Genomic DNA, 57,671 nt, shown 5'->3' with positions numbered 1-57,671 from the left:
CACGTCCTGCGGCAGGCCTGCCAGCAGCAGCGACATGCGGGCGACGTTGCGGTTGTCCTCGCCGGCCTGGTTGGCGCAGCCGTAGATCACATCATCGACGGCGGTCCAGTCCACGTCCTTGTTGCGCTCCATCAGCGCGCGCAGCGGCACGGCGCCGAGGTCATCGGCGCGCACGTCCTTGAGCGCGCCGGCATAGCGTCCGATGGGAGTGCGGATCGCGTCACAGATAAAGGCTTGAGTCATGGGTGTCTCCGTCATGGATGAATGTTCAATAAGGCAGGTGCTTCAGCGGCACGCCGGTGATGCGCTGCAACTCTTCAAAGCTGATATCCGCGATCATCTCGCGCACCGCCAGTCCCTCCGGCGTGACATCGATGACCGCAAGGTCAGTATAGATGCGGTTGACGCATCCGATCCCGGTAAGCGGATAGCCGCACTGTGCAACGATCTTGCTCTCGCCGGTCTTGGTCTGGTGGTCCATCATCACGAATACCTGCTTGGCGCCCACCGCCAGGTCCATCGCGCCGCCGACCGCGGGAATCGCGTCAGGAGCGCCGGTATGCCAGTTGGCAAGGTCGCCGGTAGCCGACACCTGGAAGGCCCCGAGCACGCAGATATCGAGATGGCCGCCGCGCATCATCGCAAACGAATCGGCGTGATGAAAATAGGCGCCGCCGGTCAGCAGCGTCACCGGCTGCTTGCCCGCATTGATCAGGTCTTCATCTTCTTCGCCGGCGGCCGGCGCCGGGCCCATGCCGAGCAGGCCGTTTTCGCTGTGCAGGAAAATCTCGCGTTCCTTCGGCAGGTGGTTGGCCACCATGGTGGGCAGGCCGATGCCGAGATTCACATACGCCCCTTCCGGGATGTCCCTGGCCACGCGCGCGGCCATCTGGTCTCGCGTCATTCGCTTCATGCCTGTTTCCCTTCGAGTACTACGCGTTGAACAAAAATGCCGGGTGTCACGATCGCTTCCGGATCGAGTTCGCCGAGTTCGACCACTTCCACCACCTGTGCAATCGTGCACTTGGCGGCCATGGCCATTACCGGGCCGAAGTTGCGGGCGGTCTTGCGGTACACCAGGTTACCCCAGCGGTCGCCGCGCAATGCCTTGATCAGCGCGAAGTCGGCATGGATCGGCGTTTCGAACACATAGTTGCGGCCATTGATGACGCGGGTTTCCTTGCCTTCGGCCAGCAGCGTGCCGAAGCCGGTCGGGGAAAAGAATCCGCCGATGCCGGCGCCGGCGGCGCGGATGCGTTCGGCGAGATTGCCTTGCGGCGTGAGTTCCAGTTCGATTTCACCGGCGCGGTAGAGCGCATCGAAATGATGGGAATCGACCTGGCGCGGGAAGGAACAGATGATCTTCCGCACCCGTTTTGCCTTGAGCAGTGCCGCCAGGCCGGTATCGCCGTTGCCGGCATTGTTGTTGACGATGGTGAGGCCGCGCGCGCCCTGTTCCAGCAGCGCGTCGATCAGCGCCGACGGCATGCCGGCATTGCCGAAGCCGCCGATCATGACAGTCGCCCCGTCGTGGATGTCGCTGACGGCGGCCTGCAGGGATTCGGAGATTTTATTGATCACGTTGGAGTCCTGAAAAGCGGTTGCCTTCGCGAATTGCCGGCAACATTGCCCGATTGACTTCGTTCGATAAACGAACTAATGTCTGTTTATAGAACACATTGGCAGTTTATCCAGCCCGTTTCCGGAGCGTCAAGGCACTGGCTGCGAATGTGTTCGGTGGCCGAACACAACCCGTGACGCGATGCGGCACGACAAGATCAGGGAACGCTGATGGAAACCGAAACCAAGACATCCAAGGCCGCCCAAGCCGCCCTGGCTGAAGACAAGAAAGCCCTGACCATTGCGGAAGAAATCGATGCGCTGACCGATCCCAGCTTCATGACTTCGCTCGCGCGCGGCCTGGCGGTGATCCGCGCATTCAGCGATCAGCGGCGCAGCCTGACGATTGCGCAGATCAGCCACCGCACCGGCATTCCGCGCGCGGCGGTGCGGCGCTGCCTGTTTACCCTGAAGCAATTGGGCTACGTCGACTCCGAAGCCAACAACTTTTCCCTCAAGCCAAAGATTCTGACCCTGGGCTATTCCTATCTGTCCTCGACGCCGCTGACGGTATCGGCGCAGCCCACGCTCAACGCCATCAGCCGCACCCTCAACGAATCCTGTTCGCTCGCGGTGCTCGATGAGCAGGAGGTGCTCTATGTATCCCGCTCGGCGACCTCGCGCATCATGTCGGTGGCACTCAATACCGGCAGCCGCCTGCCCGCGTACTGCACCTCGCTGGGCAGGGTCCTGCTCGCCCATTTGAGCGAAGAGGAGCTGGCCTCCTACTTCGCCCGGGTCGAACTGAAAGCCTTTACCGACAAGACCATCGTTTCCGAGGCCCGCCTGCGCGAGATCCTGTCCAGGGTGCAAGGCACCGGATTTGCACTGGTGGAGGAAGAACTGGAAATCGGCCTGCGCTCGATCGCCGTTCCGGTGCGCGGCGCTTCGGGCAACGTCATTGCGGCATTGAACATCGGCGCGCAGGCCACGCGCGTGAGCGCAAGGAAGATGAACGAGGAATTCCTTCCCGTGCTGCTGAAGGGCGCGCAGGAATTGTCGGTGCTGCTGCCCTGAATTCATGTAGCCTTGCGGTATTGAACCGCTGCAACCGTGAGCCAAGGAAATTTGTCGGACAATAACGGAATCAAACTATCTCAAGATTGTCGATGATCATGTCCACCACCCTGCCTTCACACCGTCCCGCCGACACTAGATGACCAAGCAGTCTCTTCCCAATTTCGATTTTCTCGCAGGCAAAGGCATGATGCGCTCGCTCATGCGCGAACACGACTGGAGCAGTTCGCCGCTCGGCCCTCCGCAAGACTGGTCGTCGGCATTGCGCACGGTAACGGGGCTGATGCTGGATTCGCAGTTTCCGATGTTCGTGGCGTGGGGTCCCGAACTTGGCTTTCTCTACAACGATGCCTACAGCGAGGTTCTCGGCGCCAAGCATCCGCAAGCGCTCGGCAGGCGCTTCCATGACGTCTGGCAGGAGATCTGGCCTGTCATCGGCCCGCTGATCGAGCGTGCGCTGGCCGGCGAAGCCAGTTTCCATGAAAACCTGCCGCTGCTCGTCCATCGCAAGGGACACGATGAACAAACCTGGTTCACCTTTTCCTATTCGCCGGCACGCGACGAAAACGGACGGGTGGCCGGCATGTTCTGCGCCTGCACCGAAACCACCGGCCGGATCCTGGCGGAGCGCCGCCAGGCCTTCGAATTGCATCTTGCCGACCAGTTGCGCGGCATGGACAATCCGCTGCAGATCATTGAAACCGCGGCGGCGGCGCTGGGCAGCCATCTCGGCGTGGCACGCGTTGGTTACGGCGAAATCGACGCCGCCGGACAAACCGTGTCGGTGGCGCGGGACTGGACCGACGGCAGCGTGTCGAGCCTGGCGGGCGTGACCCGTCCGCTCGACAGCTTTGGCCCGGACATCATCGCCGAACTGAAAGCCGGACGCATATTGCGCCTGGACGACATGGCAAGCGATCCGCGTTCGGCGCCGTATTCGCAAGGCTATGCCAGCATCGGCGTGGTGTCGCTGCTGGTGATCCCGCTGATCAAGGCAGGCCGCATGAAGGCCATTCTTTATCTGCATGAGCCGGCGGTGCGCCGCTGGACCAGGGAAGACGAGACGCTCGCGGAGCAGGTGGCGGAGCGCACCTGGGCCACCATCGAACGCGCCCGCGCGGAAGAGCGGCGGCGCCGTGCCGAGGAAGCGCTCAGCGCGCAGCTGGCTGCCGAAAGCGACCGCCTGCGCGCCCTGTTCGAACAGGCGCCCGGCTTCATGGCCGTGCTGCGCGGCCCCCGGCATGTCTTCGAACTGGCCAACGCCGCCTTCCTGCGCTTCGTCGGCCGCGAGCAGCTCATCGGCAAGCCGGTGCGCGAAGCCTTGCCCGACCTCGAAACCCAACCCTTCTTCGACCAGCTGGACCGCGTCTATGCCACCGGCGAACCCTTCTTCGCGCAGCAGGCGCCGGTCACGCTCGCACTCGCACCGGGCGCCGCCGCTGTCGAGCGCTACGTCGATTTCATCTATCAGCCGGTCAGGGATGCCGGGGGCGCCGTGTCCGGCATCTTCGTCGAAGGCTACGACGTCACCGAGCGCAAGCTGGCCGATGAAGCGTTGCGCGCCGCCGACCGGCGCAAGGATGAGTTCCTTGCCATGCTGGCGCATGAACTGCGCAATCCGCTGGCGCCGATCAGCAATGCGGCGCAGATACTGAAAATCATCAGCACCGACCAACCCAAGGTCAGGCAGGCCAGCGACATCATTGCGCGCCAGGTGGATCATATGACGGAACTGGTGGACGATCTGCTGGACGTGTCGCGGGTCACGCGCGGCCTGGTGAAGCTCGACAATGCCATGGCGGATCTGCATGACATCGTCGCCAGCGCGGTCGAGCAGGTGCGCGGCTTGATCGACGCCCGCCGCCACAGGCTCAGGCTGGAGCTTCCGGACCATCCGCTGCCCGTCGTTGGCGACCATACGCGCCTGGTGCAGGTGCTTGCCAACCTGCTCAACAACGCTGCGAAATACACCCCCGAAGGCGGCGTCATCGCATTGCGCGCCGAGGCGGATGCCGCTTACGCAATCTCGGTGCGCGACAATGGCGTGGGCATCGAGCCGAAACTGATTCCCCACATCTTCGACCTGTTCACTCAGGCGGAGCGCTCGCCCGACCGTTCCCAGGGCGGTCTGGGGCTGGGCCTGGCCCTGGTACGCAGTCTCGTCGACCTGCACGGCGGCAGCGTTTCCGCACGCAGTGACGGTTCTGGCAAAGGCAGCGAGTTCATCATTCGCTTGCCGCGCCCCGAGCGCGAGGCGGCAAAGGCGCCGGCTTCTCATCAAGACCGGCAGGAACCGGCGCGGCTTTCCGCTGCACGGCAGGAGGGCTTGCGCGTGATGGTGGTGGACGATAACGTCGATGCGGCGGAAAGCCTGTCATTGCTGCTGGAAGCCGCAGGCTATCAGGTAACGGTAGGCCATGCGGCCGGCGATGTGCTCACTGCAACGCAGCAAAACATGCCGCAGGTCTTCCTGCTCGATATCGGCCTGCCGGACATGGACGGCTACGAACTTGCGCGCCGGCTGCGCGCGCAGCCGGCATCGGCAGGGGCATTGCTGGTGGCTCTCACCGGCTATGGCCAGGCGAAAGACCACGAGAAATCACGGGAAGCCGGCTTCGACCATCATCTGGTCAAGCCTGCGGACATCAGCAAGGTCATGGCGCTGCTCGCCGCTTTCGCTGGACGGCAACGGCGGCGGGAAGCCGCTGGACAGCCGCAGGAAGGAGCGTGAAGCTGGAGCGGATGATGATCGGGAGCCGGAAGCCGGGAAGCAGGCTCGCAGGCGCGTGGCGGGTGTCAAAACCTCGCTGGCCCAAGGCAGGCCGAGACGGCGGCACACCCATCTGATCCGCTCCGGTAGCGGAAAAAAGAAAGGCGGCGAAGAAGCGCTGCCTCTTCGCCGCCGAATCCGGTGCTGCATCAGCCGTTGACGGCGTCCTTGAATGCTTTGCCTGCGGAGAATTTGACTGTCTTCGCGGAAGCGATCTTGATTTCCTCGCCGGTACGCGGATTGCGTCCGGTGCGCTCGGCGCGGGTGCCGCTGCCGAAGCTGCCGAAGCCGACCAGTTGCACGGTCTTGCCTTCAGCCACAGCTTTCACGATATTGTTGATGACCGAGTCCAGAGCGCGCTGAGCGGCTGTTTTCGACAGGTCGCACTCCGCTGCAATAGCGTCTACCAGTTCAGTTTTGTTCATCATGTCCCTTTCAGAAAAGGCCCTGATTCTAACAAAAGAAATGGCGTCTGGCTGCGGGTTTGCGCCGAAATTTACGCTTGGAAGCAAATTAATCGGGGGCCGCGTGGGCTTTCTCGCGGCATTGCGCCGCGCCGCCGTTTTTTACAAGCATGATTTCCTTACCGCAGAATGACGCCGGCGTGACAGGCACATGACAGGATACTGATTTATCCGCCCGTGCCGATGCCCACATTGAGCGATGCCACCAGCCCCGCAGCCACGCTGCCGGTCACCGCGGCCGTCTGATAGCGCCCGTCCTCGCTGAACAAGCCATCTTCCGCAATATTGCGCACCGTCGTATTCTGCCCGCGGGGATAGGCCGCCGTCGCATAGACGCTGCGCACGACCTCTTCGGGAAAGGCCAGCTGGCTGGTCACCGCCGCACGGCCGCCTTTGACGTCGCGCAGATAAACCTGGAAGTGAACATGCGTGATGCGGCCGGGGTACCAGCCGGGGAAGATGGTGGAAAAACTGACCCGCCCCTGCTCGTCGCTGATCTGCATCCCGCGCAGGAAGGTGGCGCCGCGATGGTCGCCGTTCTGGCCGGCGTTATATCCGGAATAGCCGCCATCCCTGTCGCAATGCCAGACGTAGACGACGGCATTGCGGACCGGCGCGCAACCGGCATCCATGTTCTGGAGCTGGATGTTCAAGGTCAGCGGCACGCCGGGCCGGGATTCGCGAATATCCCTGCGCAAGGCTGCTCCGGTCGAGAGAAAGGCGAGCAGCGGAAACGGACCGGCGGTCGCGGTGGGGATGAGGCGACATGCCGGCGCGCCGGGCGACTGCGCGGCAGCCTTGCCCGGACCGAAACCCGTACCCAGCACGGCCCCGATGCCGAGCGCGTTCAGGCGGACGATGGCACGCCGGCGCCCGGCATGCACGTAGCTTTTTCCGTTGGACATCTTTGAACTCCTTCCATCAACAAGGCATGTCGCGCCCTTCGGACCAGCGCCTTCACCAGTCACATGAACAGACGTGATGACAGACGTGATGACGGGCGTGAGCCTGCGTCATGCAGCATGGCCGGCATGCCGGAAGCGGATTTGACGCACCGCATCCATAGCGCGAATTCCTTCGAATCACGCACATCGGCAATGAACGCAATGATTAAACTTCGATCACAGAGTGCACGGATATTTCATTTCGCCCGCTGATGGCCGACGACGGCGCACCAACAACAAACACTCCATGATGCTGCGTATCTCTCTGGTTTCAAATGAACTGCCGCCCTATCGTATCCCATTCTTCGAAGCGCTCGACAGAATGCCGGGGGTGAGCCTTCAGGCACTCTTCTGCACCCGGCGCGAACCGAACCGCCACTGGGAAACGCCAACGCTCCATTTTGGCCATGAATTCCTCAAGGAACGCATCATCACCATCAAGGGCCGCTACATTCATAACAATCCGGGCGTGATCGCGGCGTTGCACAAGTTCGCGCCCAGCGTGATCATCACCGGCGGCTTCAATCCGACGCATTTGTATGCGTTTGCCTTTGCGGTGGCGCGCGGCATTCCGCATATCGCGATGACCGACGGTACCGACCGTTCCGAAAAAGGACTGGGACGCTGGCACAAGGCGGTGCGCCGCATGGTCTATGCGCGCTCCTCCGCATTCATTGCGGCCAGCAAGGGCGGCACGCGGCTGCATCACGGTTACGGCGTCGCTGATGATGCCTGCTTCCGTTCCTGCCTGTGCGTGAACAATGAACTGTTCGCCCCGTCGGCACAGACAAGGCGCGACGTGGATTTCCTGTTCTGCGGGCGCATCGAGGCCGTCAAGAATCCGCTCTTCGCGTTTGACGTGGCGCTTGCCACGGCGCGCAAGCTCGGCCGCAGGACGAGCATCATGTTCGTGGGCGCGGGGCCGCAGGAAGGCGAACTCCGGGAGCTGGCGGCGCATCACGCCGCCATGGTGGACGCCAGCTTCCATGGCTTCATGTCCCATGACGAGCTGCCGCGCATCTACCAGGCCGCGAGGATTTTTCTCTTTCCGACGACCTGGGACCCGTGGGGCGTGGTTGCCAATGAAGCCTGTGCCGCAGGCCTGCCGGTACTGGTGACGCCGGAGGCGGGCGTGGCCGGCGAACTCGTGCTTAACGGTCACAATGGCCATGTCGAGGCGCTCGATGTTGAATCCTGGAGCGCCAATGCGGCACGCCTGCTGACGCAGACCGACGACTGGGAGAGGCTGTCCCGCAACAGCATGGCGATGGCAAGCGAATACACTTATGCCAATGCAGCAAAGGGCGTGGTGGATGCCAGCCTTCATGCGATCGCGCAGCGCCATCCCGGGACGGCGCGCGTGCATGGCGGTTACCGCGGCAAATAAGCCGCGGTAGACAAGCTGTGGCAGATGAGCCGGGGCAAAGACCGGCAAGCGGGCGTACATCGCAGTCCATCACCACATGGCGGCGGCCCGCATGCCGCCGTGACGGTTACCAGGAGTAACCGCAACTGCCAAAGTTACTGTCGGTAAGCGCGATCGTTTTCGATGCGCACCCGGCCGCCGACATACAGGTCGGCGACATTGTCCTGCACGATGGTGCGGTAAGCGCCGTTATCCAGGCGCACGCCGACCTGATAGGCATTGCGCGCCTGATTGTTGCGCTGTTCCATCTGATTTCCCACCACGGCACCGCCGATCACGCCGGCCACCGTCGCCGCTTTCCTGCCGCTGCCGCCGCCGACCTGGTTGCCTAGCAGACCGCCGACCACGCCGCCGACCACAGTGCCGACGCCAATGCCGCCATTGGCTGCGGCCGCAGCGCCCTGCACCATCTGGATCGAGTCGACAGTGCCGTACTGATAGCCGTAGCCCGGCTGGGTCGTCGTCTGCGCGGGGTAGGGATAGGGCGACGGCGAAGGCGCCGGCGACGCCGGATAAGGATAGGAGGAAGATGACGCCGAGAGCGGATAGTTGGGGCTTGCACAACCGGCGAGCACGGTGCCGGCGAGCAGTGTGGCGAGGATTCTGGATGTGTTGGTTTTCATTGCTGGCTCACTGTCGGAATGATGATGTATGCGCTCATTAAACGACAGCCGGATTACCGAAGCCAGTGTCGGCGCGTAACGATTGCAACAACTTGTATCGAGGCGAACACGGGCCGGGAGCCTGCACCTTATTTCGTGTCGAAGCTCGTAACGCCATCCCAGTCCGGCCCCGGGGAATGCGCCTGGTAATGCGCAACCCGCTCGATGTACAGCCGGTAGAGCATGTCGTCCGGATGCCGGGCATGCAAGGCTCGAAGCCCGGCATCCGCCTCCTCCCATCGCTGCCCTCGCACGAGTGCCAGCGCGGCATGCCACTGCTCCAGTTCGTTCCTGGCCGCATCATCCAGCTCTTCCTGCAGACATACCGGCTCGAAAATCGGAACCGGTTCGCTCTTGCCCTTGACCCGCACCCGATCCAGTTCCCGATACGCAAATTCCGGCGCGGCCGCACGCGTGGCCGCGCCGACCGCCACGCCGGCGCCATACACCTTGGTAATGCCTTCCAGTCGCGACGACAGGTTCACCGCATCGCCCATGACGGTATAGGCACGGCGGATCTTCGATCCCATGTCGCCCACGCGCATGTCGCCGGTATTGAGGCCGATGCCGATCTTCAGCGGCGGCCAGCCGCGCGCCATGAAATCCGCATTCAGCCGCTGCGCGGTACGCTGCATCTGCAATGCGGTGGCCACCGCGCGCGATGCATGATCCGGCAGATGCACCGGCGCGCCCCAGAATGCCATCACCGCGTCGCCGATGTACTTGTCCAGCGTGCCGCGGTTGCCGCGGATGTCTTCCGACATGGCGGTGAGGTAGAGATTGATGTATTCGCGCAGGGAGTTGGGATCCAGTCCTTCGGAGATCGTGGTGAAGCCGCGCACGTCGCAGAACAGCACCGTCAGTTCCCGGCTCTCGCCTTCCATGCTGTAGCTTTGCGGATTGGCCGCCATTTCCGCCACCAGTTCGGGCGCGACGTATTCGCCGAACAGGTTCACCATGGCCCTGCCCTTGCGGTATTCGAACAGATAGCCCCAGGCGAGGTTGAAGACGAACAGCGCGCCGATCAGCAGCATGGCCGCCGCCAGCGGCACGACCCAGTTGAAGACATGGTACATCGCATAATTCCAGCCGATCACCAGGGCGGCGCCGGCAAGCGAGATCAGGATCGCCCATGCCGGCGTGAGCACCGGCAGCAGCAGTCCGAGCATCAGGCCGATGGCCGCGATCTGAATCAGTTCGATGGCGACGCTGAAATCCGGCTGCTGCTTGAAGTCGCCATCGAGTATCGAGGCGATGATATTGGCATGCAGTTCCACACCCGGATAATCGATGTTGACCGGCGTCGCGCGCAGGTCCTTGAGGCCCGCCGAGGTGGTGCCGACCAGGGTGATGGCATCGGCCAGGTGTTCCATCGGCACGGTCCCGTTGAGAACGTCGACGGCGGACACGTAGCGGAAGTGCCCTCCCTGCGGGCCGCCCGGTCCGCGGAAGTTGACCAGCGCGGTCAGGTTGCGCTCCAGCGGCACCACGGTGGACTGCGGCTTGCTGTTCATGCGGATGGCCTTGAGCGCGCCGTAGCTGCGGCTGAGCTCTGCCGAGAACAGGGTTTCGTCGCTGGAGAAAAACACCGGCCGCACCACGCCGGCGCCGAGGCCGACACGGGCGGTGGCCAGGGCCAGCGACTCGTAGTAATTGTCGCCCACCCGGGCAAGCAGCGGCAGGCGGCGGATCGCGCCGTCGGAATCCGGCGTCGGGTTCATGAAGCCGCCGGCCTTGGCGGCGGCCTGCAGGCTTTCCAGATTGCCGCTGTAGGCGCGATACACGGGAGACTCGATCTCCCTTCCCTTCAAATGGCTGACCGTGAATGCGGGCGGCGGCAGCAGCCCCTTGCTGGCGGCGGACGGCTCGTTGGACAGGTAATAGCCGAGGATGGTCGGCCGGTCGCGCAGCGAGTCCGCCATGCGCGCGTCATAGTCGAAGCGCGGCTTGAGCGCGCGGATGCGTTCGCGAAAGCCGTCGACGTCGCGCAGTTCCTTTTTCGCCAGCGCTTCCAGCGTGGCATAGCCGGAACTGGTGTCGGCCTCGGAAAAGATCACGTCGAAGGCAATGGCGCGCGCATGGTATTTCTCTTCGAGGCGATCGATCAGCCTGGCGACCGTATCGCGGCTCCATGGCCAGCGCCCGACTTCGGCAAGGCTGCGCTCGTCGATGTCGACGATGACGATACGGGGATCGAGTTCGGGCTTCTCCAGGCGCATGCGCATGTCGTAGGCGAATACGTCGATGCGGTCGACCAGCGCGGTCGGCAGGTAATGCAGGGCGGTGGCGGCGGCCGCCAGCGTGAGGATCAGCCCGGCCAGCCAGCGCAGGCCGTATTTGTGCAGGAGGCGCCGCATGATGTTCTCACCTGACCCCATGCGGTCTCAAGGCGTATAGCCCGGTATCGTGCTCTCGTCGACGTGATCGATCTGCGCCGGGTCCATGAAGCGCCTGGCGTATTCGAGATAAACCTTCTTGCGGACGAAGACGTCGAACAGGTCCGGATCGATGTGATTGCGCAGGCGGAATCCGCCGAGGATGCGCAGCGACTCCGACAGGCTCTTGCCCTTCTTGTACGGACGGTCCTTGGCGGTCAGCGCCTCGAAGATGTCGGCGATCGCCATCATGCGCGCCTGCACCGACATCTGGTCGCCGCGCAGGCCGCGCGGATACCCATGGCCGTCCATGCGCTCATGGTGGCCGCCCGCGTATTCCGGCACGTTCTGCAGATGCTTCGGCCAGGGCAGCGACTCCAGCATGCGGATGGTCACCGAGATATGGTTGTTGATGATGTCGCGCTCCTGCGGATTGAGCGTGCCGGCGCGTATGTTCAGATTGCCGATTTCCTCGTCGTTGAGCAGATCGCATTCCTCGCCATCGGGGCCGGTCCAGCGGTATTGCCGCGCGATGTCGATCACCCGCTTCTGGTCATCGGCCGACATGCTTTCGCTGCCGACATTGGCGTGGCGCAGAAACTTGCGGTCATCGTCGATGCGGGCAAGTTCGGCGGACAGGCGGCGGTTGATTTCGTCATGGTGGCGGGTGTCGCCGCCATGCCCGAGCTTTTCCTTCAGCGCCCGGATCTCCGCGTCGCGCTTGAGCACTTCGAGCCGGGTATCGATCAGGTGGATGCGGTCGAAGATGGTTTCCAGCTTGGTCGCCTTCTCGACAACATGCACCGGCGTGGTGATCTTGCCGCAGTCGTGCAGCAGGCCGGCGATCCAGAGCTGCCGCCGGTCGCGGTCGGTCATCTCGAAGCCGGCGAAAGGTCCGGTGCCGGTGTCGTGCACCGCCTGTGCCAGCATCATGGTCAGCTCCGGCACATTCTCGCAGTGCCGGCCGGTATGCGGCGACTTTTCGTCGATGCCGATGTTGATGAGCTTGATGAAGGATTCGAACAGGTCTTCCAGGCGCGCGATCAGTTGCGAGTTGGTGATCGCGATCGCCGCCTGCGAAGCGAGCGCCTCGATGAAGCGCTGGTCGGTATCGCTGAACGGTTTCGAATTGCCGGTCCTGATGTCCTTGGCGTTGACCAGCTGCAGCACGCCGATCAGCTCGTCCTCATGATCGCGCATCGGCACCGTCAGGAAGGACTGCGAATGATAGTTGTACTGCTCGTCGAACTGGCGCATGCCGGAGAAGTTGAAGCCCTCGGCCTGGTAGACGTCCGCGATGTTGACCGAGGTGCCGGTATTGGCGGCATAGGCGGCCACCGAGCCAAGATTCCTGCTGCCGTCGGAAAGATAGAGCGGCAGGTCGGGAATATCGATCTTGTGACCGCTGACGCCACCCTGGTACATGCCGAGCGAATCGTTGATCGAGATATGGAAACTCAGGCTGCGGCCGTCCGGGCTGATGCGGTAGAGGGTGCCGCCGTCCGAATGCGTCATGCTCTTGGCGGCTTTCAGGATACGGTCCTGAAGCAGCGCGATATCGCGGTTGGTGCTCAGCTCCAGGCTGAGTTCGGTCAGCTTTTCAAGCCTCTTGGCTATTTCCCTGTAGCTCTGATCGGTCATGGTCTGCCTGCCGCCGCTGCGTTTTGTCGAGTTGTCCGCCGCACTCCGGTTCCCCTGCGGCAGCTGCATCCGTTTCAATGAACGGTCAAAATTCGAATATGTCCCCGCACTTGAGCGCCCTGAAACCGCGTCCGCGCCCACCGCTTTCCAGCTGCTGCATGATCAGGTCTTCCTGGCCGGGCTTGAGGTGATAGATGAGAAATTCAACCGCGTCCGGTACGGCATGGATGTCTTCGATCAGCGAGCTCGGACAGAAGTGCATGGAGCGCGCCGCCAGTTCCATTTCGGCATCGGAGAATGAGCAGTCGACGATGATCTTGGACAGCCGCTTTTCATTGCGCATCGCCTCCCACAGTTCCGGAGTGGAGGCCATGTCGCCGGTGAACAGGAAGCCCGAGCGATCGTTCTGCACCAGGTAGGCAGCCGAACCGACGGTATGGTTGACCGCATGCGAAGTCAGGCTGCATCCATCGAAGGTCACGGTGGCTCCATGCTCGACCACGCTCCACTGCATGGAAGGACTCGCCTTGTCGGGAATCATCGCGAAGTCGGGCCACAGCACCCAGTTGAACAGATGGCGCTGCAGCGCGCTGACGATTCTTTCGGTGGCGTGCACGGTGATCGGCGTGGCTCTCCGGCCCTGCACCGCATCGACCAAGAGCGCGAGGCCGGCGACATGATCGAGATGGCTGTGCGTGATGAACACATGGTCGATCCTGGCCAGCTCGTCGACAGCGAGGCTGGTCAGGCCGGTGCCGGCATCCAGCAGAATGGTGTCATCGACGAGCAGGCTGGTGGTCAATCGTTCGCGACCACCGATGCCACCCGCACATCCAAGTACTTGAAGCTTCATCGCGCAATGCCCGGCATGCCCGGGCGGAATGGTTTTATGCGGCACATCCGCGGTCCTGGCCGGTGCCACAGCGCCTGGCGATATGCCGCCAGATTCCGATTCACCGCCCCCCTTTGCTTTTTTGAACGATTGTAGACTGAAACCGCTTGATTGCGGCTTTTTCGTCACCACATGGCGGCGTCGTAAAAATCAGACCGGCGCGGTGATACATTTACGCAACGGCATCTTTTATGATGACGTTTCGCACCATCGTCCTGCATCGGACCGCGAATGTTGCAAGGCTTGCAAGGGGAACGCGGAGTGGGCGGCAGAGGAAAGCGGCAAGGATTGCCATTTGTGAAATACGAACGGAAAAACAGGGCCACATGAGCGCGGTTCTCGGAACACCCAAAACCGGCGGGGCGGACGATGTCAATGTCCGGCTCAACTTCTTCAAGAAGCTGCAAGCCGTCACCAACAAGATTCACGCGACCAGCAATCTCGACGAGATCATGCTCGACCTGTCGCAGGATATCTGCGACCTGTTCGACAGCGACCGGCTGACGCTGTACGTGCTGAGCGAGGACAAGACCTGCATCGTGTCGAGGTTGAAAACCGGCCTCAATTCCTTCAAGGATTTCCAGCTGCCCATCTCCTCGCAGAGCATCGCCGGTTATGCGGCCATGTCGCGGCGGGTGCTCAACCTGCGCGACGTCTACGACGACGGCGAGCTCAAGGCGCTTTCGCCGGAGCTGCAGTTCCAGCGCGGCGTCGACCAGCAGACCGGATACCGCACCCGGCAGATGCTGGTGGCGCCGCTGGTCGACCAGCAGAACAATAGCCTGCTCGGCGCCGTCCAGCTGATCAACAACCGCAGCGGCGGCGCCTTTTCCCAGGTGGCCGAGGAAGGCATCAGGGAATTGTGCAAGACGCTGGCCATCGCCTATACCCAGCGCCTCAAGCCCGCCCCGGTGATCCAGTCGAAGTATGGGGCGCTGGTGGCCGAAGCGGTGCTTGCCGCGGGCGAGCTCGAACTGGCGACGCGCTCCGCCCGCCGCAAGAGCGAAGATATCGAGGAAGTGCTGATCCGGGACTTCCAGGTCAAGCCGTCCGTCATCGGCCAGGCCCTGTCGAAGTTCTTCGGCGTGCCCTACGACGGTTTCCGCGGCGACAGGGTGAAGCCGGTCGACCTGCTCAGGCATCTCAAGCGCGAATTCGTCGAGCAGAACCAGTGGATACCCATTGAAGACGGACCGGAAGGCATGGTCATCCTCGCAACAGACCCGGAACATGTGCGCAATGCGCGCATCGTCAACAACGTCTTTCCCAAGGCGCGCCTGATCTACCGCGTGACCACCCAGCGCGAGTTCAGGCAGACCGTCGACCTGTTTTTCGGCAGCGAAGGCGACGCCGCCTCGGTGGGCGACCTGCTGTCCGGCCTGGAAGGCGGCGATGACGACGATGCCCCCGAACTGTCGGAAGCCGATCTGTCGGCGGCGGCCGAGAACGAGCTTGTCAAGCTGGTCAACAAGGTGATCATCGATGCCTACCGCCAGGGTGCGTCCGACATCCATATCGAACCGCGGCCCGGCAAGGAAAAGACCGTCATCCGCTTCCGCAAGGACGGCACCCTGGAGCCCTACATCGAGATCCCCGGCAGCTACCGCAATGCGCTCGCGGCGCGCATCAAGATCATGTGCGACCTCGACATCTCGGAGCGCCGCAAGCCGCAGGACGGCAAGATCAAGTTCAAGAAATTCAGTCCGCTCGACATCGAGCTGCGCGTCGCCACCATTCCTTCGGCCGGCGGGGTCGAGGACATCGTCATGCGCATTCTTGCGGCCGGCGAGCCCATTCCGCTCGACAAGCTCGGCGTGCTGCCGCACAACCTGGAGCGCCTGCGCGGCGCGATCAGCAAACCCTACGGCCTGTTCTTCGTCTGCGGTCCGACCGGCTCGGGCAAGACCACCACGCTGCATTCGGTGCTGCATCATCTCAATACCCCGGAAACCAAGATCTGGACCGCGGAAGACCCGGTCGAAATCACCCAGAAAGGCTTGCGCCAGGTGCAGGTCAACCGCAAGAGCGGCCTGGATTTCGCCACTGCCATGCGCGCCTTCCTGCGCGCCGATCCGGACGTGATCATGGTCGGCGAGATGCGCGACAAGGAAACCGTGTCCATGGGCATCGAGGCATCGCTCACCGGCCACCTTGTGTTTGCCACGCTGCACACCAACAGCGCGCCGGAATCCATCGTGCGCCTGCTCGACATGGGTATGGACCCGTTCAACTTCGCCGATGCCCTGCTCGGCGTGCTGGCGCAGCGCCTGGCCAAGCGCCTGTGCTCGCACTGCAAGCAGGCCTACGAGCCGAACGCGGAGGAATTGCAGCTGCTGCTTGCCGAGTATTGCGAGGAGCTGCGCAACACCGAAGCATTCAAGGATCCGCAGGCGGGCCAGCAGGCGGTGCTGGCCCAGTGGAAAAAACACTATGCCGACGGCAGCGGCAAGTTCCGCCTCTATCGCGCGGTCGGCTGCGACCAGTGCAGCGGCGGCTACAAGGGCCGGGTCGGCCTGCATGAACTGATGCTCGGCACCGACAAGCTCAAGCGGCTGATCCAGGAACACAGCCGGGTCGCGCTGATGCTGGCGGCCGCGCTCGAAGACGGCATGCTGACGCTCAAGATGGATGGCATCGAAAAGATCCTGTCGGGCATTACCGACATCAAGCAGGTGCGAGCGGTGTGCATCAAATAACGCGCAGGCGAAGCAGGCTTGCCTGCAAGAGCGCTTGAAGATGAAACAATGCCGCGGTCATGCCGCGGCATTGTTGTTTGTGCTGACTGCGGCCGCTTCAGCGCACTTCGCAGTCGACCTCGCTGCCGTTGCCCGAAGCGGTATTGCCGCCGCCTTGCGGCGCGATGCTCGAATTGAACACCGGCGGCGGGGTGAACTGCATGCCCGGATTATTCGGCACGACGACCGGCGGCAGCGTCCTGCTGGCAGAGTAGCCAAACTGCCCGCTCATGAAATCCTGAGAGCCACCCTGGTTGCTCAGGTTGATCATGCCATCCAGCACCTGCACATACAGGCCGGGCGCGCGCCCGGGATTGGCCCCGGGTGAAGGCTGCGGCCCGCCTGCCTGCGCCAGCTGCAACGGCGTGCCGGCGCGCGGCGGCAATATCTCCAGCGGCGCCGCTGCCCGTGGCGCATCGGTCGCTGTCAGCGCATTGGAATAAGGACGATCGGCCGACGCGACGCTGGCGAATGCATATGCCGCGAGTTCCGGCTGCCCGGACGGCGGCGGAATATATTCCGCGATGAAGATGGTGCCGCGAATGCCGATGGTGGCCGTCGGCGTATTCATGCCGAAGCGTTCCTTGCTGCGCTTGCCGAGCGACCCCGTGACCGCGCGCAAGCCGCCCTTGACGAGATTGAAGGCGGCGCTGTCCTTTTCGGGCTTGTCTTCCTCGAAATTGAAACTGTCGATTTTCAGCTGCGTGCCGGGACGCAGCGTGATCTCGCTGTTGTCGGTGAATTTGATGCGGGCATAGGTGTCTTTCTCGGCAATCAGCGTATCGCCCTCTTCCACCGCCGACTTCAGCGACAGTACCTTGACCGTACCGTCCGGCTTCTTGGCAATCAGCGGTCCGCTCAGGTTGGCTACCGTGCCCGCGACTTGCGCGGCGAACGACAGTTCCGTCCCGGACAGCGTGCCAAGGAAGACCAGCCCTCTGGCGGCCGCGGCCAGCCTGGCTGCCTTAGTTGCAGTAGAGCTTCTTTGCAGGTTCATTTTTCAGTACTCCATTGTCCGCCGCCGCGGAGGCGGTTTTCCTGCTGCTCTTGGTTTCGCCCTTGTCGCCGCTTCCGCTGCTGCCGCCGGAAACCGAGCTTTTCTGGGCTTGCGACTGGCTGGTGACAGTCGAAGTTTCGCTGGCCGATGCAATCATGGACAGGATCGTGGTCGAATTTGAAGCGACGGTATCGTTCAAGGCGCGGCGCGCTTGCGGCGTCACGCTCGGCAGCACCGTCGAGCATCCTTCGGCGGAAGCATCCGCGGTGCACTTGCTGGCGACCGGAAGCACCACGGAGCATCCACTCAGCGACGGTGTCGCCGTGCACTGCGCTACCGTCGGCAGCACTGCGCCACAGCCGGCGGTGGCAGGGGCGCTGGTGCATGCGGCAAGCGTCGGCAGCACGGCGGAGCAGCCGGCAACCGCCGGCGTGCTGGTGCACTGGCTCAAGGTCGGCAGGACCACATTGCAGCCCGCCGCGGCAGGAGCAGCCGTGCAGGCTGCAAGCGTCGGCAACACTGCGGAACAGCCGGCGGTGCTCGGGGCGCCGGTGCACTGGCTCAGGGTCGGCAATATCACGCTGCAGCCTGCGGTGGCGGGAGCGCTGGTGCATGCGGCAAGCGTCGGCAAGACGGCGGAGCAGCCGGCAGCCGCCGGCGTGCTGGTGCACTGGCTCAAGGTCGGCAGGACCACGCTGCAGCCCGCCGCGGTCGGGGCACTTGTGCAAGCGGCAAGGGTCGGCAGCACGGCACTGCAGCCGCTGGTGTCAGGGGAGCTTGTGCAGGCGGCAAGGGTCGGCAGAACGACCGAGCATCCCGCATCCGTCGGCGCGGCAGTGCACTGGCTCAGGGTAGGCAGGACCACGCTGCAGCCCGCCGCGGTCGGCGTGGCCGTACAGGCCCCAAGCGTCGGCAACACTGCGGAGCAGCCGGCGGCTGATGGCGTGCTGGTGCACTGGCTCAAGGTCGGCAGCACCGCGCTGCAGCCGGCCGTGGCCGGTGCGGTCGTACAGGCGGCAAGCGTCGGCAGCACGGCGGAACATCCTGCGGTGGAAGGCGCGCTCGTGCACTGGCCCACGCTCGGCAGCACGGCGCCGCAGCCGGCGGTGTCCGGCGCGGTGGTGCACTGGCTGAGTGTCGGCAGCACGGCAGCGCATCCCGACTGCGAAGGATTCGCGACGCACTCGCCCAGGCTCGGAGGCGGCGGAGGCGTTGGCGCCGGCGGCGGCGGCGTCGTCGTCGATGGCGGGCTGGTGGTCGTCGCAACGGTGGCGAGTGTTCCGGCATTGCCGCCGTTGATGATCAGCGTAGTACCCAGCACGGCCGGGCTGCCGCCCGAGCCGGGTATGCCGCTCGTGAAGAAGCCATTGCTGTTCGACGTGGTCGTGGTTGCCTGGATGTCGTTGAAGCTGACCTTGCCGGTCATGTTGTTGAATGTGAGATTGACCGGCGCCGACGAGAGGGAGGCGACATAGGCCTTGTTGCTGCCCGTGCTGGAAAACTTCACATCGCCGTTGACATTTAGATTGATGCCCGATGCGGCTTTCACGAAGGCATTCCCGGCGGCGCCGGAGATGGCAAGATTGCCGGCGGAAGTCAGCTTGGCGCCGCCGCCGCTTGCGACCTCGGCGCTGCCTATCGATATGTCTCCAGCGGTATTGGTGATTTCCAGGCCGCCGGTTCCCGCGGAAATGGCGCCGAAGATGTTCAGGCTCGACACGCCCGTCTTGATCTTCACATAGCCGGAGGAACTCGAGGAAATCATTCCTCCCAGATTCTTGATGGTATTCGCTCCCTGCAGATCGACGGATCCCGAGCTTGCGGTTGCGTGCAGTCCGCCGCCGATCGAGGTGGCGGCGTCCTGGCCTATGGAACCGGCGAAAATATTGGTGTATGCGCCGCCGTTGCCGGGGCTGGTGAAATCACCCTTGAAGGTGACAGCGCCGTTGTTGGCGCGGAAGACGATCGATCCCGCACTGAAGCCGGTCGGATTGACCTTGTCGAGAATGGATTTCGTGATGCCCAAGGCACTGGAAGTCGCCGTCGTGCCCGCAATTTCCATGTCGCGGCCCGAAGTCATGGTGGAAAAGCTGACCTCCGAGGATGTCCCGGAACCGCCGATCAGCGAACCACCAATGCTGAGGTTATCCGATACCAGGTGAAGCGCCGTGCCCTTTACCGTGCCGCCGGCCTGCTGGGTAATCGTCCCGTTGCTGTTGCTGGCGGTCAGCGTGACGCTGCCGCCGGTGATGCCGGATGCGGCGCCCAGGCTCAGATTCGGCGCCGAAAGACTCACATTGCCTGTGCCGGCATTCACGCTTCCGGCAACGGTCGCGGTGCCTGCCGTGGACTCGATGGCAATCGGCTGGTCCTTGGCCACAATGGAAGCAATTTCCCAGCCGGCGGTCAATCCGTTCTTCAGCGAAAAGGAGCCGGTACCGGACGAGTCGGCATTGAGCACGGTGCTTACCTTTGCCACGCCATTCAGCAGATTGTCCAGCGTCACCGGACCGCGCGTCTGGAGCTGGAGCAGACCGCCGGTGATGGCGCTGCTCTGACCGATGCCGGCCGATGCATGGGTGGAGACGAGTTCCACATTCTTTGCGGCCGGCACGCTGATGCCGGTGACGCCATCAATGGTCTGTACGGAGATGCCGTTGCTCGAACGGTACTTGAAGTCGCCGGCGTTGGCGGAGCCGGCGATGACGCCCGTCGAATTGCTCTCGGTCAGGGTAACGCTGCTGCCGGTGGCCTGCACCTTCGAACCGCCGTCGATGGTACTGCCAGTGGTTTGCGTAATGGCGCCCCCAGACCTCAGGCTCAGGCCGTCGGTGACATATTGAAGCGCCCCGCCAGGCCCGCCCAGCAATGGCTTCTGGATTTCAAGCGCGCCGCTTGACGAATCGCCGATGGCGAGTATGCCGGCCTTGATCCTGTTCAATTCGGCCACGGTCAACTGCATGCCCGAACCGGTCTTTGCGGTATTGGCCGTGGCGACCTGGATCGGGGTACTGTCCGTCACCGGTGCCAGCGCCACTTTTGCGCCGCTCACGGCGGCGTTCACGTTGAGCATGTTGGAATTGAGCGTTACGGTTCCTGTTGCCGAGACAGGAGCGTCGATAGTGCTCAATGCATTGCCGGTAGCCTTGAGCGTGATGTTGCCGCTGCTGGTGAATACGCCTGCCAGCACATCTGTATCATAGGCGGTACCGCCCGGCAGCACGAACGCACCGGAATCCGCGATCGAAATATCGCCGCCGGCTTTGGCCATCAGATCTCCATCGAACTTCCCTACGGAGATGCCGCCCTTGGAATACAGGGCAACGTAGGGGCTCGCGATGAATGCCTGCAGGTTTCCGCCGCCGGCGCCGGTCGTTGTAATGCCGCCCGAGCCTGCCTTGTAGACCGCCGTGGCGGAACTGCTCAGCGCAGAGCCCGATCCGAAGTGGATGCCGCTTGCGGTGCTGGAACTGATCTGCGGGTTGGCATCCACCCCGTCCCAGCCGCCGATGACCGTCACGTGCGCAGCGCCGGCAGTCATGACCGAATTGATGTTCACATTGCCGCCGGCCAGCAGCTTGAATGCACTTCCGCTATTGCCCGAGGCGGCAAAGGGGGCATTGAGAACCAGGTCGCCCTGTGCCGACAGCGTCCTGCTGCCGCTTCCCGCTCCTGCACTCATGCCGTTGACCGTCAGCTTCGCGCCCGACTTCACGGTCGCCGCCGATCCCGCGCCCGCGGTAAGCCCTTCAACCGTGAGGTCGGTAGCCCCGTTCCTGAAATCGATCGACGTGCCGGCCGATCCGGTGAAACTGCCGACCGCGTTTGACCCGGCCATCGCAATGCTGCCTGTCGATGCCCTCGCCGTGAGCTGGTTCGCGGTGATGACGCTTGCCGAATCCTGTGTAATGCCGGCGCCGGCCTGCAGGCTGAGGCTTCCGCCATTGGTATTGATGCTGTTGGTGATCAGCACATTGCTGCCGGCCTGCAGTGCCAAGGCGTGATTTTGGCTTTCGCGAGAAATCGCGCTGCTGATAGTAATGTTATTGGTGGCGGTCAGTATGACATCTCCTGTTGCCGAGTTGATTGCCGACGCCAGCACTTCTCCATTGTCGGTGCCTCCATTAGAAGCCAAGGTGCTCACCACGTTCAGGTCAGTGGGGTCCAGCAGCCAGCTGCCGGCGCTTCCCTTCGGCGCCGAAGTGGAAATACGCGCTCCCGCCACGCTCAGCTTTGCGCCCGAGGTTTCGATAAAGCCACCATTGCCCGATCGCGGGCCGCCTTCCGCCGAAATGCTGCCGTACACGCCGGTGGCGCCATCGGACCAGATGATGACCTTGCCGCCGTCTCCGCTCTCCGTGGCATTGGCGCTGATGACGGCATCCTGGCCGACAAAGCTGCGCTTGGAATTTGCGACCGACGGATTTTTCCCGAGGTAGTCGCCGCCGACAAGCACGCTGCCGCCGCCCTGCCTGCCGTCGGCACTGACCTGCGCATCTCCATTCAGGGCGACACGGTCGCCCTGAACAATCACTTCGCCGCCCTTGCCCGCGCCGCGCGCGCTGGTGCGGCTGCCGGTTTCCAGCAAGGCATCCCGGCTCGCCTTGAACACCACCTTGCCGTTCTCGCCGATCACCGCGCTGTCGGCATTGATGACGCCGCGCTGCTTCACCAGCGCGCCGAACATGCCGGTTCTGCCGGCCTGCGAGATGACCTGCCCGAGATTGAGCGCCTCATGCTCGGGCGCGCTCAGCACCACCTGCATGTTGGGGTCCAGCGAATCCACCAGCTGCACCGTATGGCCCGCGGCAAGCAGCACCTCTCCCTTCGGCGAGGTGATGATGCCGCTGTTCTCCACGTTCGGCGCGATGAGATAGACCTTGCCGCCCGACGGCGTGGTGATGGCTCCCTGGTTCTTCAGATCGGCGGCCTTGTCGCCGGCCTTGAAGTGCATGCGGCCGTTGATGAAGTCTTCGTTGCTGATCGCCAGGGTGGAAGCCACGAGGCCGTTGACATCGATGCGCGCATCCTTGCCGAACAGGATGCCGTTGGGATTGACGAGGAAGACGCGCCCGTTCGATTGCAGCGCGCCGAGAATCTGCGAAGGATCCTGTCCGGTGATGCGGTTGAGGACGCTGCTGTTCGGGTTCTGCTGGAGGAAGCGGGTGACTTCGCCGGGATTGATCGAGAAGCTTTGCCAGTTGATGATCGCGCCGGGCGTATTGGTGACCGACAGCACATTGCCCTGCTGGCTGAACGCCGCCTGACCATGCGCGACTTGCGGGCCGAGCGGATTGCCTGTCGACAGGGACGGCAGGCAGCAGCCCGCGACGAGCATGGGCAGCAGGCGGCGCTTCAGGTTCCGGGGTGCAGTCGCGCAGTCCTTGCCGCTCGTTCTTGCTTGGCGTCTCATGTGTTCCTCAGCTTCGTTCATCTCGTCAATACGTCAGGCCGATGCGGACATGCACGCGGCTGTCGCCCCTGGCCTGTGTCACACCCGCGTTGACCACGCGGCCGTAGTCCAGCTGCATGGTCATGGTCTTTCCTGCCGCCAGTCGCATGCCGAGGCCGACGCTGGCGATCGATGCGCCGGCCTGCTCTCCCGGCAGCGCATCATTGCGGCGCACCTGGGCGGCATCGTAGAAGGCCAGCGCACGGCATTGCGCCGAGATCGACGTCAATGCGCCGCAGAGGTTGGAGCTGTACAGCTCGGCATTGATCAGCTGGCCGCGGTCGCTGGACAGATCGCGTTCGTTGAAGCCGCGCACCGTGCTCGCGCCGCCCGCGCCGAACTGTTCGCCCGGCACCAGCGCGTCGCCGGACTGCTGGCCGGAGAACCCGAGCCTCATCTGCCAGTCGCCCGGCAGGGCATGCACATAGTTGGCGTTGTAGCGCAGGATGTTGTAGGCGGCGCGCGCGCCGGCGCGCACCCGGGAAAAGTCGGCCTGCCTGCCGCGCTCGCCGCCGGGAAGGTTGTGCATGCCGGTGATGTTGAAGCTCAATTCCGATTGCGCCAGCGTCCATGTGCCGCCGTAGGTGACGCTGAGCGGATGCACGGTCACGTCATTGCCAAGCTGCGCGCCCTGCACCGTCACGCTGTTGCGGTAATCCCGGTGGTCGATGCCGTAGCTCAGGCGCGATTCATAGTCCCCGGCGCGGCGCAGGTTCTGGTTGTAGCGCGCGCCGACAATGGTGCCGCGGCCGCTGACCTGCAGGTTGACGATGCCCGCCAGCACCGAGCCGGAATCGACATCGGAATAGCTGGCAAACAGGTCCATCGAGTCGCCGAGCGAATAAAAGGGGAGGTGGTAACCGATGCCGTACACGCTGACCTGGCTCGGTTTCTGCACCGTGGTGGTGTACTGCAGGCTGAGCACCTGATCGGTATTGGCGACATTGGCATACTGCAGCTGCGTGGTGAGCTGCGTTTCGCCGGTGGTCTTGTTGCCGCCGTTGTCCATCATGGCGGCGATCCGCCATGTTTTTTCGTCGCTTACCTTGAGCAGCGCGTCAACCTCATCGTCGCGTTCGCCGCCCTGCAGCTGGAGGGTGATCTTCTTGGTCGGGTTCTCGTTGGCCAGCTTCAGGCTGGAAGACACGCGCCCGATATCAGGCGGGAATCCTTCGCGCAGCCCCGGCACGCTGCGCCGGATATTGGCTTCGTCGTGATGCAGGTTACCGTCGATGCGGATCTTTCCAAGCCGGGTTTCGATCACCTGCAGCCTGACCACACCCTGGTTCAGCTCCTGCTCCGGCAGGGCGACCTGGACAACGTGATACCCCATTGCATGATAGGCCGCTTCCAGCGCTTCGAGTGCCTGCTGCACATCGCCGAAGTTCCGGCTCTTGCCGGTATAGGGCGCCAGGATGCGATCGATGTGTGGCGCGGGGAGCAGTGTATTGCCGGCGATATCGAAGCGGCTGATCTCGAAGCGCCCGATCGCATCTTCCTCGGCCGCATGACAAGCCATGGCGATTGTGGTCAATGCCGCGCCGGCAATGAGGCGAAGGTAGGAAGAGGTCATGATCCGCTTAGCATGGAGACTGCTGTTGTTGTGATGCCGGAACAGTAGCCGCCGCGCGCTGCGGTCTTGCCGCCGAAAACCTCGACCGCATTTCAGGCACATCTTTCCGTTACGAAACTATAACGCAGGTCTTTGATAAATCTCAATCTAATTGCCATTCTGGCATCGCCGAAAAGCCGGCAAATTCCACTGATCTGTTGCGGGCAAGCCGCCTGACAGCAGGTCCTGGCATCCTGATGGGCAATGGACGGGTAATGACCGGCAAATGCGCAAAGGATTGTGAACCAAGGTAGAAGCCAGGCCGCTACCATCAGAAACCAATGCCTGGAAATGGCGTCATACGCCTCAGGGCGGGTTTCCTGCGGTTTGCGCCAATTCAACAAAACCAGAATCAAAGAATGGCATATTGAACAGGCCGGTCGTGTGACGACACGCTCGTATTCTTCATCGCTTCTCCTACGGAAGGCCTGGGATGAACTTGTTCAGTAATCTGAAAAGTCATGCGAGCCGAAATCCTCTGCCGGACCGGTGGGCAGCAAGCGTGTCCTACCTTTCCACGTTCGTGTTGTTCACCGTCCTGTATTACCTGAGCTGCCGCCTGTCGTTCGGATTCGGCATGCTTCCCGGCATGGTCAGTCCCTTGTGGCCGCCGGCGGCCCTGGCTGTCTGCGCGGTGCTGCGACTGGGTTACCGGATTGCTCCGGCCATCGTTGTCGGCGCCATCCTGAGCACCAGCCTGTCGACCGGATTGCCGCTGCTGTCGTCCGTGGCCATCGGGATCGGTTCCGCGCTGGAAGCCTGCGCCGTCGGCTGCCTGATCGCCCGGCTCTATCATCCCACGCAAAAATCCTTCATTCATCGCGGACCGATCTTTCGCTTCGTCGGCATCGCGGTGTTGTGCGGCATCATCGGCGCTTCGTTCGGAACCGCGGCGATCGCTCACGCCTATCCGGACAAGATCGGCACGCCTGCCGACGTGGCCATTACCTGGCTGACCTGGCTGCTGGGAGACGCGACCGGCATGATCGTGGGCGTGCCATGGCTGATGGCACTCAATATCGCGGCCGGCCAGCACTGGCCCCGCATCAAGCTGCTCGAAGCCGGCCTGTTCCTCGTAATGCTGCTGGTGACGGCCCAGTTGGCCTACGGCGGCATGCTGCCGTTCAAGCCTGTTGTCTACCTGCCCATCCCCTTCCTGCTGTGGGCAGCGTTCCGTTTCAACTTCGCGGCGGTCAACTGGACCACGGCCATCATCTGCGCCGTCGCAGCCTGGTACACGGCGGCTGGCCTCAGTCCTTTCGCCGGCGACAATGTGTCGACCTCGCTGATGCTGCTGATGGTGTATATCTGCGTCATCGGCACCACCGGCCTGGCGCTGGCGAGCCTGGTCTATCGCCATGCGGACGTCGAGCAGACCCTGCGCGCCGAACGCGACGGCCTGGAACAGCGGGTGCGGGAACGTACCGATGCGCTCATGGAAGACATCGAAGCCCGCAAGCAGGTGGAGCGTGAACTGGCGTTGAGCGAACGGCAGTTGTCGGAAGCGCAGTCACTGGCCCGGGTCGGCAGCTGGAACTGGAATCTGGAGACGGATGAATTCACCTGGTCGGAAGAACTGTACCGGCTCTATCAGGTGGAGAAAGAGCATTTTCCATCAACGCTGGAAAATGCCCGTCAGCTGATTCATCCCGAAGACCGTGAAGCGCTCGGCCAGGCCATCAACGCCTGCCGCGAGACCGGCCAGCCCTTCTATCTCGAATACCGGCTCGTCCCGCCGGGCGGCGGCGTGCGCCATGTCGCCGGACGCGGGCAGCTGCATACCGACGAACACGGCCACGCCACCAAGATGTTCGGCACGGTGCAGGACATCACCGACATCAAGGAAGCCGAGGCCTCCTTGCGGGAGGCGGAGGAGCGTTACCGCACCGTGGTCGAGCTCTCGCCCGATGCCATTCTCGCGCAGCAGGACGGCCATTTCGTGCTCGCCAACCAGGCCGGCGTCTGCCTGCTCGGCGCCTCGCACCGGGACCAGATCCTCGGACGTTCGCTGTATGAGTTCCTGCTGCCGCAATTCCATGAAGCCGTGCGGCAGCGCATCGAGCATGTGCAGGAGGGCGAGGCCGTCGGGCCCGCCGAGCTGGGAATCCGGCGTCTCGACGGCGGCGTGCTTGACCTGGAGCTGAACTCCTCGGTGTTCATGTACCGCGGACGACCGGCTTCCCTGTTCATCGCCCGTGACATTACCGAGCGCAAGCGCACCGCGCAGCAGATGGCCTACCTTGCGCATTACGATTCGCTGACCGGCCTCCCCAACCGCATCCTGTTCTACCAGCGGCTGGAGCATGCGCTGTCGATCGCGGAGCGGCCCGGCCGCTCGCTCGAAGTCCTGTTCCTGGACCTGGACCGCTTCAAGCTGATCAACGACACGCTCGGCCATGCCGCCGGCGACCTGGTGCTGAAGGAAGCGGCGACGCGCCTGCAGAACATCCTGCGCGAGTCCGACACGGTGGCGCGGCTCGGCGGCGATGAATTCGTGGTGCTGGTGGAAAACGTCGACGAGCCGCACCGGGGCAATGTCATTGCGGAAAAGATCCTCGCCGCCTTCCGCCCTCCTCTCAAAGTCGGCAGCGAGACGCTCGTCATCAGCACCAGCATCGGCATCAGCAGTTATCCCAGCGACGGCACGGACGTGGAAACCCTGCTCAAGCGCGCGGATACCGCGATGTACCAGGCCAAGCAGGTGGGACGCAACAACTATCGCTATTACTCGCCCGAAATGAACCGGCATGCGGAGGAAAGGATGGCGATGGAAAACGCGCTCAGCCGGGCGATTGAAAACAACGAGCTGTCCATTCTCTACCAGCCCAAGATGGATGTGCTGAGCAACCGCATCAGCGGCATGGAAGCCTTGCTGCGCTGGAATCATCCGGTGTTCGGTTCGGTGCCGCCGCAGCGCTTCATCCGCCTGGCCGAGGAAGTCGGCCTGATCCACTCCATCGGCTACTGGGCCATACGCACCGCCTGCCGGCAGAACCGCGAGTGGCAGAAGATCAGCCCGGCGCGCATGAAGGTGGCCGTCAACCTGTCGGCACGTCAGCTCGGCGACGACAGGCTGATCGACAACATCATGCAGATCCTTGCGGAGACCAGGCTGGAGGCGCGTTACCTGGAACTCGAAGTGGCCGAAAGCGCGGTGATGGCCGACCCCGACAAGGCGATCACCGTACTCGGCTCCCTGCGCGACATCGGCGTCAGCGTGGCCATCGACGACTTCGGCGCCGGCTATTCATCCCTGGCTTACCTGAAGCAGTTCCCGATCCGCGCCGTGAAGATCGACCAGTCATTCGTGCAGGGCGTTCCCTTCAGCCGCAGCGACGCGGCCATCACCAAGGCCATCATCAATCTCGCGCACAGCCTGGAATGCAGCGTCATCGCGGAAGGCGCGGAAACCCAGCAGCAGTTTGACTTCCTGCGCGACAACGACTGCGACAGCGTGCAGGGCTACTTCTTCAGCGAGCCTGTATCGGCGGACCATTTCACCGACCTGCTGCGGGTGCAGGCGAACCTGCACATCCATTGATCAGCGGGTCTTCATCCAGACCAGCAGCCGGTTGTTGGCCGGCATTTCATGATCGGCGCTCAGCGCCAGGCCATGCTTCCCCGCCAGCGCATCAATCGCCTCGAAGTCGCGGATGCCCATGTGCGCCGCCTGGGCGCGCAGCGATGCATCGAAGCGGGCATTGCTGTCGCTGGTGAAGCGGCCGCCGTAGTTGAAGGGACCGTAGACGCACACGACGCCCGAGGGCTGCAGCAGGCGGGCCACGCCGGCGAACATGGCGACCACCTCCTCCCAAGCCATGATGTGGCAGGTATTGGCGGTAAAGACCGCGTCAAAGGACTGCCGCGGCCAGGCTTCGCCGCCGGTGTCGAGCGCGATCGGCGCCAGTACGTTGGGCAAGCCGCTCTCGTCGATCCATGCGCGTATGCTTGGATGATTCTGCGGCAGATCGCTGGTCTGCCAGGTCAGATGCGGCAAGGCGGCGCCGAAGAAGACTGCATGCTGGCCGGTGCCGCTGCCGATTTCCAGCACCCGGCTTGCACCGGCAAGCGCACCGCGCAGCACCTCCAGGATGGGACCACGATTGCGTTCACAGGCGGCGGAATAGAGTTTGCTCATGCGGAAAAGGAAGTTGGCTGGCGATGGGGTTTTATAGCAGAAAACCGGTACGGCGTTCGAAGCCGATGCTTCGGCATGCTTGCGGCATGCTGCGGCGCGCTATTCGCGGGCGCTTCCACCTTCCTGCACCGCCGCTTGTTCTTCGCCGAGCATGCGGGCGACGCGCTGGCGCATTCTGGCGACATGCGATCCTTCCCAGTACACCTGGGCGCAACCCTGGCATTCATAGAAGCGCTCATATACCCGGCGGCTATGGTCGGGAACGCGTTCCTGCACATGGGACTTCGGCACGCTTTGCAGGACGCCGTTGCAATTGAGGCAGCGGCTGAAGGCATTGACCGCCTCGGCCAGCCGGAAGCGACCCAGCACTTCCGCCATCTGAGCATCGCAGGGCACTGAGTGCAGATAGCAGCCGCGCACGATTTCCTTGCGTATCAGCAGGTCGCGGTCGCGCGTCAGCACAATCCTTTCCTCTTGCGCGGCAATGCGGGCCACTTCGGCATCGCTGTAATCATTGCGGTAGAGCACATCGAAGCCGAGCATGCGCAGGTTGCGCGCCAGCTGCCCCAAATGCGCATCGGCAATGAAGCGGTCGATGCCCGATCCGGCGGGGCGCAGCCGCACCAGCGGTGTCACGTCGATGTTGTGGAACACCGGATAGACGCTCACCCGCTGCCCGTCCTGCAGGCGGTGCGTGAAATCCACCGAGACGCCGTCCACCAGGATCAGGTCCACTTCCGTATGCGGCACGCCAAGCGCCTCGATCATGTGCTTGACGCTCGCATCCCGCGAGCAGGGATGGCTGAAGCATTGCTGCCGCTGCCAGGGTGCAAGAAAATTGTTCAGCTCGGCATAGAACCGGAAGTAAGCGATCGTCACCGGCAAGTCACCCTTCAACGCCCGGCGCGGCAAGGCCGGAATGCAGTGGATTGCCCGTCTTCAGGACCGTGGCGGGAGATGGGCGAGCTGCGTGGGCTGGACATGCGCATGACGACTCCATCGGCGGACGCGATACTTTCCATTCTACGGTGCACGCTCCCGAAATCAAGCCGCCTTTCGCACCGCCGCCGCCAACAGGAAGCCGCCGGCGGCTGCAATGGCACAAGGCTTGATGCTTCTCAAGCCGTACGGAATTCGGCATGCTGCAGGCAAGCGATTTGGGGCTAAGGTAGGCGGCACCGAAAGCAAGCAGTCGCCGCGCCTGGCGCCGCGGCCGTGAAAGCCATGTCCTATAAAACCATTCTGGTCCATGTCGACGAATCCACGCGCGCAAGCGAGCGGATCAAGATCGCCGCCGCGATCGCCATGACACAGCAGGCGCATTTGATCGGCACCGCGACCACCGGCGCATCCCGTTACCTCGTGCAGGCGCGCATGCTGGCCGAACTCGATCCCAACCTGCGCACCCATCTCGACTTCCTCCGCCACCGCGCCCGGCAGGGCCTGGAAGATTTCGACGCCTGCGTGCAGAAGCTCGGGCTGTCCTCCTATGAGAAACGGCTGGTCGATGATGAAGCAGGCGGCGGCATTTGCCTGCAGTCACGCTATGCCGACCTGGTGGTGATCGGGCAAAACGATCCGGAAGAAGTCTCGCCGGTCGTCATGCCGGACTTCGCCCAGTTCGTGGTGCTCAATTCGGCGCGGCCGGTCCTGGTCGTGCCGCATACCGGCCGCTTCGACAATATCGGCACCCGGGTCTTGCTGGCCTGGGATGCCGGCATGGAAGCGGCACGCGCCGTGGCCGCCTCGCTGCCCCTGCTGCGGCGCGCCCAGCACGTTGAAGTGGCAAGCTTCGGCTCCCGCACCCAAGGCACGTCGGCGGGCCGCGATCTCGTTCAGTACCTGGCGCGCCAGGGGATACAGGCCGAAGTGCTGCAGCGCCAGGCGGAGGGTCCGGTAGGCGAGGCGCTGGTCGGCCTTGCCAATGCGCGCGGATCCGACTTGCTGATCATGGGCGCTTATGGCCACATGCGTTTTCGCGAGCTGATGCTGGGCGCGGTCACAAGCACGGTACTGGAATCGATGCGCATCCCGGTGCTGATGTCTTCATGAGACCCGGGCTTCGGCGAACCGGCCGGGTCCGTTCAAAATTCTTCCCAGTCTCCGCCCCTTGCGGCGACACTGCGTCCTGCCGAAGCATCGGCATGCGCCATCCTGACGGTCTGCTTCCCTGGCGGCAAGGAAGCCACGCTCGCGCTGGGCAGCGGAGCCGGTGCGACCATGGCGGCGGCGGGTGCATGGTCATCGGAAAGTTTGAAAATGCTCACCACATGGGTCAGGCTGACGGCCTGGTCCTGCAGCGACGCGGCCGCGGCTGCGGCTTCTTCCACCAGCGCGGCGTTCTGCTGCGTCACCTCGTCCATCTGGTTGATGGCCTGATTGACCTGCTGGATGCCGTCGGTCTGCTCCTTGCTGGCCACCGAGATCTCGCCCATGATGTCGGTCACGCGGCGCACGCTGTCCACGATTTCCTGCATGGTGGCCCCGGCCTCGTCCACCAGCCTGGCGCCCGTATCCACCTTTTCCACCGAGTCATCGATCAGCGTCTTGATTTCCTTGGCGGCGGCGGCCGAGCGCTGTGCCAGCTGCCGCACTTCGGTCGCGACCACGGCGAAGCCCCTGCCCTGCTCGCCGGCGCGCGCCGCTTCCACCGCGGCGTTGAGCGCAAGGATATTGGTCTGAAAGGCAATGCTGTCGATGACGCCGATGATGTCGACGATGCGCCTTGCGGAGGCATTGATGGAACCCATGGTATCGACCACCTGAGTCACCACCGCGCCGCCCCTGACCGCGACTTCGGAAGCGGAGAGCGCCAGGCGGTTGGCCTGCTCGGCGCTGTCGGCATTCTGCTTCACCGTCGACGTCAGCTCCTCCATCGAGGAGGCGGTTTCCTCCAGCGAGCTGGCCTGGGTTTCGGTGCGCGCCGACAGATCCTGGTTGCCCGAGGCGATCTGTCCGGAGGCGGTGGCGATGGTCTCGGTGCCGCTTCTGACTTCCCGGACGATGCGCACCAGGCTGGCATTCATGTCTTTGAGCGCCTGCAATAGCTGGCCGGTCTCATCCTTCGTTTCCACCACGATGTCATTGTCCAGATCGCCGGCAGCGACCCGGCGCGCCACGTCGACCGCCGCCGCCAGGGGCTTTGCGATCGCATGCACCAGCCAGAGGCAGATCAGCATGCCGAGCAGCACGGCGAACACGATGCCGGTCGCACAGGAAATCTTGACCCAGTAATGAATGCGCTGATTACGTTCGAAATCCCGGCGAGCCGCATCCTGGTGATGCTGCATGAGGGCCGATACCGCTTCCTCGACCGGTCCCGCCAGCGATTCCAGCCCGCCGTGCACGATGCGTGAAGCGGCCGCGCCGTCACCGGCGCGCAGCGCAACGATGGCGGGCCGCAAGCCCTGTTCGACGAACTGCTTGCGGGTGGCTTCGAATCGGCCCAGCAATGCGGCCTCATCCGGCGTCTTGCTTGCGCCCGTCATGGCCGCCAGATCCTTCCATGCCGCATCGATGTCGCCAATGCGCTTGTCGATCACATCCAGACGCCTGCCTGCCTCCGCCGCTTCGCCGTGCAATGCGTCGGCAATATCGATCCGGTTCCTTTCCATCATGCGAATGATGCGGTCAAGCTGGCTGATCGGCAGCAGGCGGTGCTTGTAATTGTCTTCCAGCCCGGCATTGGCCAGCGACAGGCTGCCCAGCCCGACCACGCCGCCGGCAATGCACATGAGCGATAGAAAGGCCACGACGAAAATGAGGCGCGATTTAATGGTCAGATTGGATAGCATTCGAACGTCTCTCTATGGCTGGCGATCGCTTCCCGGACAAGCGGAAGATGGAATGCAGAATAGAGAGCGCCACCCTCGAAAACATTGATCTGGGTCAACTATTTCCGGATGTGCAAAAGCTTTGCGACTCGACCGCAAGCGCCGCGCAGGCACTTCGTAACGATGTCTAAGTGACGATGGGGAAAGGATCAGTACCGGGGATAAGATGGGATGACGCCGATCCTGGGGATCGGCGTGTACACGTCGCCGTGAGCTAGGCGAGGAAACAGACAATCACAGCGGAGCCGGGTCTTCATGACGCTGCTGCCGCACTTTGCATCAGCCTGCGACCCTGGCCACTGTGCAGATGCAAAGCTGGACCGGTTTAATGCAGGCTTGCCTGATTCTGCTGGGGCTGGGCAGGTGCTGCCTCGGGTGCCGGCTTCGGCTTGCCCTGGGCGTCGCTCAGACGGTACTTGGTGCGGCGATCACCCATCAGATCGCGCAGTTCGCGGATGCTCATGCCGGTGGTTTCATGCATGCGGATCAGCAAGGATGCGCCGATCGGCAGACGGCGATGCCGGATTTTGCTGATGACCGGCGGCGCGACTTCAAGCATGCGCGACAGCGCCGCATCGTTCTTGAGATTCATTTTTTCAAGCAGGGTATCCAGAAGGCGATTCGGATCGTAACTCTCTTGTCCTGCCAACGCGTGTTCAGTCATGATGATGTGCTCCTGTGGTGACGTTGTAACCGATCGTACTCGGGTGTAACAAATGACAACTTGACCCTGATTAAGTTTCCTTCCACACCAGAATTTGTCGCCAATTTTTTCTTGAACTGCGGCAGCGCAATAAAGCGTTGATTAGGCTGCGGACAAGGCAATTCATGATGTACTGCAAGCGTATGCGACGGTTATAAACATACGCCCTAACAACATGGACAACGGGAAAGTGGTGCAAGTTCTGCTGTATTGTTTTCAACATTGCATGGAACATTTACACGAGCAAATTGCCAAAAGGCGTAGAGATTTTATTGTTCCCTTCCTTCTTGAATTCCCTTCTTGCAGTTTCTAGCATGTGATGGACTGCGCAGCCGATTCGTATGCAGGAGTGCGATGCCGCCCGCAGGAAAACGCGAGGAGCATGGATGGCGAAGCGTTCCGTCGAATGAGGAAAGCTTGATGCGGCAAGGCGCGGCATTGCGCCATCGCCGCAGCGGGCGCAACGCCTTCTGAGCATGAAAGCCGTCCTTGTCCCGCTCCTTGCCCGAGGCTGCATGTCCCCCGTGCCGGTCGACTGCGTCGGTTGGCGGAGTGAGTTGAAAATTTGTTGAAGGCAAATGCGGCGACATCATGCCCCACAAGGAAAGAAGCGCGGCAAGGCCGGGGCTTTGCGCGCATTGTTGGCGCGATATCGGGATGATTCTCATCGACAGCCGGCCCGCAAATTTTCGACACGCACCACTAGGCACAGGAATTGCACTAGCGCTGTAGACGCATTGGCCCCAAAGGCTTTCCCACTGTCAATGACAAGGAGATTGTTATGAACTGGGATACGGTCACGCAGAGCAGATACCGGAACGCGAACGCCGGAACATCGCGGTCCAACCACCTGCCTTCCGGAATGTCGCGCGCCGCCGGGTTTCGCGGCCCATGCGCGCGCAGCCGGCGCGATGCCAGCCACTGCCTGCGGACGCCAGAAGCGGCCTGCACATTAATCAGCGCAAGCCATTGAATTTCATTCGTACGTCATGTGCAGCATGCATTGTGTCGCCCAGCGCTTCGGCGCGATAGCAGCGATTTCAATCGACCGGCATGACGTGCAATACGACCGTGTGACGTCATCATGAATTCAGCAGTGTTCATCAGCGATGCAATGCCCAATGAAGAACATGGGCGCAATGAGCTTAACGAGCGAGCCGGCCGCGCTCGCCGCCAGCGCGACACTGCACCGGCATGTGACGCCGTCCACGGACGGCAAGGAGAAAGAGACGTGCAAACCGACACGCTTGAAACGACCGTCATCTGCATCTCGCCAGGCTTGCATGACACCTGGGATATTTCCGAGAAAGGTGGCGAACAGCCTATCGCTTCATTTGATGAGAAGGAGGATGCCTATGCATATGCCAGTTATCTGAAGACGATCCAACCGGGAGTCACCGTCCTGGTGGAAGACGACGAAGGATTCTCACCGCTTCCGATTGAGGATGAAAGCTACTACAGGCGCAGCGGAGCAAGGCGCTCCACTCGCAGGTACAGCTGACGATCCGCAATCGAGGCTTGCCGGAGACAGATGAAGATGAATGATGCATGCACTCACATCCAGGCAGCACGCATTCAATGCATTCGTCATACGGCGCTGGTTTGCATGCGAGATGCTTTCTGTGTTCGGAATGCGCTTCAGGGTGCAACTGAACGGGGCAGCGCATCAGAAGGAAGCGGGAAGCGAAACGCATTGATGAATGCCCGCTTCGCTGCACGGTCAGGAACCATTCCGCAGCATGAACCATTTCACATGCAGCCAGTCTATTCCTGTAGCCAGTCTATCAACATACATAGGAGGTAAAAATGAATTTTATTATCTGGATTATCGTAGGTGGTATTCTCGGCTGGCTCGCCAGCATCGTGATGCGTACAGATGCCAGCCAAGGCATGTTCCTGAACGTCATCGTCGGTATCGTAGGTGCACTGCTTGGCGGTTGGCTGCTCGCTCCGCTGTTTGGAACAGGAACCATCAACCAGAACGACTTCAGCATCTCTTCGCTGCTTGTTTCCTTCCTGGGCGCTGTCATCCTGCTGGCCATCGTCAACCTGCTGCGCCGCGGCACGCCTCGCTAAGGTAAGGCAGTAACAGTCTCTCCTTGATCCATTCAGCATGGATCAGGCTTGATGGGTCACCTGGATTGCACCCCAGCGCTGATCCGATGGTGCGGAATATCGAAACCGGTATTCCGCACCATTTGCTTTCCACCCTGCCTCTTCGCTTCACCGCATGCTTTTGCGCGCTTTCCATTCGGCGCTTTCTGCCCGCCGATCCGTCACCGCCTTTTCCCCCTCTCCAACCTGCCCCGCACCGGCTTGAACGGAATGCCGGCACGGTTCAGGACGCATGTCTGCGCGATTCTTCGTCATACAGCTCCTTCTTCGACAGCTTGCCCACCGGCGTCTTCGGCAGCTCCTTGCGGATCTCCATAGCCTGCACCATTTCATGCTTGCCCAGCCTGCGCTTGAGGAAGGTCTTGAGCTCATCGAGGGTAAAGGGCTCGGCGTCCTTCTTCAACGCGATGAAGGCTTTCGGCGACTGTCCGCGGTAGGCATCGGGCACGCCGATGACGCTGACTTCGGCGACGGCCGGATGCTCGTAGATCGCTTCCTCGATCAGGCGCGGATAGACGTTGTAGCCGCCGCATAGAATCATGTCCTTGGTGCGATCGACGATGAATACGAAGCCGTCCTCATCCATCCATGCGACATCGCCGGTGCGGAAGAAGCCATCCGCCGTCATCGATGCGGCCGTCGCTTCCGGCCGATGCCAGTAGCCCTTCATCACATTCGGCCCCTTGATGCACATCTCGCCGCGTTCGCCGCGCGGCACTTCCTTCGAGGGATCGTCGACATCCAGGAACTTGAGCACGACGCCCACCGTCGGCATGCCGCAGGAACCCACCTTCTGCGTGCCGTAGACCGGCGTGAAGGTGCCTGTCGGGGATGTTTCGGTCATGCCCCATCCTTCGACCAGGCAGCAGCCGGTGAGGCGCTGGAAGCGCTGGTTGACTTCGACCGGCAGCGGCGCGCCGCCGGAGTTGCAGAACTTCAGCGCGCTCAGGTCGTGCTTGTCGATATCCGGATGATTGATGATGGCGGTGTACATCGTCGGCACACCGGGGAACACGGTGATGCGTTTCGCGGACAGGTCCTGCAACACGGCCTGCGCGTCGAAGCGCGTGTGAAGAATCATCTCCGCCCCCATGCGCAGCCCGAACAGCATGTTTACCGTCAATGCATAGATGTGAAAGAGCGGCAGCACCGCCAGCACCCGCTCCTTGCCTTCCTCGAGCACCGGCGGATCGCCGCTGACCACCGCGGCGATCTGGCTGCATGCCGTCGTCAGATTGGCATGGGTGAGCATCGCGCCCTTGGGCATGCCCGTGGTGCCGCCGGTGTACTGCAGCACGGCGACCGCTTGGCTGACATCGGCGACCGGACAAGGCGTGAATGCGCCGTCGTTGTTCAGCAGATCGGCAAAGCTCGCATGATGGGGGTCGTGCACCGGCCGGGCCAGCAAGCCGCCTTGCTCCATCTGCGCCTGCACCGTTTCCGGCTGCGCGCTCATCTCGGCAATGCTGCCGACCACCAGGCGCTTCAGGCGCGTCCTGCCGATCATCTGCCGCATCTGCGGGTACAGCGAGGCCAGGTCCAGCGTGACGATGAGATCGGTTTCGCTGTCGTCGATCTTGTGCTCGAGTACCGCCTCCGCATCCAGCGGCGAATAATTGACCACGATGCCGCCTGCGCTCAGCACGCCGAAAAAGGCGATCACGTAATGCGGCGTGTTGGGGAGGTACAGTCCGACATGCACGCCGGGTTTCACCCCGAGGGATTGAAAGCCTTTCGCGGCACGGTGGACCAGCTGCAGCAGCTCGCGATAGCTGGTGCGCCTGCCCATGAAATCGATCGCATGATGATCCGGCCATTTCGCCGCCGCATCTTCAAGCAGCTCGGGCACCGGCATGGTGGGCAGGGGAGCATCCCAACGCACGCCGGAAGGATAGGATTTGATCCAGGGGTATTGCTGTCCGCTCGTGTTGCCGGACCCTGCCTTTGCATCCGCTTCCGCTGCCATGCCTGCCGTCTCCTATTTGATTCGGCCCGAAAAACGGTTCATAAAAATGGTTCGTTTTTCGAGCCGCTGATCTCACCCTCTCCCTCTGGGAGAGGGCCGGGGTGAGGAGATCCGGCTCAACATAGTTTCGGGCCGGATCTATATGTCTTTCCGTGTTGTGTGAACAAGTGCCAAGCAGGCGAAGATCAGATGGCGGTCAAGCCGCCGTCCACCGCGAGCTGGTGCCCGGTCACGAAGGATGCGCCGTCGGAACACAGCCACAATGCCGCATTCGCGATTTCCTGCGCCTCGCCCAGACGCCCGATCGGATGCACTTTCTCCACCGCCTTTGCGCGGCGCGGTTCACGCTCGATCGCACGGTCCATCATCGGCGTGCGGATGATGCCGGGGCACACCGCATTGATACGGATGCCCGCGCGCCCGTATTCCGCCGCCGCGGTTTTCGTCATGCCGACCACCGCATGCTTGCTGCCGGCATAGATGGGCTGGGTCGGCGCGCCGACCAGTCCGGCCACCGAGGCGGTATTGACGATCGCTCCGCCGCCCTGCGCAAGCATCTGCGCAATCTCGTACTTCATGCACAACCAAACGCCCTTGACGTTGACGTTCATGATGCGGTCGAAGGTGGCTTCATCCGATTCGGCCAGCGGCAGGTGCTCGATCTCGATGCCGGCATTGTTGAATGCGCAGTCGAGCCGGCCGTAGCGTTCGACGACGCCGGCGACGAGCGCCTGCACCTCTGCCGCTTTCGACACATCGGCGGCGATGAACACGGCTTCGCCGCCGCCTTGCCTGATGATTGCCGCCGTTTCCTCGCCGCCTGCCCGGTCCACGTCGGACGCCACCACCCGCGCGCCCTCCCGTGCGAAGGACAGTGCCGCGGCCCGGCCGATGCCGCTGGCCGCGCCGGTCACCAGCACGGCCTTGCCGTTGAATCCCATTGCGCTCATGGTTTTTCCTTGTTGCCTGTTATTGATATTTCTTCAGTTCCAGCTTGCCGATCTGGTTGCGGTGCACCTCGTCCGGGCCGTCCGCAAGCCGCAGCGTGCGCGCCTGCGCATACGAATAGGCAAGCTTGAAGTCGCTGGTCACGCCGCCGCCGCCATGGGCCTGGATGGCCCAGTCGATGACCTGGCATGCCATGTTGGGAGCGGCCACCTTGATCATCGCGATTTCCTTGGCGGCCACCTTGTTGCCCACGGTATCCATCATGTGGGCGGCGTTGAGAACGAGAAAGCGCGACTGGTCGATCATGATGCGCGCATTGGCGATGCGTTCGAGCGTCACCGTCTGCTCCGCCACCGGCTTGCCGAAGGCGACCCGTTTCAGGGTGCGCTTGCACATGTCTTCCAGTGCGCGTTCGGCCAAACCGATCAGGCGCATGCAGTGATGGATGCGTCCCGGGCCGAGGCGGCCCTGCGCGATCTCGAAGCCCCGGCCTTCGCCGAGCAGGATGTTCGCCGCCGGGACCCGCACATTGTCGAACAGCACCTCGGCATGGCCGTGCGGCGCATCGTCATAGCCGAATACCGGCAGGTTGCGCAGTATCGTCACGCCGGGCGTGTCGCGCGGCACCACGATCATCGATTGCTGGAGATGACGGTTCGGATTGGCCGCGTCGGTCTTGCCCATGAAGATGAAAACCTTGCAGCGCGGATCATTGGCGCCGGACGACCACCACTTGCGGCCATTGATCACATATTGATCGCCGTCGCGCACGATGGAGGATTCGATGTTGGTGGCATCCGACGAAGCCACCGCCGGTTCGGTCATCGCGAAGCAGGAGCGGATGGTGCCTTCGAGCAGCGGCTGCAGCCATTGCTGCTTGAGTTCTTCGCTGGCATAGCGTTCCAGCGTTTCCATGTTGCCGGTGTCGGGCGCGGAACAGTTGAAGACTTCGGCCGACCAGAGCGCGCGTCCCATGATTTCGCACAGAGGAGCGTATTCCAGGTTGGTCAGTCCCGCGCCGCGGTGGGATTCGGGCAGGAAGAGGTTCCACAAGCCCTGCGCGCGCGCCTTGTCCTTGAGCTCTTCAATGACGACGGTCGGCACCCACTGGTTGCCCTTGGCGCGGTTGGATTCGACCTCGGCGTAATAGCGGTCCTCGTTCGGATAGACGTGCTCGTCCATGAACGCAATCAGGCGTTTCTGCAGTTCCTTGACCTTCGGGCTGTACTGGAAATCCATTTTTCACTCCGTCATGTATTGCGCAGCATGCGTTGCGCGGGATGGTCAATGAGACCGGCATCCTGATTCCCGATGCCGGCCCTCCGATGTCCTATTTGCTCTTCACTTCGATATTGCGGTCGGTGGCCAGCGCCGTGGCGCACAGGAATTCCTTTCCGTCGCGGACCGAAAACACATCGGCGGCGCAGACGCTGAGCAATCTCCCGGCATCAACGATGCGGCCGCGGGCGAGCAGCGCTTCGCCGTCGGCCGGCCCGACGATTTTCAGCGTACAGTCGACGCTGGCATTGATCCATCCCGCGGGGAGCAGCGTGCCGGCGGCAGCCACCGCCGCGAAGTCGGCGGCGGCGAAAATGGCCGTGGCCTGCAGCTGCCCGGGGCGGAAGCTCCATGCGTCGCGGTAAGGTATGAGCAGATCCACTTCGCCGGGCGCGACGCGCCTGAACTGCAGGCCCAGCTCACGCGCCATCGGCATGGCGAGCACCATCCGCTGCAGGACTTCGGCATACGCCGGGTTGGCGGGTTCGATTGCACGATTGCTCATGACCATCTCCTTGGGGCGTGCGCAGGCACGCGGCGCGACGTGATACGTCGCCGCCGTTGCTGGATCTTGCGGGAATCAGAGGCGGGTTGCCGTTGCAGCTGAGGCTTGTCGGCTTCGCAGGGCGAATCACATCCGCCCTGCTGCCGCTTTTTCATGGTGCTGCCTTGTCTCCACCTGCTCTCACTGCTCTTGTTGCTCTTGTTGCTCTTGTTGCTCTTGTTGCTCTTGCTGCTCTTTCGCTGCCCCGATTGTCAACCGATCAGGTAACCGCCATCGACATTGAGTGCGGTGCCGGTGGTGTAGCTCGACGCGTTCGACGCCAGGTACAGCACCGCGCCCGCCATTTCATCGGGATGCGCGACACGGCGCATCGGCACATGCGGCATCATGCGGTTGAGCACTTCCGGGTTGTGCACCAGCGCCGCCGCGAACTTGGTGTCGGTCGCGCCGGGCAGCAGCGCATTGACGCGCACGCCGGACTTCGCGCACTCCTTGGCGAAGGCCTGGGTCATGGAAATCACGGCCGCCTTGGTGATCGAGTAGATCCCCTGCATGTCGCCGGGAATGACGCCGTTGACGGAAGCGACATTGACGATGCTTCCGCCGCCGTTTCTGGCCATCAGCTTGGCGCCATGCGCCGAGCTGTAGAAGTAGCCCCTGATGTTGACGTCGAGCGTCTTCTGGAACGAGGATAGGTCGGTGTCGACAATGGGTCCGAAATAGGGATTGGTTGCCGCGTTATTGACTAGCACATCCAGGCGCCCGTGCTTCTGTTCGATGGCGGCGAAGATCGCTTCGATCTGGGCCATTTCGCCGATATGGCAGGCCATTGCCTCGGCCGAACCGCCGGCTTCGCGGATCTTGGCGGCGACGGTCTCGCAGGCGTCCTGCTTGCGGCTCGACACGATCACATGGGCGCCGTAAGCGGCCAGCGTGGTGGCGATGGATTCACCGATGCCGCGGCTGGCGCCGGTGACGAGCGCGACTTTGCCGGCGAGGTCAAACAGGTTTGCGTTGCTCATGCTCTTCCTATCGATAGGTAATGGTGTGGGGTTTGCCCAGCCACTCGAGGTGGGCATAGTTGTTCAGCGTGTTGAGGGTGACGCGGTCGCCCTGGAACAGCAGCTTGGTCACGGCGCAATTGATGAGCGACCAGTTCAGTTCGGCCACCTGCTTGTTCTGCAGGTTGAGGATGTGCTGGCAGATGGTGGAAATCGTGCCGCCGGAGGTAAACACGAGAATGCTCTGCGACTTGTCGGCGCTGGCCATGACCCGGCGCAGCGCTCCCACGCAGCGCTGCTGGAAGGCCGGCCAGGGCTCGCGGTATTCGCTGTCGTAGAGGCCGCTCATCCAGCGCGACATGGCGGCCTGGAAAATGTCCTGGAATGCGTATTTCGCCTTCGGGCTGGAGGCGAGGAAGCGCTTCACCTCCTCCGGATCGTCGAACTCCGGACGGTGGCGGACCATCACTTCATGATGATCGTATTCATTGAAGCCGGGGTCGGTTTCCCAGTCGAGTTCGATGCGGGACGCCTTGGGGAGCGCCGCGATGCAGGCATCGGCCGTCTGGCGGTGCCGCTTCATGCCGCCGCAGACGACGCGGTGAAAGCCTTGATGGGTGCTGGCGAACCATTCTCCCAGCAGGCGGGCCTGCTCCTGGCCCAGTTCCGACAGCTGGTCATAGTCGGCGCTGCCGAATGATGCTTGTCCGTGACGAACGAGGTAAATCTGTCCCATTGGAGGCTTCCCAGTTTGCCGCAGTGCGGCGGGTTGTGGGAAGCATATCGCCGGGTTTAGAATCGATCAAATGAATAGTTATTATCGGTCCGCATAAATTCCATGCATATTTCCAGAGTCGACCTCAACCTGTTCACGGTATTCGAAGCCATCTATACCGAAGGCAGCGTCACCCGCGCCAGCCAGAAGCTCAATCTGACGCAGCCGGCCATCAGCCATGCCCTCAACCGCTTGCGCCAGATGTTCGGCGATCCCCTGTTCGTGCGGCAGGGACATGCCATGGTGTCAACGCCGCTGGCGCGCAGCATCATCGATCCGATCCGCCGTTCGCTGCGCGGCCTGGAAGTGACCTTGAACGGCGTGCATGCTTTCGATCCGGCAAGCACGCAGAAACGCTTCAACCTGGCGCTGCGGGACGTGCTGGAATCCACCATCCTGCCGCCGCTGATGCTGCGCATCCGGGAACATGCGCAGCAGGTGGATCTTGCCGCCAGCCATGTCGAGCGGCGCGAACTGGAAACCGAGCTTGCGGCCGGCACCCTCGACGCCGCCATCGACGTACTGCTGCCGTTGTCGAGCGACATCATGCATACCCGCATCTATCAGGATGCGACCGTGGTGGTGGCGCGCAAGGGCCATCCCGATATCGACGGCCGGCTCGACCTCGACTCCTATCTGAAACAAGATCACATTCTGGCCAGCTCGCGGCGGCGCGGCCCGGGGCTGGAGGATTTCGAACTCAGCCGGTTCGGCGTGGAAAGACGGGTCAGGCTGCGCTGCCAGCATTACTTCGCCGCCTGCCGGGTCGTGAGCCAGACCGACATGCTGCTGACCATGCCCGGACGCTATGCGCATATTGCCAACGAGCAGTTCGGCAACCAGATCCTGCCCTTTCCGCTCGAGGTGCCGGCCTTTGACGTGTTTCTGTACTGGCATGCGAATGTCGATGCCGATCCGGCCAACATCTGGCTGCGGGAGCAGATCATGCAGTCGGCGCAAGACTAGAGCGGGTTGCAGGGCGTTGAGATGCAGCAGCGCACGCGTATGGACAGTAGACAGTACGCCGGGCAGCCGCAATCAATGCGCGGGTAGTGCGCAGCCAGTGCGTGCCTGCGCTACCGAAACGGTTGACGCCGGCTCAGCGCGGCGACACCATCGCCTCCGGCTTGACCCAGCGGTCGAAATCCTCTTCGCTGACATGCCCGAGCGCCAGCGCCGCCTGCTTGAGCGTCGTGCCGTCATGATGGGCGCGCTTGGTGATCTGGGCCGCCTTGTCGTAGCCGATATGCGGCGCCAGCGCGGTGACCAGCATCAGCGATCGCTCCATCAGCTCGCCGATGCGCGCATGGTTGGCTTCGATGCCTTGCGCGCAATGTTCGTCGAAGCTGTGCATGCCGTCCGCCAGCAGGCGCACGCTTTGCAGGTAGTTGTGCGCGATCAGCGGCTTGAACACATTGAGTTCGAAGTTGCCCGACGCGCCGCCGATATTGAGCGCCACATCATTGCCAAACACCTGGCTGCACAGCATGGTCATCGCTTCGCACTGCGTGGGATTGACCTTGCCGGGCATGATGGAGCTGCCGGGTTCATTTTCCGGTATGGTGATTTCGCCCAGCCCGGAACGTGGCCCGGACGCCAGCCAGCGGACATCGTTGGCGATCTTCATCAGTGCCGCCGCCAGCGTCTTCAACGCTCCGTGCGCCGCGACCAGTGCATCATGACCGGCCAATGCGGCGAATTTGTTCGGCGCCGTCCTGAACGGCAGGCCGATGGCTTGCTCCAGTTCGGCGGCGACGCGCGCGCCGAACTCGCGATGGGTGTTCAGTCCCGTGCCGACCGCGGTGCCGCCGGCCGCCAGCTCGCACAGTGCAGGCAGCGACGCCTTCACGATGCCATGCGCATGCTCGAGCTGGGCCACATAGCCGGAAAATTCCTGCCCGAGCGTCAGTGGCGTCGCATCCTGCAGATGCGTGCGGCCGATCTTGACGATGGCGGCAAATGACTCGGACTTGCGCGCCAGCGTCGTGCGCAGGGCGTCGATCGCGGGCAGCAGCGACTTTGCGGTGCTGGCGGCGGCGGCGACATGCATGGCGGTGGGAAAGATGTCGTTCGAGGACTGGCCCATGTTGACGTCATCGTTGGGATGCACCAGCCGGCCTTCGCCGCGCTGCCCACCCAGCAGTTCCGATGCGCGGTTGGCCAGCACTTCATTCATGTTCATGTTGCTCTGGGTGCCGGAACCGGTTTGCCAGACCGACAGCGGGAACTCGGCATCATGTTGCCCCGCGATCACTTCATCGGCGGCGGCGATGATGGCGCCCGCCTTTCCCGCATCAAGCTGCCCCAGCTCGCGGTTGACGGCTGCGCACGCGCGCTTGACCTGAGCCAGCGCAAGGATGAGGCTGGCCGGCATGCGTTCGGTGGAAATATGGAAGTGATGCAGCGACCGTTGCGTCTGGGCACCCCAGAGCCGGTCTGCCGGCACATCGATGGGACCAAAGGTGTCGCGCTCTATCCGGGTGTCGGCCATGCCTGTTCTCCATTGCTCGATTGTGGTTGCGGTTCGATCTGCGTTGCCGATCGGCGTTCCCGCGGGGGAAACCCTTTGACCGCGTCGTGAAGACATGCAAAGCATAGCCCGAGCCCGCAAGTCATGCACGGCCAGGGCTACACATGATTCAGGCTTGGGGAATGTCTAAATCTGGGGAAGAAGAAGGGATTCGTCTTGCGGAAGGGAATGCCGCTCGCGCAGCAGCTGTTCGAATTCCTTGGCCGGCAGCGGGCGGCTGAAATAATAGCCCTGCATGTAATCGCAGCCGTGACGCTTCAGGTAGGCAAGCTGCGCTTCGGTTTCCACGCCTTCGGCGATCACCTTCAGGCGCAGGCTGTGCGCCAGCGAAATCACGGACAGCACGATCGCCGCATCATCCGGATCGACCGTGATATCCCGCACGAAGGACTGGTCGATCTTGAGCAGATCGATGGGAAAGCGCTTCAGATATGAGAGGCTGGAGTAACCGGTGCCGAAGTCATCGATCGACAAGTGCACGCCGATCGATTTCAGGTCTTGCAGGATGCAGACCGCATGTTCGATGTCGTTCATCATCATGCTTTCCGTCAGCTCCAGCTCTAGAAGGTGCGGCGCCAGTCCGGATTCGGCCAGCACGGTCCTGACCGTATGCGCCAGGTCTTCCCGGTAGAACTGGAAAGGCGACAGGTTGACCGCAACCCGCAGCGGCCCCAAGCCTGCTCGCTGCCATGCGACGCATTGATGGCAGGCGGCGCGCAATACCCAGCTGCCGATCGGAACGATCAAGCCGATTTCCTCGGCGATCTCGATGAACCGGTCTGGCGGCACCATGCCGAGCACCGGATGCTGCCAGCGTATCAGCACTTCCATGCCGAGCACCCTTCCCGTCGCCAGGTCGACCTGCGGCTGATAATGCAGCAGGAACTCCTCGCGTTCGAGGGCGCTGCGCAGATCCTTTTCGATGCGCAGCCGCTCCAACGCGTGCTCGTTCATGGTCGGCGTGAAGAACTGGAAGTTGTTCCGCCCGGTTTCCTTGGCGCGGTACATCGCGATGCCGGCATGCTTGATGAGGGTATCGGCTTCCAAGCCGTCGGACGGACATACCGCGATACCGATGCTGCAACCCATGACGAACTCATAGCCCTCTATGATGATGGGTTCGGCCACGGCATCCATGATGCGCTGCACGAGAGCGGGCGAGAGATGCTCCTCGGTGCGTTCCGGCAGCAGCAGGACGAATTCATCGGCGCTCATGCGGGCGATCGTATCGGTTTCGCGAACCGCGCCGCGCAGGCGGTCGGCAACGATCTTGAGCAGTTCGTCGCCTGCCCGGTGGCCGAGAGTGTCGTTGACGAACTTGAACCGGTCCAGATTGAGGAACAGCAGCCACACCGGATGGCCGTAGCGGGTGGCATACGCGCTGGCCTGCCGCAGGCGGTCGTGCAGCAGATTGCGGTTGGCGAGTCCGGTCAGCGTGTCGCGGGTCGCCTGGAATTCCAGTTCGGCCTGGTAACGCCTGGTGGCGGTAATGTCATTGATCGCCACCACATAATGATTGACCGCGCCGTTTTCATCGCGCACCGGCGCAATGTAGGCATCGCTCCAGAACATGCGGCCATCCTTGCCATAGGTCCGCAGCGTGATGCGTGTTTCCCGGCTTTCGCGGACGGCGGCAATGATTTCCTGGATCTCGGGCTGTGCACGGTCATCCGCCCACAGCAGACTGCAGCTGCGATCCCTGACATCCTCCATCGAATAACCGGTGATGCGCTCGAAGGCGGGATTGACATACTGGATCGGATAATTCGGCGCTGCGGCGCTGGTGATGATAATGGCATTCGCGCTGGCCTCGATCGCTCTCTGGCGCAGCTGCAAGGCGTCTTCCGCGCGCTTGCGCGCCGCGATATCCTCGCTCAGCCTGGCATTGGCCGCGCGCAGTTCAGCGGTGCGCTGCTCCACCAGGCGATGCACGCGGCGCGAGCGGATCGACATCGTCTGGAAGAAGCCGACCACCAGCAGACTCATCAATATGCCGCCGACAAGCGTTGCCAGGGATCCGGCATGGCGCGCCATGAACGGCTCGGCATTGCGCGAGATGACGACTTTCCAGGGACGCCCGGCGAGATCGAAGTCATGCATGACCGGCTCCGGCTGATCGCGGAACAGCCAGTGCGGAATCAGCGGACGTGCCGAGGCGGCAAGCTCGTTCGGAGACAGAGGCCGCTCGCCCCTTCGGAACGCCAGATTGCGGTCATCGATATCGGAGCTGGCATACACATTGATGCTGAGCGGCGGATCGTTCAGCATTCCGCTTTCCGCCAGAATCCTTTCAATCAGGACTTCGGCGTTGAAGACCGCCGCGGTATCGCCGACGACGGCCGCGCGGCGCTCTTCGACGGTATCGATCGGCATGCCGCGGCGGTAAATCGGCATCACGACCAGGAATCCGTTCTGGCGTCCATTGCCCTGGGCCAGCTTGAGCAAGGCGGTGGAGGTCGGCTGCCCGCTGTCGGTGGCCCAGCGCACGGCTTCGGCCAGAGGAATATTGGGAGCGGAATCAAGCCCCAGGGCAGCTTCGTTGCCTTTTATCGGCTCAATATAGTCGACGATCAGATGCCGTTCCGCGGGTTTCGCGGGCACCAGTTGACCGTTCTCCATCTGGCGCATCACATAGTCCGGATAAATGCGCCGCATCTCCGCCACATAGGCCTCGCGCTCCGCCGCACTGACGAAGCGGTGAAAGTTGAACGCCTGGATATAGGCATGCCGCTGCAGCAGCGGTTGGGAGAAGCTACGGAACTGTTCCCGGCTGACGGCCTGGAAGCTGACGAATGTTTGATTGAGCACCCTGAGCGTATGGATGGTTTCATCCAGCTGCTGCTGTATGGCGAGAATGCGTATGTTCGCCCGCTGCTGGAATTCGAGCTCAACCTTGTCGTGCTCAAGCCGTCTGATGCCGGCAAATAGAATGGAGGTGGCGATCAGACCTGCGATCAGGACCAGCACCGCGACTGCGGAAGAGGAAAAAGGCTGGCGGCTCCTGGGCATTCCTTCTCCACTGAGGTTGATGAAATTGCTGAGCCGCCGAGGGCTAAACCGGAGCGATTGCGTTCCAGTGTAAGTTGCGTGCAACCTGCTCTAAACCTGATGCATCCCCATCCCGCGTCATTCCATGTCGAACGAGATCGATGGATTCTTTCAGCCGGCAAGACGTGGCCGGCCAGGCTGAAAAGAACACGCTCTCACGGCATCCAACATGACGGAACTGGTATTACCTGCAAGGTTAGCCGATTTATTTCCTTAAGGAAAGCTAAGACTGGGGAGAGTGTTTTTGCGAGACACAACATGCAGCTCCCTACGGGAAGCCGACGGAAAGGAAATATGGAAATCCGGAATGGGCGAACGCCGCCTGTATGTTTCCCGGACACTCGCGGTCCAGGTTGGATATGTGGCTGAAGAGGCTGCTTACTTGGTTTTCTGATCCGGCACGAGACAGGCATCAACAATCTGGAGATCGTTATCCTTGGCAAAGTTGACAACAAAATGATAGGCAAGCGGTTCGATATCGCGCAGGGCCTCATTGACGACAACCGATTTCACGCCACCGAGCACCGTCGGCCGCACGTAAGGCGAATATCCCAGGTGGGCATTGCGTCCGCCGCTTCCTTCGGGACGAAAGCATGACATGACGCCGCACAGGCGCTCTGCCCAGTCACTGGGCCGGAACTGCCGGCCATCGCTCGTCAGGCCTTGGATAAAGAACTCGCGTGCGACGGTCGTGGGTTTGGTGAATTCGGCCATGTATGCGGCTTGCCTTCCTGACATTGCTGTTCCGGTGCGGGTCTTGCACGGGTAGATGCACAACCTGACCGACGTTTCGGCTGCCATTATGCAGCACCAGTCTTTCAATATTCTTGCATATTATATCTTATAGAAGAGTTGGAGCGAAACAACATCCCGCATTATGAAAATAGCACCGCGTGACTAGTAGACATTGCAAAGAATGATGGATCGCGTTTTCGAGCATGAAACCACTCACCCTTCCCGCGTTGGATTGAAGCAACGTTCATGCAAGCGGATTCATCGGTGTCAGCTCGCCGTTCTTGCGTGGCTTCAGTCCCGGCCGGAAGCTTTCCGGCCGTGGTGGCCTGCTGCTTTGGCGCCATCGGGCAAAATTCCACGCGAAGACATGCAGCAGCAGGGCCGGATTCGGGCGTCCGTCAAACGGAGACGCTGTGTCTCTGTACTTTGTCCGTATAAAGCAGGCCGCCCTGCACGGTACGCCATAGACAAGGATGGAAGGTGCGGGTTCGCAGCCCACACGATGAAAATCAGGATTCAGGAATGGAGTTCAGCCCAGCCAGACGGCGATGGAAAGCAGCAGCAGTAGCAGCATCCAGAGCAACAGGGCACGCCAGACAAGGCCGACAGTGCTCTGCAGGGCACGCACATTGGCCTCTTCCCCGGGCGGAACATCTGGCTCGATGCTGATCGAATCCACGGTCGCGGCATCTGCCACCGGCAGGCTTGCGGCACTCTCCGTCGCCGTACCCAGGCGCAGGCCCATTGCGCCGCCTCCGGCGGAAAGAATGATGCCGATGGCTTCGTCCTTCCAGCGATGCGCAAAATTACGCCATGCATAAATGGCATCTTCGAAGTTTCCGACAATGGCGAAGGCGATAGCGGTCAGGCGCGCCGGAATCCAGTCGATCCAGTAAAAGGCTTTCGTCGCGAAGCGCCCGAATGCCTCGTTCCTCAGGTGCTCGGGCTCGTTCCATGCGCGAGCCAGATATTCGGCCACTCGGTAAAGAATGGCCCCGGCCGGGCCGATCGGCATCGCAAACCAGAAGAAAACACCGAAGACATTGCGATGCGTAGTAATCAATGCCTGTTCGACGGCGACACGCGAAATGTCGCTGACGTTCATTGCCGTCATGTCCTGCTTTGTCCATTCCGCCAGCAGGCTGCGAGCGCCGGCCTCGTCACCGCTGCCGAGCGCCAGCTGGATCGAGGTGAAATAGTGGCTGTAATGACGAAATCCCAATGTCAGGTACACGATCAGGATATTCCAGAGCAGCGCCAGAAACGGACTGATGCGCAGGCACACCCAGTAGACGGCCATGGATGGCACCAGAAGCGCCAGCATCGCAACAACCCATGCCATGCGGCCATGTGCTTCCTGGCCTGCATTGAACGTGGCTTCCATGCGGGCGGCAAGCTGCTTGACCGCCGCGTACATCGGATTGTCGGCCCGTAGCGGCTTGAGCTGCTCGAGCAGCAATGCAAAGAGGATGGAAAGAAAGGTCATTGGCCTGGCTTGGTATTCACACAACCGCTACGATAACGCAGTGCAAGATCATAATCAAACCCGCATTGCCTGCGTTGCCATTCAGGCGCGCAGGAAATGGAAAAGATTGCGCAGCATGCCGGCCGTTGCGCCCCAGATGAAAAAGCGGTCATAGGGCATCGTGTAGAAACTGCGCCGCCCCCCGCTGTCGGGATATTCGTAGCTGCGCAGCTGATGGTTCATGCCATTCATCAGAAAGGCCAGCGGGACTTCGAATATCTCTGCGACTTCGAAAGGATCCGCACGAAGTTCAAAGGGCGGCTGCACCAAGCCCACCACCGGCGTCACCCTGAACCCGGTGCCGGTGAAATAGTCGGGCAGGATACCGAGGACTTCGATATGCCGGCGATGCAAGCCGACTTCTTCCTCGGTTTCGCGCAGGGCCGTTTCAATTGCGGAGGTGTCAGCGGCCTCCACGCGACCGCCCGGCAGGCTGACCTGACCGGCATGGTCGTTCAGATGTGCGGTGCGCTGGGTCAGCAGCATGGTGATGCCCTCCTCGCGCACGACCAGGGGCATCAGCACCGAAGCCGGCGTAGGTTCCCCGGTCAGCTTGCGCAGACGGCGCTCGCTGAATTCCTCGCGTATCCATTCGGGCGGATGGGCAAAGCGTTCGCGCAGTGCCAGGACGGTGAGGCGTTCCGGGCTCACTGCGGGCTCGCCTGCAATGGAATCGACCGGAAGCGCCTCGGGATCAAATATAAGTTTCGACAAGGCTTGCATCCTCGGATGGATAGCTTAACAAGATAACCGCTGCCAGTGGCGCGCAACGCCGGATGCCGGCATGCATGGGCGGGTTCCGTTGGTTTGACTGGTCTGACGACTCCGACGGCTTTGCTAGCGCCACTGCGATATAGGGCCCGCCAAGCTCTTCTTGCCAAGCGTGTCAGGGATTCTAACTTGAATACCGGATAAAGGTACTGGCAGCGCGATCAAGGCGGATACGCCACAAAATGCACAAAAGAAAAAAGGCACCTTGCGGTGCCCTTTTGCCTGCGAACCTGCAGCTTATTCGGCTGCCTGTTCCGCCACTGCACGGCGATTCGGAAGCTTTTCCTTGATACGTGCGGACTTGCCCGAACGATCACGGAGGTAGTACAGCTTCGCACGACGCACATCGCCGCGACGCTTGACTTCGATCGAAGCGATCAGCGGGGAATACAGCTGGAACGTACGCTCCACGCCTTCACCGGAAGAGATCTTGCGCACGATGAAGTTGGAATTGAGACCGCGATTGCGACGCGAAATCACGACGCCTTCGTAAGCCTGAGCACGCTTGCGGGTGCCTTCAACCACGTTGACGTTCACAACCACTGTATCACCCGGTGCAAATTCGGGGATGTTTTTGCCCAGACGGGCGATTTCTTCCTGCTCGAGTTTCTGGATCAGATCCATTTTTAGCTCCTGTAACCATCATGCCGGCGCCAGCATTGCATTGAGTGCCCGGTAGAGGATGGGGTTAAACACGCGGACAAGCATCATCCGCTCGATACTGCAAATCAAAACTTCTACGACAAACTGCTCAAGAACTTTTCATCGGCGCGCGACAGCAATCCTTCCTCACGCGCCCTGGCGATCAGATCGGGCCGCTTCCTGGCCGTCACCAGCAGCGATTGCTCGCGCCGCCATTTTTCTATTTCGGCATGATGCCCGCCCATCAGTACCGGGGGCACCGGCATGCCGTCATAGACTTCTGGACGGGTGTAGTGCGGACAATCCAGCAGGCCGTTGACGAAACTGTCCTCGACCGCCGACACGTCATCGTTGAGCACTCCGGGCAACTGGCGTATTACCGCATCCATCAAGGCCATTGCCGGCAGTTCGCCGCCGGACAGGACGAAATCGCCGAGGCTGATTTCTTCGTCCACGCAGCGGTCGAGCAAGCGCTGATCGACCGCCTCGTAGCGTCCGCATAACAGAACGACACCGCTCTCCGCGGTAAACTGCATGACACGCCGATGGGTAAGCGGCTGACCTTGCGGGGACAGATATACGACCCGCGGCACAGGCAGACCAAGCTGCGCCTGGCGTGACTTTGCCGCCTCGATCGCCGCTTCCAGAGGCTTTGCCAGCATGACCATGCCGGGGCCGCCGCCATAAGGACGATCATCGATCGTGCGGTAATTGTCATTCGTGAAATCGCGAGGATTCCACAAGGACAATGCACATCGTTTCTGCTCGAACGCTCGCCGAGTGATACCGGACTGCGTTATCGCGTTGAACATGTCGGGAAAGAGCGTGACCGCATCAAACTGCATCTTGACCCACCCTTGACATGCTGACTTTCCGATCGGTCATGAAGCCTCAGAAATCCAGGCCCCAGTCGACAACCACTTTTCTTCCTGCCTGATCCACAGTCTTGACGAACTGGTCGACAAACGGAATCAGCCATTCTTTCGGCTTCTGATCCTGCCCTGCCGCAGCCGGGGCCGCCACCTGAAGTATGGGATGCGCGCCGTTATCCATCAGGCCAGCCACGGTGCCCAGCACTTCTCCCTCCAGGTTTTCGACTGAGAGTCCAATCAGGTCGATCCAGTAGAACTCATCATCCTCAAGCGGAGGAAAGTGGCTGCGCCGGATCTGCACAGTGGCCCCTTTCAGAGCCTCAGCTGCATTGCGGTCAGGCACGCCCATCAACTTGGCAACGACATCTTCGCCATGCATCTTGGCCTGCAGCATGTCCACATCACGCAGAGCCGGCTTGTCGAGCCACCAGGTCTGCGCATGCAGCAATGCATCCGCATCCAGTGAATAAGGCTTGATTCTTACCCAGCCCTGGATGCCGTATGCACCGGTGACATGACCAACCAGGATCAGATCATCAGGGACAGCCATCCCTGAAACAGACTTTACCGACAATTAAGCTGCTGCTTTGCTGCCGGCTTCTTTCACCAGGCGGGCCACTGTCGGGGACAGCTGGGCGCCAACACCTTGCCAGTAAGCCAGGCGATCCTGAGTGATGCGGAAGGACTCATCCTTGCCGGATGCAACCGGATTGTAGAAACCGAGGCGCTCGATGAAACGGCCATCGCGGCGATTGCGCGAATCCGTTGCAACGATATTGAAGAAAGGGCGCTTCTTGGCACCGGCACGGGATAAACGAATGACGACCATAATCTGCTTCCAAAAATTATTCTAGGGCGGAAAAAGCCGAGAATTATAGCCCGTTTTCAAGGCTGGCGGCAAGTTCGAAAGAATTGTCGCCGACATTGCTTTCCCTTTTGCTCTCATGCACACTACGCGGCGCAAAAACCTGGCAATACTTGCATCGATCAAGTCGAGCCCACGTTTCATGCGACACTTGGAAAGTTTTCCCTGAGCAAGCCATATTTTCCCTATGAAGCCCCACAAGAACAAGACATTCGCCACGTTGCTCGCCGCGGTATTGGGCGGCATCGGCGCGCACCGATTCTACCTCTACGGCCGCACCGACCGCTGGGCATGGCTGCATGTCGTGCTGTTTCCGTTTTCCATCTTCGCCGGATTCATTGCCGCACTGATGCTTGGCCTTACTCCGGATGAAAAATGGGATGAGCAGCACAATCGGGAGTCCGGCAAGACATCGAACTCCGGCTGGCCGCTCATTCTCCTGCTGGTATTGACCTTCGGGGGCGGCGCAACCGCCTTGATCGCTGCCATCGCCCGGACATTCGACCTGCTGTTTACCGGCGGAGCCTATGGCTGATCGGCCCGATGGGCGATAGCAAAGCTGCTGCATGATGCTGAAGCTCACCGCCATGCAAAGCCGTGCCGGTAGACGGTGTACGATGGGCTCAATGCGTCGGCGATGCAGACAATAGCGGGAATCGCAGATGCCCGGCTTGCCCGTGTTTTGCGGTGAAGAATGTCATGGAGTACAGAGGGGCGGGGGATGCAGGCTCCCGGCGTGACATTGCCACTATCTAATCTGCAATAATGCGCGACCATCCTGGTCATTGCAAACAAGCCCGTTGACTTGCGCACCGCTCCGCATGCGCTGCGGGAAGTACCGGACAGGTCATCAGGGCAAAGGCATCAGATGGAGACGCTTGTCGTTTCCAGCAGCTGGCAGCCGTCTATTTTCCAGCTGCTATCCTCTTCCTGCACCATCAAGAATACGGCCACCCATACCTTGCTGCTGCCATCGGTGACGCGCACGATTTGCACGGCCTCGCCATGGATCACTTCCGGCGCGGAAAAGATCACGCCCTGTGAACGGTAGATGGGATTGTATTCTTTCTTGATCAGACGCAGAAAATTGTCCGGGCTTCCGAACAGCAGGCGCTTCTGCAGCGTCGCCTGCATGAATGCGCCGTCCGCATCGTCATTGGCCAGCGCTTCCAGCTGCGATTGCACGGCTTCATGGATGGCGATCGCGTCGGCCGTCGTGATGGCGCCGAGCGCAAAGGCGGAAGTCCACCAGGGACCCGCCAGTCCACACAGCAAGGTTGCCGTAGCCAGCAGCCGTTTCATGATCACCTCCGGACCCGAAACCAGGATTGCAGAAATGTTTGCCCGATATAGCCAAGATTTCCAAATGCTGCCGGAGTTCACGCCGCCATAAAAATAAAGGCAGCCGATGGCTGCCTTCTAGCGCTATATCAATCCCGAGCCATAACATGCCAAATGTGATCAATGGATTTTTCGACTGGCGAGGCCGAGGCGGCAGATCAGAAATCCATAGCAGGGCGATGGATGACGAGCGCACCGCGGCCAGGTGAAACAGCCGCGATCTCATCGGATGGAATGGCTCGGAATTGGTATTAGAGCGTTTTCTTCCGCCGGATCAGAACTGTTCTTCCGCAAGCGCCATCACTCCTTGGCCGCCATCGATAATGGCGGTGCGATAGGCGTAGGCCTGCGGCAGGATATGATCGGCATAAAAACGCGCCGTGGCGACTTTGGCTGCATAGAAACGGGCATCGCCCTCTCCCGCCTGGAGCCTTTGTTCAGCGATCAGGGCGGCGCGCGCCATCTGCCAGCCGCCGAGCACGATACCGGCCATTTTCAGATACGGCACGCTGCCTGCGAACACGCCCTTGATATCGGCCTTCATATTGCCGACGACATGAGCCACCACCTCGTCCAGCGCCTCGATTGCAGGATTGAGCTGCTTTCTGATGGCGGCAAGATCGGCACTCGCATGGCCGGCCATCAGTTCCGCTGTCTCGCGTGCGAGTGCAAGTATGCTCCTGGCGGTGGCGCCACCATCGCGTACCGTCTTGCGGCCCACGAGGTCGTTCGCCTGGATCGCCGTCGTGCCTTCATAAATCGGCAGGATGCGCGCATCGCGGTAGTACTGCGCGGCGCCGGTCTCTTCAATGAATCCCATGCCGCCATGGACCTGCACGCCATTGGAAGCGACGTCGATTGACATCTCGGTCGACCAGCCCTTGACGACCGGCACCATGAATTCATAGAAGGCCTGGTTCGACTTGCGCATGGCTTCATCCGGATGATGATGCGCGACATCATGGGCTGCCGCCGTTACATAGGCAAGCGCGCGCGCAGCTTCGGTATGCGCCCGCATCGACATCAGCATGCGCCGCACATCGGGATGATGAATGATGGCGACCGGCCCGCTGGAACCGGCGAGGTCGCGCGACTGCACGCGATCGCGCGCATACTGCACCGCCTTCTGATACGCGCGTTCCGCGACGGCAATGCCTTGCATGCCTACCGCGAATCGGGCCGCGTTCATCATGATGAACATGTATTCAAGACCGCGGTTCTCCTCGCCGACCATGGTGCCCACAGCACCGCCATGGTCGCCGAACTGCAGCACGGCGGTCGGGCTCGCCTTGATGCCCAGCTTGTGCTCGATGGAGACGCAATGCACGTCGTTGCGCTCCCCCGGAGAACCGTCGGCATTGACCAGATATTTCGGAACGATGAACAGGGAAATGCCCTTGACGCCTTCAGGCGCGTCAGGCGTGCGCGCAAGCACGAGGTGGACGATATTTTCGGCCATGTCGTGCTCGCCATAGGTAATGAAGATCTTGGTGCCGAAGAGCTTGTAGGTACCGTCGCCCTGCGGCACTGCGCGCGTGCGCACCAGCGCGAGATCCGATCCGGCCTGCGGCTCGGTCAGATTCATCGTCCCCGTCCATTTCCCGGAAATCAGGTTTTCCAGGTAGGTCTCTTTCTGTTCATCGGTGCCCGCGGTCATCAGCGCTTCGATGGCGCCGTCGGTCAGCAAGGGACAGAGCGCGAACGAGAGGTTGGCGGAGTTGAGCATTTCGATGCAGGGAGTGGCCACCAGCTTGGGCAAGCCTTGTCCGCCGAACTCGACCGGATGCTGCACTCCTTGCCAGCCCGCCTCGCCAAACGCCTTGAATGCCTCCCTGAAGCCTCTGGTTGTCGTTACCTTCCCGTCTTGCCAGGAACTGGGCTCCTTGTCGCCCACCGCGTTCAGCGGCGCAATGACCTCTGCGCAGAATTTCGCATTTTCTTCCAGCACCGCCTCGACGGTTTCCGGGCTTGCGTCCTCGCATCCGGGCAAGGCATTTACCTGGGAAAGGCCGGCGAGTTCGTTGATGACGAACTGCATGTCCTTCAGCGGGGCGACATAACTCATTTTTCAGTCTCCAAGGAAAAGGGCAGGATTGCGGGCCGTATGGCGAAGCCTTCGGAACAAGCTTCGCGACAAAGCCGGCAATCCTGCCCGGTAACGTGACTCTTTTTGCGATGGGCGTCGTGCGCCCATTCCGTAAATCGGTGACGCGGATCAGCCGAGTTCGTTGACCAGTTGCGGCACGAGTTCGAACAGATCGCCGACGATGCCGTAATCGGCTACCGAGAAGATCGGCGCTTCCGGATCCTTGTTGATCGCCACGATGGTCTTCGAATCCTTCATGCCGGCCAGGTGCTGGATCGCGCCCGAAATGCCCACCGCGATATACAGCTGCGGCGCCACGATCTTGCCGGTCTGTCCCACCTGCCAGTCGTTCGGCACGAAGCCGGCATCGACCGCCGCGCGCGACGCGCCCATTGCCGCGCCCAGCTTGTCGGCCAGCGGCTCCAGGATCTTGAAGTTGTCGCCCGAGCCCATGCCGCGCCCGCCGGAAACGATCACCTTGGCCGCCGTCAGTTCCGGACGGTCGGACTTGGCCACTTCGCGCGACACGAACGCCGACTTGCCGGAGTCGGCCGCCGCGGTGATGGTTTCCACCGCGGCACTGCCGCCGGTGGCTGCCGCGTCGAAGCCGGTGGTGCGGACGGTAATGACCTTGACCGCATCGGCCGACTGCACGGTGGCGATCGCATTGCCGGCGTAGATCGGACGCTCGAAGGTATCGGGCGAGGCGACCTTGGTGATTTCCGAGATCTGGCCGACATCGAGCCTGGCGGCCACGCGCGGCAGGATGTTCTTGCCGTAGGCGGTGGCCGGGGCCAGGATGTGGGAATAGGAGGATGCGATGGCCAGTGCCTGCTCGGCCACGTTTTCGGCGAGGCCGTCGGCGAAGTGAGGCGCATCGGCAACCAGCACCTTGGACACGCCGGCGATCTTGGAGGCGGCTTCGGCGGCGGCACCGCAGTTGGCGCCGGCAACCAGCACATGGACGTCACCGCCGCAGGCAGCGGCGGCGGTGACGGTGTTGAGGGTGCTTCCCTTCAGGGAGGCGTTGTCGTGTTCAGCAATGACGAGTGCAGTCATGATGGATTCCGTATCTGAATTGGAGGTAAGCGCGTTCGACCGCTGGCTGATTAGATGACCTTGGCTTCGTTCTTGAGCTTGGTGACCAGCTCCTCAACGCTCTTGACCACGATGCCGGCCGAGCGCTTGGGCGGCTCGGACACTTTCAGGGTCTTCAGGCGCGGCGTCACGTCAACACCCAGATCTGCCGGCTTGACTGTTTCCAGCGGCTTCTTCTTGGCCTTCATGATGTTGGGCAGCGTCACATAGCGCGGCTCGTTCAGGCGCAGGTCGGTGGTGACGATCGCCGGCAGCTGCAGTGCAATCGTCTCCAGGCCGCCGTCGACTT

General features: G+C 62.0%; 46 protein-coding genes (1 of these 46 running past the window's edge). 11 read left to right on the top strand and 35 right to left on the bottom strand.

Translation table 11 applies throughout. The features are described from left to right. The 3 genes in view from pcaF to FH061_RS16580 are tightly spaced (at most 25 nt apart) and all read right to left on the bottom strand, a layout consistent with a single transcriptional unit that may run on beyond the window. Positions 1-243 carry the start of a 3-oxoadipyl-CoA thiolase gene (gene pcaF / locus FH061_RS16590; protein WP_151636952.1) on the bottom strand. 960 nt of this gene lie to the left of the window's left edge, so 243 of the gene's 1,203 nt are visible here — the first part of the coding sequence; it begins with the start codon at positions 241-243; its stop codon lies off the left edge, out of view. Between the two features lie 25 nt (positions 244-268). Continuing rightward, on the bottom strand, positions 269-913 hold the full coding sequence (locus FH061_RS16585; protein WP_151636951.1) for a CoA transferase subunit B: 645 nt from the start codon (positions 911-913) through the stop codon (positions 269-271). Next, positions 910-1,581 carry a 3-oxoacid CoA-transferase subunit A gene (locus FH061_RS16580; RefSeq protein ID WP_151636950.1) on the bottom strand — a complete coding sequence of 224 codons (672 nt, stop codon included), beginning with the start codon at positions 1,579-1,581 and terminating at the stop codon, positions 910-912. Before FH061_RS16580 ends, FH061_RS16585 begins: the two co-directional genes overlap by 4 nt. Before the next feature lie 210 nt (positions 1,582-1,791). Here FH061_RS16580 and FH061_RS16575 point away from each other — a divergent pair, with 210 nt between their 5' ends. Both FH061_RS16575 and FH061_RS16570 read left to right on the top strand, forming a co-directional pair. Then, positions 1,792-2,637, top strand: a complete 846-nt coding sequence (locus tag FH061_RS16575; protein WP_151636949.1) for an IclR family transcriptional regulator domain-containing protein — start codon at positions 1,792-1,794, stop codon at positions 2,635-2,637. 139 nt (positions 2,638-2,776) lie between these two features. Continuing rightward, on the top strand, positions 2,777-5,368 hold the full coding sequence (locus FH061_RS16570; protein WP_151636948.1) for an ATP-binding protein: 2,592 nt from the start codon (positions 2,777-2,779) through the stop codon (positions 5,366-5,368). Positions 5,369-5,556: 188 nt separating this feature from the next. Here the strand turns inward: FH061_RS16570 and FH061_RS16565 are convergent, their stop codons facing one another. Then, the gene (locus FH061_RS16565) at positions 5,557-5,832 is read right to left on the bottom strand and encodes an HU family DNA-binding protein (protein ID WP_151637074.1); all 276 of its coding nucleotides are present in this window, start codon (positions 5,830-5,832) and stop codon (positions 5,557-5,559) included. Between the two features lies 1 nt (position 5,833). Here FH061_RS16565 and FH061_RS30520 point away from each other — a divergent pair, with 1 nt between their 5' ends. Continuing rightward, on the top strand, positions 5,834-6,004 hold the full coding sequence (locus FH061_RS30520) for a hypothetical protein (RefSeq protein WP_192805106.1): 171 nt from the start codon (positions 5,834-5,836) through the stop codon (positions 6,002-6,004). A 34-nt stretch (positions 6,005-6,038) separates the two neighbouring features. Here FH061_RS30520 and FH061_RS16560 read toward each other — a convergent pair whose 3' ends face one another. Continuing rightward, positions 6,039-6,776, bottom strand: a complete 738-nt coding sequence (locus tag FH061_RS16560) for an intradiol ring-cleavage dioxygenase (protein WP_151636947.1) — start codon at positions 6,774-6,776, stop codon at positions 6,039-6,041. Between the two features lie 286 nt (positions 6,777-7,062). On the opposite strand from FH061_RS16560, the gene FH061_RS16555 reads away from it, so the two are divergent. Then, positions 7,063-8,202 (top strand): glycosyltransferase family 4 protein, encoded by a 1,140-nt coding sequence (locus tag FH061_RS16555; protein ID WP_225984706.1) that lies wholly within the window; start codon positions 7,063-7,065, stop codon positions 8,200-8,202. A gap of 134 nt (positions 8,203-8,336) precedes the next feature. On the opposite strand, the gene FH061_RS16550 is transcribed toward FH061_RS16555, so the two are convergent. From FH061_RS16550 to FH061_RS16535, 4 genes are all read right to left on the bottom strand, one after another. Beyond that, the gene (locus FH061_RS16550; protein ID WP_151636946.1) at positions 8,337-8,864 is read right to left on the bottom strand and encodes an outer membrane lipoprotein; all 528 of its coding nucleotides are present in this window, start codon (positions 8,862-8,864) and stop codon (positions 8,337-8,339) included. A gap of 128 nt (positions 8,865-8,992) precedes the next feature. Continuing rightward, on the bottom strand, positions 8,993-11,281 hold the full coding sequence (locus tag FH061_RS16545; RefSeq protein ID WP_225984705.1) for a CHASE2 domain-containing protein: 2,289 nt from the start codon (positions 11,279-11,281) through the stop codon (positions 8,993-8,995). 6 nt (positions 11,282-11,287) lie between these two features. Beyond that, positions 11,288-12,919, bottom strand: coding sequence for a GAF and HD-GYP domain-containing protein (locus tag FH061_RS16540; protein WP_151636945.1), 1,632 nt, complete (start codon positions 12,917-12,919; stop codon positions 11,288-11,290). Between the two features lie 85 nt (positions 12,920-13,004). Beyond that, complete coding sequence (locus tag FH061_RS16535; RefSeq protein WP_151636944.1) at positions 13,005-13,772, bottom strand: 3',5'-cyclic-nucleotide phosphodiesterase; 768 nt, start codon at positions 13,770-13,772, stop codon at positions 13,005-13,007. 365 nt (positions 13,773-14,137) lie between these two features. On the opposite strand from FH061_RS16535, the gene FH061_RS16530 reads away from it, so the two are divergent. Next, on the top strand, positions 14,138-16,507 hold the full coding sequence (locus FH061_RS16530; protein WP_151636943.1) for a GspE/PulE family protein: 2,370 nt from the start codon (positions 14,138-14,140) through the stop codon (positions 16,505-16,507). A 97-nt stretch (positions 16,508-16,604) separates the two neighbouring features. Here the strand turns inward: FH061_RS16530 and FH061_RS31015 are convergent, their stop codons facing one another. Genes FH061_RS31015 through FH061_RS16515 form a run of 3 tightly spaced genes read right to left on the bottom strand, consistent with a single transcriptional unit; the run spans position 16,605 to position 24,568 of the window. Beyond that, the gene (locus tag FH061_RS31015; RefSeq protein WP_225984704.1) at positions 16,605-17,543 is read right to left on the bottom strand and encodes a FecR family protein; all 939 of its coding nucleotides are present in this window, start codon (positions 17,541-17,543) and stop codon (positions 16,605-16,607) included. Beyond that, on the bottom strand, positions 17,512-22,956 hold the full coding sequence (locus FH061_RS30515) for a two-partner secretion domain-containing protein (RefSeq protein ID WP_225984703.1): 5,445 nt from the start codon (positions 22,954-22,956) through the stop codon (positions 17,512-17,514). The genes FH061_RS31015 and FH061_RS30515 overlap by 32 nt, the downstream gene beginning before the upstream one ends. 25 nt (positions 22,957-22,981) lie before the next feature. Then, on the bottom strand, positions 22,982-24,568 hold the full coding sequence (locus FH061_RS16515) for a ShlB/FhaC/HecB family hemolysin secretion/activation protein (protein WP_151636942.1): 1,587 nt from the start codon (positions 24,566-24,568) through the stop codon (positions 22,982-22,984). A 541-nt stretch (positions 24,569-25,109) separates the two neighbouring features. Between FH061_RS16515 and FH061_RS16510 the strand changes: the two genes are divergently transcribed. Next, positions 25,110-28,148 carry a bifunctional diguanylate cyclase/phosphodiesterase gene (locus tag FH061_RS16510; RefSeq protein WP_192805105.1) on the top strand — a complete coding sequence of 1,013 codons (3,039 nt, stop codon included), beginning with the start codon at positions 25,110-25,112 and terminating at the stop codon, positions 28,146-28,148. Here the strand turns inward: FH061_RS16510 and FH061_RS16505 are convergent, their stop codons facing one another. Together FH061_RS16505 and FH061_RS16500 are read right to left on the bottom strand one after the other, a co-directional pair. After that, entirely contained in the window at positions 28,149-28,745 is a 597-nt protein-coding gene (locus tag FH061_RS16505) for a DUF938 domain-containing protein (RefSeq protein ID WP_151636940.1), read from the bottom strand. 99 nt (positions 28,746-28,844) lie between these two features. Then, positions 28,845-29,624 carry a Mut7-C RNAse domain-containing protein gene (locus FH061_RS16500; RefSeq protein ID WP_151636939.1) on the bottom strand — a complete coding sequence of 260 codons (780 nt, stop codon included), beginning with the start codon at positions 29,622-29,624 and terminating at the stop codon, positions 28,845-28,847. 345 nt (positions 29,625-29,969) lie between these two features. Between FH061_RS16500 and FH061_RS16495 the strand changes: the two genes are divergently transcribed. Next, a complete protein-coding gene (locus FH061_RS16495; RefSeq protein ID WP_151636938.1) occupies positions 29,970-30,797 on the top strand; it encodes a universal stress protein in 828 nt (275 codons plus the stop codon). A 32-nt stretch (positions 30,798-30,829) separates the two neighbouring features. Here FH061_RS16495 and FH061_RS31630 read toward each other — a convergent pair whose 3' ends face one another. Both FH061_RS31630 and FH061_RS16485 read right to left on the bottom strand, forming a co-directional pair. Beyond that, entirely contained in the window at positions 30,830-32,539 is a 1,710-nt protein-coding gene (locus tag FH061_RS31630) for a methyl-accepting chemotaxis protein (protein WP_151636937.1), read from the bottom strand. A 364-nt stretch (positions 32,540-32,903) separates the two neighbouring features. Then, the gene (locus FH061_RS16485) at positions 32,904-33,242 is read right to left on the bottom strand and encodes a hypothetical protein (protein WP_151636936.1); all 339 of its coding nucleotides are present in this window, start codon (positions 33,240-33,242) and stop codon (positions 32,904-32,906) included. 1,270 nt (positions 33,243-34,512) lie between these two features. Between FH061_RS16485 and FH061_RS16480 the strand changes: the two genes are divergently transcribed. Both FH061_RS16480 and FH061_RS16475 read left to right on the top strand, forming a co-directional pair. Further along, positions 34,513-34,782 (top strand): hypothetical protein, encoded by a 270-nt coding sequence (locus tag FH061_RS16480; protein WP_151636935.1) that lies wholly within the window; start codon positions 34,513-34,515, stop codon positions 34,780-34,782. 305 nt (positions 34,783-35,087) lie between these two features. After that, positions 35,088-35,357, top strand: a complete 270-nt coding sequence (locus tag FH061_RS16475; RefSeq protein WP_151636934.1) for a GlsB/YeaQ/YmgE family stress response membrane protein — start codon at positions 35,088-35,090, stop codon at positions 35,355-35,357. A 262-nt stretch (positions 35,358-35,619) separates the two neighbouring features. Here the strand turns inward: FH061_RS16475 and FH061_RS16470 are convergent, their stop codons facing one another. The 6 genes from FH061_RS16470 to FH061_RS16445 form a co-directional block, all read right to left on the bottom strand. Continuing rightward, positions 35,620-37,362 carry a long-chain-fatty-acid--CoA ligase gene (locus FH061_RS16470; protein WP_151636933.1) on the bottom strand — a complete coding sequence of 581 codons (1,743 nt, stop codon included), beginning with the start codon at positions 37,360-37,362 and terminating at the stop codon, positions 35,620-35,622. A 185-nt stretch (positions 37,363-37,547) separates the two neighbouring features. Next, positions 37,548-38,312, bottom strand: coding sequence for an SDR family oxidoreductase (locus tag FH061_RS16465; RefSeq protein WP_151636932.1), 765 nt, complete (start codon positions 38,310-38,312; stop codon positions 37,548-37,550). 19 nt (positions 38,313-38,331) lie between these two features. Beyond that, a complete protein-coding gene (locus tag FH061_RS16460) occupies positions 38,332-39,549 on the bottom strand; it encodes an acyl-CoA dehydrogenase family protein (protein ID WP_151636931.1) in 1,218 nt (405 codons plus the stop codon). A 91-nt stretch (positions 39,550-39,640) separates the two neighbouring features. Continuing rightward, the gene (locus tag FH061_RS16455; protein ID WP_151636930.1) at positions 39,641-40,093 is read right to left on the bottom strand and encodes a PaaI family thioesterase; all 453 of its coding nucleotides are present in this window, start codon (positions 40,091-40,093) and stop codon (positions 39,641-39,643) included. Between the two features lie 251 nt (positions 40,094-40,344). After that, the gene (locus FH061_RS16450; protein WP_151636929.1) at positions 40,345-41,115 is read right to left on the bottom strand and encodes an SDR family oxidoreductase; all 771 of its coding nucleotides are present in this window, start codon (positions 41,113-41,115) and stop codon (positions 40,345-40,347) included. A 7-nt stretch (positions 41,116-41,122) separates the two neighbouring features. After that, complete coding sequence (locus FH061_RS16445; RefSeq protein ID WP_151636928.1) at positions 41,123-41,830, bottom strand: histidine phosphatase family protein; 708 nt, start codon at positions 41,828-41,830, stop codon at positions 41,123-41,125. A 102-nt stretch (positions 41,831-41,932) separates the two neighbouring features. Between FH061_RS16445 and FH061_RS16440 the strand changes: the two genes are divergently transcribed. Continuing rightward, the gene (locus tag FH061_RS16440) at positions 41,933-42,835 is read left to right on the top strand and encodes a LysR family transcriptional regulator (protein WP_151636927.1); all 903 of its coding nucleotides are present in this window, start codon (positions 41,933-41,935) and stop codon (positions 42,833-42,835) included. Between the two features lie 133 nt (positions 42,836-42,968). On the opposite strand, the gene fumC is transcribed toward FH061_RS16440, so the two are convergent. The 9 genes from fumC to rpsP form a co-directional block, all read right to left on the bottom strand. Then, positions 42,969-44,360, bottom strand: coding sequence for a class II fumarate hydratase (gene fumC, locus FH061_RS16435; RefSeq protein WP_151636926.1), 1,392 nt, complete (start codon positions 44,358-44,360; stop codon positions 42,969-42,971). Between the two features lie 165 nt (positions 44,361-44,525). Continuing rightward, positions 44,526-47,408 carry a bifunctional diguanylate cyclase/phosphodiesterase gene (locus FH061_RS16430; RefSeq protein ID WP_151636925.1) on the bottom strand — a complete coding sequence of 961 codons (2,883 nt, stop codon included), beginning with the start codon at positions 47,406-47,408 and terminating at the stop codon, positions 44,526-44,528. 417 nt (positions 47,409-47,825) lie between these two features. Continuing rightward, positions 47,826-48,161, bottom strand: coding sequence for a DUF3579 domain-containing protein (locus FH061_RS16425; protein WP_151636924.1), 336 nt, complete (start codon positions 48,159-48,161; stop codon positions 47,826-47,828). A gap of 550 nt (positions 48,162-48,711) precedes the next feature. Beyond that, a complete protein-coding gene (locus FH061_RS16420) occupies positions 48,712-49,668 on the bottom strand; it encodes a CobD/CbiB family protein (RefSeq protein ID WP_151636923.1) in 957 nt (318 codons plus the stop codon). An 81-nt stretch (positions 49,669-49,749) separates the two neighbouring features. Then, complete coding sequence (locus tag FH061_RS16415) at positions 49,750-50,421, bottom strand: CoA pyrophosphatase (RefSeq protein WP_151636922.1); 672 nt, start codon at positions 50,419-50,421, stop codon at positions 49,750-49,752. A gap of 294 nt (positions 50,422-50,715) precedes the next feature. Next, a complete protein-coding gene (gene rplS / locus FH061_RS16410; protein WP_151636921.1) occupies positions 50,716-51,102 on the bottom strand; it encodes a 50S ribosomal protein L19 in 387 nt (128 codons plus the stop codon). A 113-nt stretch (positions 51,103-51,215) separates the two neighbouring features. Continuing rightward, a complete protein-coding gene (gene trmD / locus FH061_RS16405) occupies positions 51,216-51,965 on the bottom strand; it encodes a tRNA (guanosine(37)-N1)-methyltransferase TrmD (protein WP_151636920.1) in 750 nt (249 codons plus the stop codon). Between the two features lie 46 nt (positions 51,966-52,011). Further along, a complete protein-coding gene (rimM, locus tag FH061_RS16400) occupies positions 52,012-52,542 on the bottom strand; it encodes a ribosome maturation factor RimM (RefSeq protein WP_151636919.1) in 531 nt (176 codons plus the stop codon). Positions 52,543-52,566: 24 nt separating this feature from the next. Beyond that, positions 52,567-52,821 (bottom strand): 30S ribosomal protein S16, encoded by a 255-nt coding sequence (gene rpsP, locus FH061_RS16395; RefSeq protein WP_151636918.1) that lies wholly within the window; start codon positions 52,819-52,821, stop codon positions 52,567-52,569. Positions 52,822-53,044: 223 nt separating this feature from the next. On the opposite strand from rpsP, the gene FH061_RS16390 reads away from it, so the two are divergent. Then, the gene (locus FH061_RS16390; RefSeq protein WP_151636917.1) at positions 53,045-53,392 is read left to right on the top strand and encodes an NINE protein; all 348 of its coding nucleotides are present in this window, start codon (positions 53,045-53,047) and stop codon (positions 53,390-53,392) included. A 329-nt stretch (positions 53,393-53,721) separates the two neighbouring features. On the opposite strand, the gene FH061_RS16385 is transcribed toward FH061_RS16390, so the two are convergent. The 4 genes from FH061_RS16385 to FH061_RS16370 form a co-directional block, all read right to left on the bottom strand. Next, the gene (locus tag FH061_RS16385; protein WP_151636916.1) at positions 53,722-54,159 is read right to left on the bottom strand and encodes a DUF4864 domain-containing protein; all 438 of its coding nucleotides are present in this window, start codon (positions 54,157-54,159) and stop codon (positions 53,722-53,724) included. A gap of 313 nt (positions 54,160-54,472) precedes the next feature. Then, positions 54,473-56,263, bottom strand: coding sequence for an acyl-CoA dehydrogenase (locus tag FH061_RS16380; RefSeq protein ID WP_151636915.1), 1,791 nt, complete (start codon positions 56,261-56,263; stop codon positions 54,473-54,475). Between the two features lie 150 nt (positions 56,264-56,413). After that, positions 56,414-57,343 (bottom strand): electron transfer flavoprotein subunit alpha/FixB family protein, encoded by a 930-nt coding sequence (locus tag FH061_RS16375; protein ID WP_151636914.1) that lies wholly within the window; start codon positions 57,341-57,343, stop codon positions 56,414-56,416. Positions 57,344-57,393: 50 nt separating this feature from the next. Beyond that, the coding region (locus FH061_RS16370; RefSeq protein WP_404822479.1) for an electron transfer flavoprotein subunit beta/FixA family protein at positions 57,394-57,671 on the bottom strand (278 nt) is incomplete at its 5' end.

It is taken from the genome of Noviherbaspirillum aerium (assembly GCF_008929045.1).
GTDB lineage: Bacteria > Pseudomonadota > Gammaproteobacteria > Burkholderiales > Burkholderiaceae_D > Noviherbaspirillum > Noviherbaspirillum aerium.
Note: the sequence above shows the minus strand (reverse complement) of the source record. Positions and strands in the feature narration are given on the sequence as shown.

What these genes read in the sequence shown, in the direction of transcription:
- FH061_RS16560 (WP_151636947.1), bottom strand. Translation starts at nt 6,776, where the DNA reads ATGTCCAACGGAAAAAGCTACGTGCATGCCGGGCGCCGGCGTGCCATC.
- trmD (WP_151636920.1), bottom strand. Translation starts at nt 51,965, where the DNA reads ATGCAGTTTGATGCGGTCACGCTCTTTCCCGACATGTTCAACGCGATA.
- FH061_RS16565 (WP_151637074.1), bottom strand. Translation starts at nt 5,832, where the DNA reads ATGAACAAAACTGAACTGGTAGACGCTATTGCAGCGGAGTGCGACCTG.
- FH061_RS16375 (WP_151636914.1), bottom strand. Translation starts at nt 57,343, where the DNA reads ATGACTGCACTCGTCATTGCTGAACACGACAACGCCTCCCTGAAGGGA.
- FH061_RS16460 (WP_151636931.1), bottom strand. Translation starts at nt 39,549, where the DNA reads ATGGATTTCCAGTACAGCCCGAAGGTCAAGGAACTGCAGAAACGCCTG.
- FH061_RS31015 (WP_225984704.1), bottom strand. Translation starts at nt 17,543, where the DNA reads ATGAACCTGCAAAGAAGCTCTACTGCAACTAAGGCAGCCAGGCTGGCC.
- FH061_RS31630 (WP_151636937.1), bottom strand. Translation starts at nt 32,539, where the DNA reads ATGCTATCCAATCTGACCATTAAATCGCGCCTCATTTTCGTCGTGGCC.
- FH061_RS16505 (WP_151636940.1), bottom strand. Translation starts at nt 28,745, where the DNA reads ATGAGCAAACTCTATTCCGCCGCCTGTGAACGCAATCGTGGTCCCATC.
- rplS (WP_151636921.1), bottom strand. Translation starts at nt 51,102, where the DNA reads ATGGATCTGATCCAGAAACTCGAGCAGGAAGAAATCGCCCGTCTGGGC.
- fumC (WP_151636926.1), bottom strand. Translation starts at nt 44,360, where the DNA reads ATGGCCGACACCCGGATAGAGCGCGACACCTTTGGTCCCATCGATGTG.
- FH061_RS30520 (WP_192805106.1), top strand. Translation starts at nt 5,834, where the DNA reads ATGTCCCTTTCAGAAAAGGCCCTGATTCTAACAAAAGAAATGGCGTCT.
- FH061_RS16545 (WP_225984705.1), bottom strand. Translation starts at nt 11,281, where the DNA reads ATGGGGTCAGGTGAGAACATCATGCGGCGCCTCCTGCACAAATACGGC.
- FH061_RS16455 (WP_151636930.1), bottom strand. Translation starts at nt 40,093, where the DNA reads ATGAGCAATCGTGCAATCGAACCCGCCAACCCGGCGTATGCCGAAGTC.
- FH061_RS16550 (WP_151636946.1), bottom strand. Translation starts at nt 8,864, where the DNA reads ATGAAAACCAACACATCCAGAATCCTCGCCACACTGCTCGCCGGCACC.
- FH061_RS16430 (WP_151636925.1), bottom strand. Translation starts at nt 47,408, where the DNA reads ATGCCCAGGAGCCGCCAGCCTTTTTCCTCTTCCGCAGTCGCGGTGCTG.
- FH061_RS16555 (WP_225984706.1), top strand. Translation starts at nt 7,063, where the DNA reads ATGATGCTGCGTATCTCTCTGGTTTCAAATGAACTGCCGCCCTATCGT.
- rpsP (WP_151636918.1), bottom strand. Translation starts at nt 52,821, where the DNA reads ATGGTCGTCATTCGTTTATCCCGTGCCGGTGCCAAGAAGCGCCCTTTC.
- FH061_RS16465 (WP_151636932.1), bottom strand. Translation starts at nt 38,312, where the DNA reads ATGAGCGCAATGGGATTCAACGGCAAGGCCGTGCTGGTGACCGGCGCG.
- FH061_RS16515 (WP_151636942.1), bottom strand. Translation starts at nt 24,568, where the DNA reads ATGACCTCTTCCTACCTTCGCCTCATTGCCGGCGCGGCATTGACCACA.
- FH061_RS16530 (WP_151636943.1), top strand. Translation starts at nt 14,138, where the DNA reads ATGAGCGCGGTTCTCGGAACACCCAAAACCGGCGGGGCGGACGATGTC.
- FH061_RS30515 (WP_225984703.1), bottom strand. Translation starts at nt 22,956, where the DNA reads ATGAGACGCCAAGCAAGAACGAGCGGCAAGGACTGCGCGACTGCACCC.
- FH061_RS16495 (WP_151636938.1), top strand. Translation starts at nt 29,970, where the DNA reads ATGTCCTATAAAACCATTCTGGTCCATGTCGACGAATCCACGCGCGCA.
- rimM (WP_151636919.1), bottom strand. Translation starts at nt 52,542, where the DNA reads ATGGCTGTCCCTGATGATCTGATCCTGGTTGGTCATGTCACCGGTGCA.
- FH061_RS16380 (WP_151636915.1), bottom strand. Translation starts at nt 56,263, where the DNA reads ATGAGTTATGTCGCCCCGCTGAAGGACATGCAGTTCGTCATCAACGAA.
- FH061_RS16585 (WP_151636951.1), bottom strand. Translation starts at nt 913, where the DNA reads ATGAAGCGAATGACGCGAGACCAGATGGCCGCGCGCGTGGCCAGGGAC.
- FH061_RS16420 (WP_151636923.1), bottom strand. Translation starts at nt 49,668, where the DNA reads ATGACCTTTCTTTCCATCCTCTTTGCATTGCTGCTCGAGCAGCTCAAG.
- FH061_RS16540 (WP_151636945.1), bottom strand. Translation starts at nt 12,919, where the DNA reads ATGACCGATCAGAGCTACAGGGAAATAGCCAAGAGGCTTGAAAAGCTG.
- FH061_RS16440 (WP_151636927.1), top strand. Translation starts at nt 41,933, where the DNA reads ATGCATATTTCCAGAGTCGACCTCAACCTGTTCACGGTATTCGAAGCC.
- FH061_RS16425 (WP_151636924.1), bottom strand. Translation starts at nt 48,161, where the DNA reads ATGGCCGAATTCACCAAACCCACGACCGTCGCACGCGAGTTCTTTATC.
- FH061_RS16570 (WP_151636948.1), top strand. Translation starts at nt 2,777, where the DNA reads ATGACCAAGCAGTCTCTTCCCAATTTCGATTTTCTCGCAGGCAAAGGC.
- FH061_RS16575 (WP_151636949.1), top strand. Translation starts at nt 1,792, where the DNA reads ATGGAAACCGAAACCAAGACATCCAAGGCCGCCCAAGCCGCCCTGGCT.
- FH061_RS16470 (WP_151636933.1), bottom strand. Translation starts at nt 37,362, where the DNA reads ATGGCAGCGGAAGCGGATGCAAAGGCAGGGTCCGGCAACACGAGCGGA.
- FH061_RS16450 (WP_151636929.1), bottom strand. Translation starts at nt 41,115, where the DNA reads ATGAGCAACGCAAACCTGTTTGACCTCGCCGGCAAAGTCGCGCTCGTC.
- FH061_RS16475 (WP_151636934.1), top strand. Translation starts at nt 35,088, where the DNA reads ATGAATTTTATTATCTGGATTATCGTAGGTGGTATTCTCGGCTGGCTC.
- FH061_RS16485 (WP_151636936.1), bottom strand. Translation starts at nt 33,242, where the DNA reads ATGACTGAACACGCGTTGGCAGGACAAGAGAGTTACGATCCGAATCGC.
- FH061_RS16385 (WP_151636916.1), bottom strand. Translation starts at nt 54,159, where the DNA reads ATGAAACGGCTGCTGGCTACGGCAACCTTGCTGTGTGGACTGGCGGGT.
- FH061_RS16390 (WP_151636917.1), top strand. Translation starts at nt 53,045, where the DNA reads ATGAAGCCCCACAAGAACAAGACATTCGCCACGTTGCTCGCCGCGGTA.
- FH061_RS16535 (WP_151636944.1), bottom strand. Translation starts at nt 13,772, where the DNA reads ATGAAGCTTCAAGTACTTGGATGTGCGGGTGGCATCGGTGGTCGCGAA.
- FH061_RS16445 (WP_151636928.1), bottom strand. Translation starts at nt 41,830, where the DNA reads ATGGGACAGATTTACCTCGTTCGTCACGGACAAGCATCATTCGGCAGC.